49 protein-coding genes, 4 tRNA genes and 4 pseudogenes (1 of these 57 cut by a window edge) are annotated in these 54,744 nt (G+C 58.1%); 32 read left to right on the top strand and 25 right to left on the bottom strand.

All coding sequences use genetic code 11. From position 1 onward, the window contains the following. Nucleotides 1–162: 162 nt before the first annotated feature. On the top strand, nucleotides 163–987 hold the full coding sequence (gene ttcA, locus ACM6I0_RS26015) for a tRNA 2-thiocytidine(32) synthetase TtcA (RefSeq protein WP_414923613.1): 825 nt from the start codon (nucleotides 163–165) through the stop codon (nucleotides 985–987). Nucleotides 988–1,118: 131 nt separating this feature from the next. Next, on the top strand, nucleotides 1,119–1,793 hold the full coding sequence (locus ACM6I0_RS26010) for a DNA-3-methyladenine glycosylase I (RefSeq protein WP_222588044.1): 675 nt from the start codon (nucleotides 1,119–1,121) through the stop codon (nucleotides 1,791–1,793). A 99-nt stretch (nucleotides 1,794–1,892) separates the two neighbouring features. Here ACM6I0_RS26010 and ACM6I0_RS26005 read toward each other — a convergent pair whose 3' ends face one another. From ACM6I0_RS26005 to arsC, 3 genes are read right to left on the bottom strand one after another with little or no spacing between them, the layout of a single operon-like run. Further along, on the bottom strand, nucleotides 1,893–2,318 hold the full coding sequence (locus tag ACM6I0_RS26005) for a DUF2069 domain-containing protein (RefSeq protein ID WP_285433876.1): 426 nt from the start codon (nucleotides 2,316–2,318) through the stop codon (nucleotides 1,893–1,895). 1 nt (nucleotide 2,319) lies between these two features. Next, nucleotides 2,320–2,916 carry an NAD(P)H:quinone oxidoreductase gene (wrbA, locus tag ACM6I0_RS26000; protein WP_090186954.1) on the bottom strand — a complete coding sequence of 199 codons (597 nt, stop codon included), beginning with the start codon at nucleotides 2,914–2,916 and terminating at the stop codon, nucleotides 2,320–2,322. After that, nucleotides 2,913–3,266, bottom strand: coding sequence for an arsenate reductase (glutaredoxin) (gene arsC, locus ACM6I0_RS25995; RefSeq protein ID WP_414923612.1), 354 nt, complete (start codon nucleotides 3,264–3,266; stop codon nucleotides 2,913–2,915). Before arsC ends, wrbA begins: the two co-directional genes overlap by 4 nt. Nucleotides 3,267–3,380: 114 nt before the next feature. Between arsC and ACM6I0_RS25990 the strand changes: the two genes are divergently transcribed. Beyond that, on the top strand, nucleotides 3,381–3,848 hold the full coding sequence (locus tag ACM6I0_RS25990) for a TlpA disulfide reductase family protein (protein ID WP_414923611.1): 468 nt from the start codon (nucleotides 3,381–3,383) through the stop codon (nucleotides 3,846–3,848). A 168-nt stretch (nucleotides 3,849–4,016) separates the two neighbouring features. On the opposite strand, the gene ACM6I0_RS25985 is transcribed toward ACM6I0_RS25990, so the two are convergent. Both ACM6I0_RS25985 and ACM6I0_RS25980 read right to left on the bottom strand, forming a co-directional pair. Next, nucleotides 4,017–4,421, bottom strand: coding sequence for an META domain-containing protein (locus tag ACM6I0_RS25985; RefSeq protein WP_285433883.1), 405 nt, complete (start codon nucleotides 4,419–4,421; stop codon nucleotides 4,017–4,019). Further along, the gene (locus tag ACM6I0_RS25980) at nucleotides 4,421–4,855 is read right to left on the bottom strand and encodes a hypothetical protein (protein WP_008041640.1); all 435 of its coding nucleotides are present in this window, start codon (nucleotides 4,853–4,855) and stop codon (nucleotides 4,421–4,423) included. Before ACM6I0_RS25980 ends, ACM6I0_RS25985 begins: the two co-directional genes overlap by 1 nt. A gap of 134 nt (nucleotides 4,856–4,989) precedes the next feature. On the opposite strand from ACM6I0_RS25980, the gene ACM6I0_RS25975 reads away from it, so the two are divergent. After that, nucleotides 4,990–5,391, top strand: a complete 402-nt coding sequence (locus tag ACM6I0_RS25975; protein WP_285433884.1) for a hypothetical protein — start codon at nucleotides 4,990–4,992, stop codon at nucleotides 5,389–5,391. 6 nt (nucleotides 5,392–5,397) lie between these two features. Here ACM6I0_RS25975 and ACM6I0_RS25970 read toward each other — a convergent pair whose 3' ends face one another. Together ACM6I0_RS25970 and ACM6I0_RS25965 are read right to left on the bottom strand one after the other, a co-directional pair. Continuing rightward, complete coding sequence (locus ACM6I0_RS25970; RefSeq protein WP_414923610.1) at nucleotides 5,398–6,387, bottom strand: 2-hydroxyacid dehydrogenase; 990 nt, start codon at nucleotides 6,385–6,387, stop codon at nucleotides 5,398–5,400. Nucleotides 6,388–6,477: 90 nt separating this feature from the next. Then, nucleotides 6,478–9,231, bottom strand: a complete 2,754-nt coding sequence (locus tag ACM6I0_RS25965) for a response regulator (protein WP_285433888.1) — start codon at nucleotides 9,229–9,231, stop codon at nucleotides 6,478–6,480. Nucleotides 9,232–9,445: 214 nt separating this feature from the next. On the opposite strand from ACM6I0_RS25965, the gene ACM6I0_RS25960 reads away from it, so the two are divergent. The 4 genes and pseudogenes from ACM6I0_RS25960 to ACM6I0_RS25945 all read left to right on the top strand — a co-directional run. Beyond that, nucleotides 9,446–10,168, top strand: a complete 723-nt coding sequence (locus ACM6I0_RS25960) for a response regulator transcription factor (RefSeq protein ID WP_414923609.1) — start codon at nucleotides 9,446–9,448, stop codon at nucleotides 10,166–10,168. Next, nucleotides 10,155–11,585, top strand: coding sequence for a histidine kinase sensor domain-containing protein (locus tag ACM6I0_RS25955; RefSeq protein WP_414923608.1), 1,431 nt, complete (start codon nucleotides 10,155–10,157; stop codon nucleotides 11,583–11,585). Before ACM6I0_RS25960 ends, ACM6I0_RS25955 begins: the two co-directional genes overlap by 14 nt. A gap of 182 nt (nucleotides 11,586–11,767) precedes the next feature. Beyond that, nucleotides 11,768–12,187 (top strand): annotated as a pseudogene (locus ACM6I0_RS25950) (DUF1016 N-terminal domain-containing protein); the annotation flags it as partial. Nucleotides 12,188–12,226: 39 nt separating this feature from the next. Then, nucleotides 12,227–12,480 (top strand): annotated as a pseudogene (locus ACM6I0_RS25945) (DUF1016 N-terminal domain-containing protein); the annotation flags it as partial. A 66-nt stretch (nucleotides 12,481–12,546) separates the two neighbouring features. On the opposite strand, the gene ACM6I0_RS25940 reads toward ACM6I0_RS25945, so the two are convergent. From ACM6I0_RS25940 to ACM6I0_RS25915, 6 genes are all read right to left on the bottom strand, one after another. Continuing rightward, entirely contained in the window at nucleotides 12,547–13,839 is a 1,293-nt protein-coding gene (locus ACM6I0_RS25940) for a TolC family outer membrane protein (protein WP_414923607.1), read from the bottom strand. Between the two features lie 20 nt (nucleotides 13,840–13,859). Beyond that, complete coding sequence (locus ACM6I0_RS25935; protein ID WP_285433894.1) at nucleotides 13,860–15,947, bottom strand: peptidase domain-containing ABC transporter; 2,088 nt, start codon at nucleotides 15,945–15,947, stop codon at nucleotides 13,860–13,862. 35 nt (nucleotides 15,948–15,982) lie between these two features. Further along, complete coding sequence (locus ACM6I0_RS25930) at nucleotides 15,983–17,137, bottom strand: JmjC domain-containing protein (RefSeq protein ID WP_414923606.1); 1,155 nt, start codon at nucleotides 17,135–17,137, stop codon at nucleotides 15,983–15,985. A 61-nt stretch (nucleotides 17,138–17,198) separates the two neighbouring features. Further along, entirely contained in the window at nucleotides 17,199–17,528 is a 330-nt protein-coding gene (locus ACM6I0_RS25925; protein WP_285433896.1) for a hypothetical protein, read from the bottom strand. 481 nt (nucleotides 17,529–18,009) lie between these two features. After that, nucleotides 18,010–18,195, bottom strand: coding sequence for a LuxR C-terminal-related transcriptional regulator (locus ACM6I0_RS25920; protein WP_285433898.1), 186 nt, complete (start codon nucleotides 18,193–18,195; stop codon nucleotides 18,010–18,012). 38 nt (nucleotides 18,196–18,233) lie between these two features. Continuing rightward, nucleotides 18,234–19,514, bottom strand: a complete 1,281-nt coding sequence (locus ACM6I0_RS25915; RefSeq protein WP_414923605.1) for an HlyD family secretion protein — start codon at nucleotides 19,512–19,514, stop codon at nucleotides 18,234–18,236. 343 nt (nucleotides 19,515–19,857) lie between these two features. Between ACM6I0_RS25915 and cysM the strand changes: the two genes are divergently transcribed. The 5 genes from cysM to ACM6I0_RS25890 all read left to right on the top strand — a co-directional run bounded on the left by cysM (nucleotide 19,858) and on the right by ACM6I0_RS25890 (nucleotide 26,003). After that, the gene (gene cysM / locus ACM6I0_RS25910; protein ID WP_084321990.1) at nucleotides 19,858–20,760 is read left to right on the top strand and encodes a cysteine synthase CysM; all 903 of its coding nucleotides are present in this window, start codon (nucleotides 19,858–19,860) and stop codon (nucleotides 20,758–20,760) included. Beyond that, nucleotides 20,760–22,112 carry a 23S rRNA (uracil(1939)-C(5))-methyltransferase RlmD gene (rlmD, locus tag ACM6I0_RS25905; protein ID WP_414923604.1) on the top strand — a complete coding sequence of 451 codons (1,353 nt, stop codon included), beginning with the start codon at nucleotides 20,760–20,762 and terminating at the stop codon, nucleotides 22,110–22,112. The genes cysM and rlmD overlap by 1 nt, the downstream gene beginning before the upstream one ends. Before the next feature lie 123 nt (nucleotides 22,113–22,235). Continuing rightward, nucleotides 22,236–24,479, top strand: a complete 2,244-nt coding sequence (relA, locus tag ACM6I0_RS25900) for a GTP diphosphokinase (protein ID WP_259152896.1) — start codon at nucleotides 22,236–22,238, stop codon at nucleotides 24,477–24,479. Nucleotides 24,480–24,598: 119 nt separating this feature from the next. Then, the gene (gene mazG / locus ACM6I0_RS25895; RefSeq protein WP_414923603.1) at nucleotides 24,599–25,432 is read left to right on the top strand and encodes a nucleoside triphosphate pyrophosphohydrolase; all 834 of its coding nucleotides are present in this window, start codon (nucleotides 24,599–24,601) and stop codon (nucleotides 25,430–25,432) included. A gap of 28 nt (nucleotides 25,433–25,460) precedes the next feature. Continuing rightward, nucleotides 25,461–26,003 carry a DUF2058 domain-containing protein gene (locus tag ACM6I0_RS25890; protein WP_285433902.1) on the top strand — a complete coding sequence of 181 codons (543 nt, stop codon included), beginning with the start codon at nucleotides 25,461–25,463 and terminating at the stop codon, nucleotides 26,001–26,003. A 70-nt stretch (nucleotides 26,004–26,073) separates the two neighbouring features. Here the strand turns inward: ACM6I0_RS25890 and ACM6I0_RS25885 are convergent, their stop codons facing one another. The 6 genes and pseudogenes from ACM6I0_RS25885 to ACM6I0_RS25860 all read right to left on the bottom strand — a co-directional run. Further along, a complete protein-coding gene (locus ACM6I0_RS25885; RefSeq protein WP_090186910.1) occupies nucleotides 26,074–26,262 on the bottom strand; it encodes a hypothetical protein in 189 nt (62 codons plus the stop codon). Between the two features lie 404 nt (nucleotides 26,263–26,666). Continuing rightward, the gene (fabB, locus tag ACM6I0_RS25880) at nucleotides 26,667–27,887 is read right to left on the bottom strand and encodes a beta-ketoacyl-ACP synthase I (RefSeq protein ID WP_222588033.1); all 1,221 of its coding nucleotides are present in this window, start codon (nucleotides 27,885–27,887) and stop codon (nucleotides 26,667–26,669) included. 11 nt (nucleotides 27,888–27,898) lie between these two features. Continuing rightward, nucleotides 27,899–28,414 carry a 3-hydroxyacyl-[acyl-carrier-protein] dehydratase FabA gene (gene fabA, locus ACM6I0_RS25875; RefSeq protein ID WP_008148022.1) on the bottom strand — a complete coding sequence of 172 codons (516 nt, stop codon included), beginning with the start codon at nucleotides 28,412–28,414 and terminating at the stop codon, nucleotides 27,899–27,901. Between the two features lie 248 nt (nucleotides 28,415–28,662). Next, on the bottom strand, nucleotides 28,663–30,564 hold the full coding sequence (locus tag ACM6I0_RS25870; RefSeq protein ID WP_414923602.1) for an ATP-binding protein: 1,902 nt from the start codon (nucleotides 30,562–30,564) through the stop codon (nucleotides 28,663–28,665). Next, nucleotides 30,561–31,493: an ABC transporter substrate-binding protein gene (locus tag ACM6I0_RS25865; protein ID WP_414923601.1), complete on the bottom strand. Its 933-nt coding sequence runs from the start codon at nucleotides 31,491–31,493 to the stop codon at nucleotides 30,561–30,563. The genes ACM6I0_RS25870 and ACM6I0_RS25865 overlap by 4 nt, the downstream gene beginning before the upstream one ends. A gap of 48 nt (nucleotides 31,494–31,541) precedes the next feature. Then, nucleotides 31,542–31,928: pseudogene (locus ACM6I0_RS25860) on the bottom strand (TonB-dependent receptor domain-containing protein); the annotation flags it as partial. 249 nt (nucleotides 31,929–32,177) lie between these two features. Here ACM6I0_RS25860 and ACM6I0_RS25855 point away from each other — a divergent pair. The 10 genes from ACM6I0_RS25855 (at nucleotide 32,178) to ACM6I0_RS25810 (ending at nucleotide 40,858) form a co-directional block, all read left to right on the top strand. Beyond that, a complete protein-coding gene (locus ACM6I0_RS25855; protein ID WP_285433908.1) occupies nucleotides 32,178–33,203 on the top strand; it encodes an NAD(P)H-dependent glycerol-3-phosphate dehydrogenase in 1,026 nt (341 codons plus the stop codon). A gap of 32 nt (nucleotides 33,204–33,235) precedes the next feature. Further along, a complete protein-coding gene (locus ACM6I0_RS25850) occupies nucleotides 33,236–33,583 on the top strand; it encodes a DUF4389 domain-containing protein (RefSeq protein ID WP_285433910.1) in 348 nt (115 codons plus the stop codon). Next, nucleotides 33,580–34,035 (top strand): phosphohistidine phosphatase SixA, encoded by a 456-nt coding sequence (gene sixA, locus ACM6I0_RS25845; protein ID WP_285433912.1) that lies wholly within the window; start codon nucleotides 33,580–33,582, stop codon nucleotides 34,033–34,035. The genes ACM6I0_RS25850 and sixA overlap by 4 nt, the downstream gene beginning before the upstream one ends. 203 nt (nucleotides 34,036–34,238) lie before the next feature. Next, the gene (locus ACM6I0_RS25840; protein WP_414923600.1) at nucleotides 34,239–35,906 is read left to right on the top strand and encodes an AMP-binding protein; all 1,668 of its coding nucleotides are present in this window, start codon (nucleotides 34,239–34,241) and stop codon (nucleotides 35,904–35,906) included. A 33-nt stretch (nucleotides 35,907–35,939) separates the two neighbouring features. Then, nucleotides 35,940–36,383: a hotdog fold thioesterase gene (locus tag ACM6I0_RS25835; protein WP_090186884.1), complete on the top strand. Its 444-nt coding sequence runs from the start codon at nucleotides 35,940–35,942 to the stop codon at nucleotides 36,381–36,383. 168 nt (nucleotides 36,384–36,551) lie between these two features. After that, nucleotides 36,552–37,358, top strand: a complete 807-nt coding sequence (locus ACM6I0_RS25830; protein WP_090186881.1) for an alpha/beta fold hydrolase — start codon at nucleotides 36,552–36,554, stop codon at nucleotides 37,356–37,358. Next, on the top strand, nucleotides 37,355–38,209 hold the full coding sequence (locus tag ACM6I0_RS25825) for an alpha/beta hydrolase (RefSeq protein WP_414923599.1): 855 nt from the start codon (nucleotides 37,355–37,357) through the stop codon (nucleotides 38,207–38,209). The genes ACM6I0_RS25830 and ACM6I0_RS25825 overlap by 4 nt, the downstream gene beginning before the upstream one ends. A gap of 50 nt (nucleotides 38,210–38,259) precedes the next feature. Beyond that, on the top strand, nucleotides 38,260–38,919 hold the full coding sequence (locus ACM6I0_RS25820; RefSeq protein ID WP_414923598.1) for a glutathione S-transferase family protein: 660 nt from the start codon (nucleotides 38,260–38,262) through the stop codon (nucleotides 38,917–38,919). An 8-nt stretch (nucleotides 38,920–38,927) separates the two neighbouring features. After that, complete coding sequence (locus tag ACM6I0_RS25815) at nucleotides 38,928–39,734, top strand: DUF4892 domain-containing protein (RefSeq protein ID WP_090186872.1); 807 nt, start codon at nucleotides 38,928–38,930, stop codon at nucleotides 39,732–39,734. A 68-nt stretch (nucleotides 39,735–39,802) separates the two neighbouring features. After that, the gene (locus tag ACM6I0_RS25810; protein ID WP_222588023.1) at nucleotides 39,803–40,858 is read left to right on the top strand and encodes an AI-2E family transporter; all 1,056 of its coding nucleotides are present in this window, start codon (nucleotides 39,803–39,805) and stop codon (nucleotides 40,856–40,858) included. Nucleotides 40,859–40,967: 109 nt separating this feature from the next. Here ACM6I0_RS25810 and xopAW read toward each other — a convergent pair whose 3' ends face one another. The 3 genes from xopAW to ACM6I0_RS25795 form a co-directional block, all read right to left on the bottom strand. After that, nucleotides 40,968–41,816: a XopAW family type III secretion system calcium-binding effector gene (xopAW, locus tag ACM6I0_RS25805; protein WP_414923597.1), complete on the bottom strand. Its 849-nt coding sequence runs from the start codon at nucleotides 41,814–41,816 to the stop codon at nucleotides 40,968–40,970. A 149-nt stretch (nucleotides 41,817–41,965) separates the two neighbouring features. Further along, entirely contained in the window at nucleotides 41,966–43,015 is a 1,050-nt protein-coding gene (locus ACM6I0_RS25800; protein ID WP_285433922.1) for a sensor histidine kinase, read from the bottom strand. After that, nucleotides 43,015–43,773 carry a response regulator gene (locus ACM6I0_RS25795; protein WP_090186861.1) on the bottom strand — a complete coding sequence of 253 codons (759 nt, stop codon included), beginning with the start codon at nucleotides 43,771–43,773 and terminating at the stop codon, nucleotides 43,015–43,017. Before ACM6I0_RS25795 ends, ACM6I0_RS25800 begins: the two co-directional genes overlap by 1 nt. Before the next feature lie 293 nt (nucleotides 43,774–44,066). On the opposite strand from ACM6I0_RS25795, the gene pyrF reads away from it, so the two are divergent. After that, complete coding sequence (gene pyrF / locus ACM6I0_RS25790; RefSeq protein WP_285433923.1) at nucleotides 44,067–44,765, top strand: orotidine-5'-phosphate decarboxylase; 699 nt, start codon at nucleotides 44,067–44,069, stop codon at nucleotides 44,763–44,765. Between the two features lie 133 nt (nucleotides 44,766–44,898). Here the strand turns inward: pyrF and ACM6I0_RS25785 are convergent, their stop codons facing one another. Further along, the gene (locus tag ACM6I0_RS25785) at nucleotides 44,899–45,903 is read right to left on the bottom strand and encodes an NADP-dependent oxidoreductase (RefSeq protein ID WP_285433925.1); all 1,005 of its coding nucleotides are present in this window, start codon (nucleotides 45,901–45,903) and stop codon (nucleotides 44,899–44,901) included. Between the two features lie 235 nt (nucleotides 45,904–46,138). Between ACM6I0_RS25785 and ACM6I0_RS25780 the strand changes: the two genes are divergently transcribed. The 4 genes and pseudogenes from ACM6I0_RS25780 to ACM6I0_RS25765 all read left to right on the top strand — a co-directional run bounded on the left by ACM6I0_RS25780 (nucleotide 46,139) and on the right by ACM6I0_RS25765 (nucleotide 50,549). Further along, on the top strand, nucleotides 46,139–46,900 hold the full coding sequence (locus ACM6I0_RS25780) for an SDR family oxidoreductase (RefSeq protein WP_414923596.1): 762 nt from the start codon (nucleotides 46,139–46,141) through the stop codon (nucleotides 46,898–46,900). A 184-nt stretch (nucleotides 46,901–47,084) separates the two neighbouring features. After that, nucleotides 47,085–48,467, top strand: coding sequence for a PLP-dependent aminotransferase family protein (locus tag ACM6I0_RS25775; protein WP_414923595.1), 1,383 nt, complete (start codon nucleotides 47,085–47,087; stop codon nucleotides 48,465–48,467). Between the two features lie 117 nt (nucleotides 48,468–48,584). Beyond that, nucleotides 48,585–49,688: pseudogene (locus tag ACM6I0_RS25770) on the top strand (HAMP domain-containing protein); the annotation flags it as partial. Beyond that, entirely contained in the window at nucleotides 49,668–50,549 is an 882-nt protein-coding gene (locus ACM6I0_RS25765) for a methyl-accepting chemotaxis protein (protein ID WP_414923621.1), read from the top strand. The pseudogene ACM6I0_RS25770 and the gene ACM6I0_RS25765, both read left to right, overlap by 21 nt. Nucleotides 50,550–51,365: 816 nt before the next feature. Here ACM6I0_RS25765 and ACM6I0_RS25760 read toward each other — a convergent pair. Next, entirely contained in the window at nucleotides 51,366–52,136 is a 771-nt protein-coding gene (locus ACM6I0_RS25760) for a hypothetical protein (protein ID WP_285436750.1), read from the bottom strand. Between the two features lie 379 nt (nucleotides 52,137–52,515). Here ACM6I0_RS25760 and ACM6I0_RS25755 point away from each other — a divergent pair. The 4 genes from ACM6I0_RS25755 to ACM6I0_RS25740 all read left to right on the top strand — a co-directional run bounded on the left by ACM6I0_RS25755 (nucleotide 52,516) and on the right by ACM6I0_RS25740 (nucleotide 52,929). Next, nucleotides 52,516–52,591 (top strand) — tRNA-Glu (locus ACM6I0_RS25755). A 2-nt stretch (nucleotides 52,592–52,593) separates the two neighbouring features. Next, a tRNA-Gly gene (locus tag ACM6I0_RS25750) sits at nucleotides 52,594–52,669 on the top strand. 105 nt (nucleotides 52,670–52,774) lie between these two features. After that, a tRNA-Glu gene (locus ACM6I0_RS25745) sits at nucleotides 52,775–52,850 on the top strand. Nucleotides 52,851–52,853: 3 nt separating this feature from the next. After that, a tRNA-Gly gene (locus ACM6I0_RS25740) sits at nucleotides 52,854–52,929 on the top strand. Between the two features lie 136 nt (nucleotides 52,930–53,065). Here ACM6I0_RS25740 and ACM6I0_RS25735 read toward each other — a convergent pair. Next, nucleotides 53,066–54,744 carry the 3' portion of a dipeptidase gene (locus ACM6I0_RS25735; RefSeq protein ID WP_285430392.1) on the bottom strand. The gene runs 61 nt beyond the window's last position, so 1,679 of the gene's 1,740 nt are visible here — the last part of the coding sequence; the start codon falls outside the window, past its right edge; its stop codon occupies nucleotides 53,066–53,068.

The raw sequence follows: 54,744 nt of genomic DNA, 5'->3' as shown, positions 1-54,744 counted from the left end.
CTTACCCGCACAGGTGATAGGGGCTTAGAGCAAATCGCGCTGTAAACACTTGCGTTAATCGCCGCAGGGTCTGTCACCGCCCACCGGGGATCGGGGGCTCTTCGCCCGTGACCGGTTTTTGCGTAAAATGCCGGCCTTTCGTCACACTCACGGATTCGCGTCATGGGCACACTCACGGTCAACCAGAACAAACTGCAAAAGCGCCTGCGCCGTCAGGCCGGTGAAGCTGTTGCCGATTTCAACATGATTGAAGACGGCGACAAGGTCATGGTCTGCCTGTCCGGGGGCAAGGACAGCTACACCATGCTCGACGTGCTGCTGCACTTGCAGAAGGTCGCACCGATCAAGTTTGAAATCGTGGCCGTGAACATGGACCAGAAACAGCCTGGCTTCCCTGAGGAAGTGCTGCCGGCGTACTTGAAAACGCTGGGCATCGAGTACCACATCGTCGAGAAAGACACCTATTCGGTGGTCAAGGAGCTGATCCCGGAAGGCAAGACCACCTGCTCGTTGTGCTCACGCCTGCGTCGCGGCACGCTCTACACCTTTGCCGACGAAATCGGCGCGACCAAAATGGCCCTGGGGCACCATCGCGACGATATCGTCGAGACGTTCTTCCTCAATATGTTCTTCAACGGCTCGCTCAAGGCCATGCCGCCCAAGTTGCGCGCCGACGACGGCCGTAACGTGGTGATCCGTCCGCTGGCCTACTGCAACGAAAAAGACATCCAGGCCTACTCGGACTTGAAGCAATTTCCGATCATCCCGTGCAATCTCTGCGGTTCTCAGGAAAACCTGCAGCGCCAAGTGGTCAAGGAGATGTTGCTGGAGTGGGAACGCAAGACCCCGGGCCGCACCGAAAGCATCTTCCGCAGCTTGCAAAACGTCATCCCGTCGCAACTGGCGGACCGCAACCTGTTCGACTTCACCAACCTGCGTATCGACGAAACCGCCGCGTCGCGGTTCGTCAATGTCGTGAACCTCTAAACGCAATCACTGTGGGAGCCAGCCTGCTGGCGATGGCGGTGGGTCAGGCACATCATTGTTGACTGACCCACCACCATCGCCAGCAGGCGGCTCCCACAGGGGTCTATTTCACTTATTCATCAGGAGAGGGCATGCGCGATTACAAGTGGCTGCACGAATACTGTCTGAACCGCTTCGGTTCGGCGGCTGAACTGGAAGCCCATCTGCCCGTTCCCAAGACCCCGGCGCAATTGCGCAAGATCAGCGATGATCGCTACCTCTCGACCATGGCGTTGCGCGTGTTCCGCGCCGGTCTCAAGCACAGCCTGGTGGACGCCAAGTGGCCGGCCTTTGAAGAAGTGTTCTTCAAGTTCGATCCGGAAAAAGTCGTGCTGATGAGCGCCGAGCACCTGGAGCGCCTGATGCAGGATGCGCGGATCATCCGACACTTGGGCAAGCTCAAAAGCGTGCCGCGCAATGCGCAGTTCATTCTGGATGTGGCCCATGAAAAGGGCAGCTTTGGCGAATTGATCGCCGACTGGCCTGTGACCGACATCGTCGGCTTGTGGACCTTTCTGAAAAAACGCGGGCATCAATTGGGCGGGCTGTCGGCGCCGCGCTTCTTGCGCATGGTCGGCAAGGACACGTTTGTACCGAGCTACGACGTAGTCGCGGCGTTGAACGCGCAGAAGATCGTCGACAAGGTGCCGACCAGTCTGCGCGATCAGGCGTTGGTGCAGGATGTGTTCAACCAGTGGCATGAACAGAGTGGCGGGCGGGCGATGAGCCAGATTTCGATGATGCTCGCGTACACCGTCAATCATTAAGACCGAGTCGCGGCAATCGCCAGCAGGCTGGCTCCCACATTGGATCTGTGGCGTACACAAGTCCCCTGTGGGAGCTAGCCTGCTAGCGATTGCAATCTGTCAGGCAGCGGACGTCTCGCCTTCGCCCGCCAACTTGCGATTCAACTGAAACCGCCACCGCACATACAGCAACGCCGAGCAAAACACCGCCAGGCTTGCGCCCATCTCCAGCAAACCGAACAACTGCCGGTTCGGGTCATACGCGGCCAACGCGCCCTTGATGAAATACAGGTTCACCACAAAACACATCCACGAATGCCCGCGTGCGCTGCCGACTATCATTCCCGGCGCCAATAACAGCAGGGGCACCAGCTCGATCAGCAGAATCACCCAGGGCCGCGCGCCATGCAGGTCGGCGATCAGCAGGTAATAGACGCACAACAACCCCACCAGGCCGAAAAAGCACAACAGGCTGACAACCCGCATCGCCCGGACTCGCGGTTCGAGCCATTCAATCGCGGGCAGAATCTTTGGCTTCTTCGCCATGTCAGCCCTCCAGCTTCAGTGCAGTCTTCGCCAGCCGCAGGCCCAGCGCCCGGCACAGCGCGACTTCATGCTGATTCAATCCCTGTTTGCCATCGGCCCCGGCGTGATGGCTGGCGCCGTAAGGCGTGCCGCCGCCGCGGGTTTCCAGCAGGGCCGATTCGCTGTAGGGCAGGCCGGTGATCAGCATGCCGTGGTGCAGCAACGGCAGCATCATCGACAGCAGCGTGGTTTCCTGGCCGCCATGCAGGCTCGCGGTCGAGGTGAAGACGCCAGCCGGTTTGCCCACCAGAGCGCCGGTCAGCCACAGGTTGCTGGTGCCATCGAGAAAGTACTTGAGCGGCGCCGCCATGTTGCCGAAACGGGTCGGGCTGCCCAGGGCCAGGCCTGCGCAGTTTTTCAAATCGTCGAGGCTGGCGTACAGCGCGCCTTCGTCGGGAATGTCCGGCGACACGGCTTCGCATTCGGTGGAGATCGCCGGCACGGTGCGCAACCGCGCTTCCATTCCGGCCTGTTCGACACCACGGGCAATCTGCCGCGCCATTTCATTGGTCGAGCCGCTGCGGCTGTAATACAGAACCAGAATGTACGGTGCGCTCACGGCAGCAACTCCAGCACATTTTCCGGCGGACGGCCGATGATGGCTTTGTCGCCGACTTCCAGGATCGGTCGCTCCATGAGTTTCGGGTGAGCGGCGATGGCAGCGATCAATTGCGCCTCGCTCAGGCTGGCGTCGGCCAGGTTGAGGGTTTTGTACTCCTCCTCACCGGTGCGCAGCAGTTGCCGGGCACTGATGCCGAGCTTGGTCAGCAGACCCTGTATTTGCGCGGCGTCCAGCGGCGTTTCCAGGTAACGGACCACAGTCGGGGCCAGGCCACGGGCTTCGAGCAGTTCGAGCGCACCGCGGGATTTCGAGCAGCGCGGATTGTGATAAAGCGTCAGATCGGTCATGTGCGGGTCGCATCTTGCGTAAGGTGGCGGCTATTCTAACTGGGCAGCGCGTAATCCAGAACCTTGCGAGGCGATGGGTCGCAGGCGCATTCAATTTTGAACAAGGAACACGACATGACAAGGCGACTGGCAGCGGCATTGGCAATCATTGGCGGGTTGATGCTGGGGGGCTGTGGCAACGACTATGGGATCGACCAGAATGGCCACAAAGTCGCCGCCGAACGCTTGGACAAGCAATGGGTGGTGCTCAATTACTGGGCCGAGTGGTGTGGCCCATGCCGGACCGAGATCCCGGAGTTGAATGTGCTGGCCGAACAGCTCAAAGACAAAAAGATCGGCGTGTTCGGGGTCAATTTCGACAATGTGCAGGGTGAGGAGCTCAAAAGCGCCAGTGAAAAACTGGGGATCAAGTTCACGGTGCTGGCGTCGGACCCGGCCGATCTTTTTGAACTGCCACGCAGCGAGGCGCTGCCGGTGACGTACATCATCGATAACCGGGGCAAGGTGCGTGAACAACTGATGGGCGAGCAGACAGCGGCGGGGGTGATGGCCAAGCTCGAGGCGTTGCAGGCGGTCAAATGACCCGCCGATGATGATCGTTCCCACGCTCTGCGTGGGAATGCCGCCCGGGACGTTCCGCGTCCCTTCGCAAATCGTGACGCAGAGCGTCACAGGATGCATTCCCACGCAGAGCGTGGGAACGATCAGCACGCCTCGACGGGGGAACGATCACCAGGTTCAGTCAGAGGATCAACCCTCTTCCAGCCACCAGCGCAACGGCTTGCCCTCGGCCGGCCAGAAGCGCATCTGCTCGATTGGCGATACGTCCCAGCGCTGTACGCCTTCCAACGCCTGCAAGAAGCGCTGTTCCTGCTCCATGACTGCCGGCGCACACAGCTTGCGGGTGCTGCCGATCTTGCCGAAGCTCAGTTTCTCGCCGTCGAGCGTGTATGGCGCGAACCAATGGTTGCAGCCGCCGTTACCGTAGGCCCGACCGTCTTCACCCAGGGTGATGGTCAGGTGGCTGTAATCCATCAACGGACGTTCGCCGATCCATTCCAGAATGTAGCTGCGATTTTGTTCAAGTTGTACCGGCTCGGCAGCGCAGCCCATCAGGCTGGCACCAACGATTGCGGGTAGAGCGAGGCGTTTCATTACGCGGGCTCCTGGCATTTCGGGCACAGGTGCTTTTCGCCAACGGCGGTCCAGCCCAGCTCGGCAATCCGCGCGGTGGCCGCCGGTTTTTCAGCCTTGTTACCCAGCTTGGCGTCGACCGCGAACTCGAAACTCAGCTCTTTGGCGCAGCTGTCGCAATTGACTTTCCAGGTGTGGATCGCCAATTCGCCAAACACCGGACCACTGGCCACTGCGACCCATTGGCCTGGCGGATTGATCAAGTGGCGAACCGTTTCAACGGTCAGGCGCATGGACAAGTCCTTGGCACCTTTGAGGGTCACGACCAGCACGTCGTTATTACGAATCGAGCCGCCGTTGCCGGTGACTTGATAACGCCCCGGCACGAGAGCGCGGCATTCGGTGAGGGTGTGTTGCGGGTTCATCAGGCTGTAGCGGAAATCGTGTTCGACCATGGGTCCTCCAAATATGCGCGGTATGCTATCACGGGCCTGCACGCAGCATGGCGCGGGCAGATGACCTTCGATCAGGTTCAAATTACCCACCGACTCATGGCAAACTGCCGCTTTTGCATCTCTAGGGAACGGACATGGCGTTAATCGAATGTTATGAGTGCAAGCAGAGCATCAGCTCCGCGGTGTCTGCTTGCATTCATTGCGGTGCACCGGTGGCAAAGGTGCAAGCAACCACGTCGACGCCTGCAGCGGCACCGCTTTCTTTCGGGCGTTTGCCTGCGGATGAGAAAGTGGCGAGGGTGACCCCGGCTGCATTTGGACGCAAACGCAAAACCCAGGGCCCGGTCGAGGTTCAGGCCGCAACACCAACACCGGTTCTCAACGGGCCGCGTCCGGTGGAACTCTGGCTGAAACTGATGATTTTCTTCATGCCGCCGTTTTTTGTCTGGTTCCTGCTGCGTCGTGGGCATTCATTGGGGCAGCGTTTGCTGGGCTTCGGCTGGCTGGGGCTGATGATCCTGTTGTCCAAGGCCTGAGAACAGTCAGCCCTCGACCCGATTCTGCGGTGCCCCGGCGGCCCACGCTGCGATGTTCTGCAAGGTCGTCGCGGCAATTGCCGCCAAGGCTTCGCGGGTCAGAAAGGCCTGGTGCGCGGTGATGATCACGTTCGGAAAGGTCAGCAGCCGCGCCAGCACGTCGTCCTGCAACGGCAAGTCGGACCGGTCCTCAAAGAACAGCTGCGCCTCTTCTTCATACACATCCAGCCCCAGATAACCCAGTTGGCCGTCCTTCAGTGCGTCAATCAGCGCTGGCGTGTCTACCAGGCCGCCACGCCCGGTGTTGATCAACATGGCGCCGGGCTGCATGTGCGCCAGTGATTCGCTGTTGATCAAGTGTTTGCTCTGCTCATTCAGCGGGCAGTGCAGGCTGATGATCTGCGACTCGGCCAGCAGTTGCGGCAAACTGAGGTAGCGGGCGCCAAGGGCTTCGACCTGGGGATTCGGATAGGGATCGTAGGCCAGCAACTGGCAGCCGAAACCGTTCATGATTTTGGCGAATGTCGCGCCGATCTGCCCGGTGCCGACCACGCCGACGGTCTTGCCCACCAAATCGAATCCCGTCAGCCCATGCAAGCTGAAATCCCCTTCGCGAGTGCGGTTGTAGGCGCGGTGCAATCGGCGATTGAGCGCCAGGATCAGCGCCACCGCGTGCTCGGCCACGGCATGCGGCGAATAGGCCGGGACCCGCACAATCGAAAGTCCCAAGCGCTTTGCTGCTGCCAGATCAACGTGGTTATAGCCGGCAGAGCGCAGGGCGATCAGCCGTGTGCCACCCGCCGCCAAACGTTCGAGCACCGGGGCGCTGAGGTCATCATTGATAAAGGCGCAGACCACCTCGTGAACATCGGCCAGCGCCACCGTGTCGAGGCTCAGCCGTGCGGACTGAAACTGCAGTTCAATACCGGCGGGCAGATCGCAGCTCAGAAAGCTGTCGCGGTCATAGGTCTGGCTGCTGAATAGAATCGTGCGCATGGTGGCCTCCTGGATAACGGGTGCAGTCGCGCTTATGTAGCAGGACCCAGTGAGATTAGCGTTGATGGAGATCAGCGCCATTGCGCTGCATCAAGCGTTAATACGGGCGTGGGCGGCCAGGCGATTGATCGCGCGGTCGAGTTCTTCCAGCGCGCCGGTGGCTTTGGGGTCCTGTTGCTTGAGCAAGGTTTCGCTGCGCTGGCAGGCGGCACGCAGTTGCGGGACACCGCAATAACGCGTCGCGCCATGCAAGCGGTGAACGCGCTCGATCAGGGCGTTGTGGTCTTTGGTTTCACGAGCAACGCGAATCGCTTCGCGGTCCGCTTCCAGGGACGCCAGCAACATCGCCAGCATGTCCGCCGCCAGATCGGCTTTGCCGGCGGCCAGGCGCAAACCTTCGTCGTGGTCGAGCACCTGCAATTCATGAGCGCCGCCGAGGCTGTCGCTGGAACGCTCCGGACCGTGATTGCGCAACGCCAGGCCGGTCCACTTCAGCACCACCTGCGCCAGTTGCCGTTCGCTGATCGGTTTGGTCAGGTAGTCGTCCATGCCGCTTTGCAGCAGGGCGCGTTTTTCGTTGGCCATGGCGTGGGCGGTGAGGGCGACAATGGGTAGCGGCGTGCAGTGCCGTTCGGTTTCCCATTGGCGAATCGCTTCGGTGCTTTGGCGTCCATCCATGCCGGGCATTTGCACGTCCATCAGCACCAGATCGAAGGTTTCGGTTTGCACCGCCTTGACCGCCGCGTAACCGCTTTCCACCGCAAGAACCTTGGCGCCCATGTCTTCGAGCAGGGTTTGCACCAGCAACAGGTTGGCCGGGTTGTCGTCGACGCACAGCACTTTTGGCGCGCGGCTCGACACCGGCTCGCCAGGCTCGCTGCGCTGCTGGCGCGGGTTGACCAGGTCGGACAATGCCCGACGCAGCTTGCGGGTGCAGGCCGGTTTGGCCTGAAGCTGGCTGTGCGGATTGGGCACCGAAAGATGAAACAGCGTCTGTTCGGTGGTCGGGCACAGCACCAGCACTTTGCAGCCCAGGTGTTCGAGGTCCCAGATGTGCTGGTTGAGGCGCTCGGGCGGCATGTCGTTACTGGTGATCCCGAGCACCGCCAGGTCGATCGCCTGATCGGTCTGATGCGCGCCGGTTACACCATTGGCCAAGCTTTCCAGTGTGTTGAACGGTGTCACCGCGAGGCCGCAATCTTCCAATTGATGCTGCAACGCCTGACGCGCCAGTTCGTGGTTTTCCAGCACCGCCACGCGGCGCCCGAGCAGCGGCGGGCCGGGCAGGTCTTCGGCGTCATCGCGGGTTTTGGGCAAGCTGAGGCTGATCCAGAATTCAGAGCCTTCCCCCGGCGTGCTGTCGACACCGATCTCGCCCCCCATCTGTTCGATCAACCGCTTGGAAATCACCAGCCCGAGGCCGGTGCCCCCCGGCTGGCGCGATAGCGAATTGTCGGCCTGGCTGAACGCCTGGAACAGTGCACGCACATCCTGGTTCGACAGGCCGATGCCGGTGTCCTGAATGCTGATACGCAGTTGCACGCTGTCTTCATGCTCTTCTTCAAGCATGGCGCGGGCGACGATGGTGCCCTCGCGGGTGAACTTGATTGCGTTGCTCACCAGGTTGGTGAGGATCTGCTTGAGTCGCAGCGGATCGCCCACCAGCGACAACGGCGTGTCGCGGTACACCAGGCTCACCAGTTCAAGCTGTTTGGCGTGGGCGGCCGGGGCGAGGATGGTCAAGGTGTCTTGCAGCAGGTCGCGCAGGTTGAAGGGGATGTTGTCGAGCACCAGTTTGCCGGCCTCGATTTTCGAGAAGTCGAGGATCTCGTTGATGATCCCCAGCAGGCTGTCGGCGGATTTCTCTATGGTGCCCAGATAATCGAGCTGGCGCGGGGTCAATTCGCTTTTTTGCAGCAGGTGGGTGAAGCCGAGAATACCGTTGAGCGGCGTGCGGATTTCATGGCTCATGTTGGCCAGGAACTCGGATTTGATCCGGCTCGCTTCCAGCGCTTCCTTGCGCGCCAGGTCCAGTTCGATGTTCTGGATCTCGATGGTTTCCAGGTTCTGGCGCACGTCTTCGGTGGCCTGATCGACGCTGTGCTGCAATTCTTCCTGAGCGTTTTGCAGCGTGCCGGCCATGCGGTTGATGCCGGACGCCAGCTCATCCAGTTCCTGGCTGCCAAGCGGTGGCAGGCGGGTTTCCAGGTGGCCGTCCTTGAGTTGCGCCACCGCCAGTTTGATCTGGCTGATCGGTCGGTTGATCGTGCGGCCCATGCGCAGCGCCAACAGCGTCGCACCGGCGAGGCCCGTGCCGATCAACAGCAGGCTGGCGAACAGGCTGCGGTAGCCGCGCAGCAGCATGCCGTTGTGGGACAGTTCGAGTTCGACCCAGCCCAGCAGGCGATCGGCTTCTTCGGGAATCAAGTCACCGGCCAGGTTGCGGTGTTTACCGAACACCGGCAGCAGGTAACGCGTGGCATCGTTGCCGCTGCGGCGCAGCATCTGCGAGCCGTTGCCCATGGGCGCCTGATTGAGCATGGTCGGGCCGGCATGGGCCAGCGGCGTGCGGTCGGGGGCGAGGAAGGTCACGGCGCGAACGTCGGCGGTTTCCAGCGACTGGGTAGCGATGCGCTCCAGCAGCTCACTGTCTTTGTGGCTCATGGCCGGAGCGACCAGCGGCGCGAGCTGTTCGGCGATCATTTCACCGCGCTGCATCAGTTGGGCTTGCAGGTCCGATTGCTGCATCCAGGTGAAATAGCCGCCCAGGACCAATGCCATCAGGGTGGTCGGCAACAGGGTCAGCAACAGCACGCGGCCTTTAATTCCCAGTTTCGTGAGCACGCATCTCTCCTGCATCCAGCTATTGATTGACCTGCGCGTACATCCGGCACGCGCCACTTGGGCAGTGTAGCGATTTGCATGCGGGCAATCTTCGTAAAATTGATGTCGTCATTCGTCCAGCGCAACGGCGCTTTAGCGTCGGGGGCAAACCTTGGGTTGCCCATCGGCAGGCAATCTTGAATAATCTACAACTGAGAATTATTTGCAGATACTCATGACTCCCATGTCTGTTGGCCACCCCCGAATCCTGTCCATCGAAGACGACCTCGTACTCGGTGCCTACGTGCATGAGCATTTGGGGCGCTGCGGATTTCAGGTGACCTGGTGCCAGAACGGGCGAGAGGGCCTGGCCATCGCGCGTGCGCAAACCTTTGATGTGGTGTTGATGGATATTCTGCTGCCGGGGCTGAACGGTCTGAACGTGCTGACGCAATTGCGACAGAGTCATTCCACCCCGGTGGTGCTGATGTCGGCGCTGGGCGCCGAGGCGGACCGTATCAGCGGTTTTCGTCTGGGGGCCGACGATTACCTGCCCAAACCTTTCAGCATCGTCGAGTTGCGGGTGCGCATCGAGGCGATCCTGCGCCGGGTGGCGCTCGACCGTCGACCGCAGCCTTCACCGCTTGCACTTTCCCTGGATAGCCTGCGTTTTGACGATGAGCGGTGCGAGGTTTTCCATGGCGAGCATGCCGCGGGCCTGACCCGCAGCGAGTACCGTTTGCTGGAAACGCTCAACCGCAATGGCGATGAAGTGTTGAGCAAAGCCTTCCTTTATCAGCACGTGCTGCAACGCGGGTACGCGGCCCATGACCGCAGCCTCGATATGCATATCAGCCAGATCCGTCGCAAGCTAAACGCCATCGGTTACACCGAACGCAAAGTGCGCACGGTCTGGGGCAAGGGTTATGTATTGAGTGCCGGCGATGAAACGGTCTGACCTGCCGGGCCGGCATTCACTGTTCTGGAAACTGGCATGTCTGTTGGTGGCGTTCTGTCTGCTGATGATCTGGCTGAGCTGGTCCTGGGGTCGATACATGGAACAGAAGAACCTGTTCCTCTCCGACGAGGCCCGGGGCACGCTGACCCGCTACGCCGCCGAAGCCGAGCATGCCTGGAATCAACGCCAGAGCGCAGGCATCGATGTCTGGCTGCAGGAGCTGGGCACGCGTGAAACCACATGGGTCGGTGTCATCGGCGGCGATTTGCAGTCCTTGAGCAGCTACCCGCTGACCGACAAGGAAGTCCAGCGCCTGACCTTTTTGCGCGGGCTGGATTGGCCCACGAGTCTTCATACCAAGGGGCTTCCCTGGTTGAGAATCCCTTTTCCGAACGACCCGGCGGTCGGAAGCCTGGTGATCGAACTGCCCCAGCGCTTCATGCCCGGCCAATACCGGGTGTTCTGGCGCGTGATCACCAACGGCATCATTCCTGGGTTGTTCACGTTATTGCTGTGCGTCGGTCTTTATCGGCTGCTGGTCGTACCGTTGAACAGCTTGCGTGAACAAGCCAACGCCTGGCGCGCCGACCCGTTGAATGTGCGCCTATCAAGCAACACCACCAATCGCCCGGATGAACTGGGTGAACTGGGCCGGGCGTTCGATCACATGGCCGAACGACTGCAAAGCAGCGTGGCCCTGCAACAGCAATTACTGCGCGACCTGTCCCACGAGCTGCGTACGCCGCTGAGCCGCTTGCGGGTCGCCAGCGAAAGCGAGCAGGGGCTGCCGCAATTGCGTGAGCGTATTGGTCGGGAAGTCGATGGCATGCAGCGTCTGGTGGAGGACACGCTTCAACTGGCATGGCTCGACACCGAGCGCGCGCCGCTGCCCGACGAAGCGATCCAGCTTCAGGCACTGTGGGAAATGCTCACGGAAAACGCCTGCTATGAAAGTGGCTGGCCGGCCAGTCAGTTGCACTGTTCGGTGGATTCGTCTTGCTGGGTTCGCGGCCATCTCAACACCTTGGCGCAGGCGCTGGAAAACATCCTGCGCAATGCCATTCGTCATTCCCCGAGTGGTGGCATCGTCCGTCTTGGCGCAGAGCGCGATGGCGACTTCTGGCATGTGTGGCTGGAGGATGAAGGTGGCGGGGTGGCTGACGCGGATCTTGAGCGGATCTTCAGTCCGTTCATTCGCCTCGACGGCTCACGGCCGGGGAATGGCGGGTTTGGCTTGGGATTGAGCATCGCCAGAAATGCGGTAAAGCGCCAAGGCGGGAGCCTTTGGGCCGAAAATACCAGGACCGGGTTGCGGTTGAATATGCGGTTGGTAGCGGATGATGACGTTGCCAGTGATGACGCCATCGCGAGCAGGCTCACTCCCACATTAGATGTGTGTGGCCCACAAATGGTGTGATCACCCCAATCCCCCTGTAGGAGTGAGCCTGCTCGCGATGAGGCCCTCCCAGCCACCAAAAAGCCGGTTTCGCCGGAGCGTTCCCGTTTTTTTGTACGACGTTTCCTAAAGCGTATTACCGACACCTTCAGCCTGACTCGACTGAATAGACTCGCGTTTTTCCTCTTCCTCAGGAGTCCGGCATGAATGCATCCAGCGTCCCCGACAATGCAAACGACGACCGTTTCAATGAAGTGCTTGCGCTGATTCAAAGTGCCAAACAGCAGGCCATGCAGGCGGTGAATACCCAACTGATTGAGCTGTATTGGCAGGTGGGTGCTTACATCAGTCGCAAGCTGGAACGGGCCGAGTGGGGGGACTCGGTGGTCAGTCAATTGGCCGAGCATCTGGCCAAGACTCAACCGGGGTTGCGTGGTTTTACTCGGCGTAACCTGTTCCGAATGCGTCAATTCTACGATGCGTACCGCAGCAATGAAAAAGTGTCAGCACTGCTGACACAATTACCCTGGACCCATAATTTGCTCATCCTGACTCAGAGCAATATCCCGGAAGAACGCGAGTTTTACCTGCGTATGGCGATTCAGGAGAGGTGGTCGTCGCGCTGTTTTACCCGGTCGAACTTGTTTCGCATGCGCTACCTCTACGAGATTTATCACGCTGAAGAGAAAGTCGCACCACTGGTGCGACAATTATCCTGTTCGCACAACTTGATCATTTTCAGACAGAGTAAACGGCGAAGGAGCGGGAGTTTTACGTCCGTTTGGCAGTTCAGGGAAAATGGTCGAAGCCCGAACCGAGCGTCAATTCAAGAATGCGCTGTTCGAACGAAGCGTGACCCCAACCAGCAAAAAAATCTGCAGGGCTGACACAAGTGCACCCTTCAGCGCGAAGCATAATAAACTGACCATGCATGGCGCCAGAAATAGATATATTCTAAAAAATACTTCCAAACGTTTTTTAATCAACCGCTCAGTAACCCGTTAATTTCGGTGATATCGACTTCGCTTAATGTACCTGTCGCAGCCTTAAGCTTTAATTGGGCTAGCAAGATGTCATAACGTGCGCGTGACAGTTGCTGAACTATATCACTGTATTTTCTTTGGGCTTCTAGCACGTCTATTCCAACTCGCACTCCGATTTTGTATCCGATCTGATTGGAAGTCGCTGCCAAGCGTGCGGATGATTTTGCAGCCTCAAGCGCTTTTTCCTGCGCAATGCCGTCCATTACACCCGACCAGGCCTGTGCAGCTGTCAGCGCAGCCAAACGGCGTGCATCCTCTAATTCAAATTCTGTTTGCTCTTGCATCGCTACTGCTTGCCGAGTAGCAGAACTCAGTCTGCCTCCGCTATACAGCGGCATACTAAAACGCAGTCCAATACTAGTTGAATCAATACTATTTGTGCTGGCGTTAGGGTTCTGTTGCATACTTTGATTTAAAATCAAATCTACAGATGGCAGGTGTTCTGCTTTGCGTATACGTACTTCGTTGCTAGCGATGCCCAGAAGAAGTTCCTGTGCTTGTACGTCAAGGTTGAATCGCTCGGCCATCTTAATCCACATGGCCAGCTCTGATGGCTGCGGCGGTGAGAAAGTGGCATTGGCATGTAAGCCCTTCAATATGCCCGGCTGCTGCCCAATGATTCCGACTAAGGCGTATTGGGCCAGATGGAGATCGCTTTTAGCTTTTATAAACTGCGCCGTGCTTTGATCAAAACTGGCCTGAGCCTCATTGACGTCGATGATACTGATGTTGCCTAGCTCAAAGTTTTTTTTGGCAATTGCCAACTGCTCCCCATTAGCAGTTCGTAAATCTCGAACGGCTTGAAGCACATCGGTTGAATTCAGGACTTCAAAATAGGAGTGAGCAACACGCAACAACAAGCCCTGCGCAGCACTTTCGAGGTGAATTTGTGCCTGCGCACGCTGGAGTTCACCCTGCTGGAACTGAACCCAATTCTGCCAGCGAAAGATTGGTTGTATCAATTGGATGCTATAACTTTGATTCCGTCTTTTTTGCTCGGTATTAGCGCTAGGTGTATGGTGATTTGACTCAACCCAATGGCTTTGAGTGTCTAGAGATATTTGGGGAAGAAGCCCTGCTCTGCCTTGTAGCCAGTGTTCCTGACCTATACGTTGATGAGCTTTCGCCGCTGTGTACTGAGCATCATGTAATAATGCTAGTCGATATATCTGTAAAAGATCACTCTCTTGAGCCTGCGTTGCTGTAGCCTCCAACAAAAATATTGCACTCATGAAAAATTTTCTGATGCTCATTAGTTGTCTAGCCTCGTCTCATCGAGACGAACATCTTCCATGATGATCCCATTGTTCAAGCATATAAGACGCTTAGCAAAGGCGATTGTTTCACGGCGGTGAGCAATTATGATTCGGGTCATTGGCATCTCACACAATGTCCTTACTATATGCTGCTCGCTGTGTAGATCCAAGTGGCTGGTTGCCTCGTCAAGTACAAGTATTTTAGGGTTTCTATATAAAGCTCTCGCCAAAAAAATTCGCTGTTTCTGTCCGCCTGAAAGCCCTGAGCCCATCTCTGATACAAGTGTTTGATAGCCCATGGGCATATCGGAAATGGTCCTGTGGATGTCAGCAAGGCGAGCTACTTCAGTTACGCGATCCAGACAAAAGTCAGGGTCGAAACACGCAATATTTTCGGCCAGTGAACCAGCAAGTAACTGGTCCTCCTGCATTACAACACCTACTAAACTGCGACATGCCTGAGAGCCGAGATGACGCATAGGTATTCCGCCAATCAGAATTTCCCCTTCTGTCGGTGTGAGCAAACCAAGTATTAATTTAAGTAGTGTAGTTTTGCCGCAACCAGAACGTCCGACGATAGCCACAGAATCCCCGGCGTGGATCGTGAGTGATAAATTGTGTATGACCGAGGGCTCACCCAACGCGTATCGGTATGAAACGTGCTTAAGTTCGATGCTGGGCTCTATGCGAGCAATATCAGTTTCCATCTGTCCGTCAGACTCTGGCAATTCCAGAGCAATATCGGCCAATCTTTCAGCATGTAACGAAAGCATCCGGATTTCGATACCCAAGTCAATAAGCTTGCTTGCACGTCCAGAAAACTGAGTCTTGTAGGCGATGAATGCTAGCAACATACCCATTGATAGTGCGCCCTGCAGTACGGCGGAGCCTCCAAAATAGAGCAGAAGCATCCCTTCCAATCCAAAAATTAAGATGTTCAAGCATGAAAATACCAACAATATTTTTTGTGTTGTCACATCTCGGTTTTGGACATCCGCAATTAGATTTTGCCACGTTGCTAATCGCAACGTGGTGCCGTTAAAGAGTTTGATAGGCAAAACTGCTTTTATTGTTTCTAAGAAGTAAGTGTTTTCTCGGGCTCCTAGCACAATGCGCTCTTCAGAAGCGTTGCGGAGCGGGTGGTAAAAAATAAGTCTTAGGGCGCCGTACAATACCAATGCAATCAACACTATCGATGAAAGTGTGGAGCTATAGAAAAACATCATTGTCAGTGTTGCTATTGCGACTAATCCATCAAGTAATCCTGTGATGGCACCGTTTGTCATTATTTTGCGAATGACAGCTAATGATTGAAAACGGGCTGCAATATCTCCGAGTTGACGTTTTTCGAAAAACGACCAGGGTAGGCGTAGCATATGGCTGAACAAGTTTCCCGACCACTGAATTGCCACTTGCTGGCCTAAACGCAACGCCATCCAGCCTTGAGCCATTCGAAGGACAAAATCAATTACCATCAATAGACAGCCCCCAAGTACGGCAAGTAATAGTAAATCGTGATCGGACGACACCAGTGCCCCGTCAATTACCCATTGAGTTACTTGGGGGGAAAGAAGTGCTACCAATTCCAGCGCTAACGCGAGTGCAAAAATGTTGCCTAAAGCGCGCTTGAGTCCGGTGATACGACCAATCAAGTCACGCAGGCGGACTCGAACTTTCTGTGATTGGGGCTGAAATGTTGCGTTAGGTGTCAATTCCAGCGCAACACCTGTGAAATGCCTCGAGACTTCAGACAATGCCATCACTCTACGACCATATGCAGGGTCCAGCAGAGTCAGGCTGCTTCCTTTTACTCTCTCCAACACCACAAAATGGTCCATATTCCAGTGCAAAATGCAGGGTGTACGCAAAAGGTGTAATTCCTCCAACTCCAACCGCAGAGGCCTGCAGGAGAAATTTAGTGACTGAGCGTGACGCATTAACTGGGAGAGGGTAGTTCCCTTTAGAGAAATGGAGAATTGTCTTCGCATGGTCGTTAGATCCAGCTGCAATCCGTGAAATGCGGCAATCATGACTAGGCATGCAAGACCACACTCTTGGCTCTCTACTTGCAACGTAACTTTCATGAGTTAGAGTGTCCTTAGAAATGAGCCTAATTTAATCAGGTTCTGGAGAATTCCAGTATGTCTAAATGGCATAGTTGACTAATCAGTTTGCGTAACTTGTCGGCGGGTATTTCTGGGTGTCCTATGATGAGCGCCCCAATGCAGATGTTGGGGAGTTTTACTATGTGCTGAATTATTTTTTTACTTTGCTCGTCAAGATTTAATCGGGTGCCGTTCGCAATGATGTAATCATCAGTTATGCTGTAGCAACTACTTGTACACAGTCGAACGCCAAAATGTTCGGAAAGCGTGCCTGCGTTAGGGTCGCCGAAAATATCTAAAGCCAGCGCAGACTCAACCCGTATAGCACCATTAAATTCATCAAGAAAACATTGGTAATTATCGCGATTAGTGATCAACTCATTGAGTTGTCTGCCGGCCAATGAAAGATGTTCTTTGTCATGCTGCCAAATATGGAGCGAGCGGCGTAGGTCGGTGTGGGTTTCAATTCGTTTAAATAACCATGAAAGGTAGTCAACTGTATATGCCGGGAAAGTCCCTATCGCAAGATGGAATGTCGCCTCTCCAAGTGGCAAAGGGTTATGCCACCAGCCTCGGGGGAGATAAAAAACATCGCCTGGCTCTAGAACGATATCCATGAACGGACTGGTTGGGCATGGGTGTTCGTGTTCGTAGTCTTTACTTTGTTGGGTGTATAAAGGCGACTCCATCGATGGTTCGTAAACAATCCAGCGTTTACGGCCTATTAATTGGATCGCAAATACGTCTCGAGTATCCCAGTGGCATCGAAAGGAATCCTTGTTGCCAAAAGACAAATACGCACTACTTACGACCTGTCTGCCGGTGAATGTCGAAATCTGTTTTGAAATATGGCTGACTTTTTTTGAATTCTTGATCTTGTTGGTGATTAGCGTGGCTCCGTTTTTTAAGTGTTCATAAATTGCGGGTTTAATAAGTCGGTGACGTAAGATTCCGATGTCGTAATAGCTTTCTATGTATTCAGATTTGGGTCGTATGCCGTCCAGAGAGAGTTTGAAGTCGTTGGACGAGACGTCGCTATTATCAAAGATTTCATTCACGTCGCTCCAAGAGAACTCATTGTTGGCTAATGCCTTCTTGATGAGTAGAGGTTTTCTTTCTTGGTGACTTTCAAAGAAGTCATCAAAAGACATGTTGAATTTTATGCTCATAAAAATAGACCTGAAGGACCTAGCTGTAGGGGAGTAGCTAGGCCCTCTATTGGTTGATTATTTAGTTGTAGTTAGTGCCGCCGTAGTTAGTTCCTGCTGCATTAATCGCACTTTGAGCCTGTCCTCCCATCATGCCGGAATAAAAACCTACTTCAGCGCCAAGAATGGTTGCCGCAGTAGTTTGAGCAACACCCATGCCGGCAGGGCCTAGCAGAAAGCCAGCGGCACCTCCAGCCACAGCACTTGCAGTAAGGCCTGCCACGTCGCCCTGTCCGGTAGCCATTGCGCCTCCAATATAAGTTGCTGCCCCTGTAACCGCTCCAACAACAGCCCCTGGCGGGCCGACTGCTCCAGAAACTAACTCAAAGTCACATATCGTCAATTCACGCATGATTACTCCCTGTTTTATGTGGGGTGGGTTGTGGTGCTAAAGTTTGTTATTGGTGGAGAGTTTGTTTTATTATTAGTAGTATTATGATAGGAAGTATGTGAAGTAAGAGAAAGGTTGCGCATAAGCTTTGGTAAACTCCCCATCGTAAGCGCAGCAATCTGTAGATTAAGTAGCAAAAAATAAAAAAAATACCGATTTTAAAAGCAGACATTAGTGCGCTAGATACAGTGCCTTCTGCAAAGTGTATTCCCAATGCTTGCATGTTCCAGCCGTCACTAGGTTCTCTAAGTTTATGATCGGTCATGGGGTTTACCTGTGGCTGAAGATAAGATTGTATGGGTTGCGCACTAGCCGTTTGCCGGGGTAGGCGGGTGGCCGTTGGTTGATGATCGAATCGTAAGTTTGGAGCTGAGCGTGACATGGGGTGTGATGGAGAGTGTAATTTTCTTGGATGTTTTTTTAAATCCTATAAATGTAGGGGTTAGAGCGTCTTGTTTTTAATTTCAGCTGCCAACAATTCTGCCCTTGATCCAACTCCTTTCTTGCGAAGAATTGAGGAGACATGATCACGTACGGTGAAGTCGCTTATGCCAAGTGACGTAGCTATTTGTTTGTTGGTTAGTCCTTGGAAGAGTGAATTCAGGACTTCAGATTCCCTTTTTGTCATGCGGTTGTCGCCTCCTGCTGTTTTCGTTTAGATTCTGTTCAATGTATTTTTTTGCCAGTCACAGAGTAAATAGGTTCCAGAGCCCACTCATAAAGTCGACGTTCGTCCTGAACGATATCAGCTTCCAATAGCATTCCCGCCTGCAGCAGGTGCGGAATTCCGTATGCGGCAATCGTCTGTGAGTCCAGTGCAACAGTTACGCGATAAAAGAGCTCAGATGGTAGGGCTTTGCTATGAACAGCACTTGCGATGTGAGCAGGTAACTCCTGAACTGCGTAGGGGCTCTTCGCCAGCTCTACAATCTGTCCTCGGGCCATGCCGAATTTTTGATATGGATAGGCGGCGTATCGCATTAATACGGTCTGGCCCGTCTCTATAAACCCCGCCTGACGAGAAGCGACATATAAATGAGCAGTAAGACTTGCTCCTTGAGGGATCAGACTAGCCAGCAGTGAGCCGACCTCGACTTGTTGACCTTTTTGCACGTTCAAACCAGTTACGGTGCCAGCAAACGGTGCCACGCTTATCTGTTTGCGGCGAACATCATTTTCCGCCTGCTCCTGCCTGACTAAGGAGACGCTGTTATCTATCTCTGCAGTCTCGGCGCGATACCGCAACTCGATCTCTTGTCTTTGTGCCTGCAGTTCCATCCGTTCGCGGCTGAGACTCGCTCGGGCGCGTTGAATACTTTTTTGTTGCCCCCGCAATGCTAAAAGATCTCCCTCTCCTTTTTGAAGCTGTGCGAGGGAAATAAAATCAACTGCTGCCAATTCTTGCTGTCGCTGTTGTTGAGTTTCCGCCAATGCTACGCGCCGTTTAAGCATGCGTATTTCTTCTCGAAATTGAATTAATTCTTCGGTTATTGCAGCGAGGCGCCCATCAAGCATGAGTAGCTGTCCTTTACGGCGCTCGTTCGCCAAGTGAAGGTTGCGTTCAATTATCAGCATGCGCTGAGTGAGTTGTTCCGAAATGAGATTTTGTATACCGCCTGTTGAGCCAAAGCGTTCACCGGAAACTACGAATAACGCTTGACCGGTCCCAACGGTTTGCCCTTCCTTCGTAAGAACCTCTGTCAGTAATCCAGTGCCAACTGAAGTTAAGCGCAACATTCCCTGCTCTGGCATAAGCAAGCCATTAACAGTTGCTTTTCGGGTATAGGTCCCGAAGTAGGCGTAGCTCATCAATAGGAGTATTAATATGCTAGCTAGGATGGCAGCTACACCATACCCCCATGGTTGATGGATCAGAACGCTGCCAAAGCGGTTTTCGTTTTTCGCGTTAGTAACTTCGGAACGAAATAAAGCCGAGTTTTCGGACATTGATTTAGAGTCTTCAGGAAGTTTGGTGGTGCTTTACCTCGCCAAGTAGCGTGGAGTGCGACCAAAAGACTATCAATGAAACTTATTACTCACCAGTTCATCGATGCCACCAGAACCTGCGGGAAATATCCTAGGAGGATGTCCCGAAACATCGTCCTGTATTACAGAATCGTCGAGCGCAAGCCGTGTTCCTACAGGTCCATTACTCTTATGCGTAGGATTCTTCCTCGGCCCACTCGCCCGCTTATTCCCATAAGCCATAAGCACCACACTTTGCGTGATATGGCCTGCGCACGTTTGCCGGTATGATAGGCGCCCCCGCAGTCTGGATTGCGAATACGCCATGACCTTGCAGTACCCAACCATCGCCGATTGCGTCGGCAACACTCCGCTGGTCCGTTTGCAGCGCCTGCCTGGCGCCACCAGCAACACCCTTTTGCTCAAGCTCGAAGGGAATAACCCGGCGGGTTCGGTCAAGGACCGTCCGGCGCTGTCGATGATCACCCGCGCCGAACTGCGCGGGCAGATTCACGTCGGCGATACGCTGATCGAGGCGACCTCGGGTAACACCGGGATCGCCCTGGCGATGGCCGCGGCGATCAAGGGTTACAAGATGATCCTGATCATGCCGGACAACTCCAGCGCCGAGCGCAAGGCCGCGATGACGGCGTATGGCGCCGAGCTGATCCTGGTCACCCAGGAAGAAGGCATGGAAGGCGCTCGCGACCTCGCCCAGCGCATGGAAGCCGAAGGCCGGGGCAAGGTGCTGGACCAGTTCGCCAACGGCGATAATCCGGAGGCGCATTACACCACCACCGGCCCGGAAATCTGGCGTCAGACCGAGGGCACCATCACGCATTTCGTCAGCTCGATGGGCACCACTGGCACCATCATGGGCGTCTCGCGCTACTTGAAAGAGCAGAACGAGAACGTACAGATCATCGGCCTGCAACCGATGGAAGGCTCGGCAATTCCGGGCATCCGTCGCTGGCCGCAAGAATACCTGCCGAAGATTTACCAGGCGGATCGCGTGGACCGGATCGTCGACATGGCGCAAAGCGAGGCCGAAGACGTGACCCGTCGTCTGGCCCGCGAAGAAGGCATCTTCTGCGGCGTTTCTTCGGGCGGTGCGGTGGCAGCAATGCTGCGTCTTTCCAAAGAAGTTGAAAACGCGGTGATCGTCGCGATCATCTGCGACCGAGGCGACCGTTACTTGTCGACCGGCATTTTCGACGCGCCCAACTGATGGCCAAGCAAGAGAGAGGCCTGCGCTTCCAGCCCACCGGCGGTAGCAAGGCCCCGCAAATCCCGACCGGCAAAAAGCAGCGCTTGAGCATCGAGCGCCTCGCCAATGACGGTCGTGGTATCGCGTTTTTCGAAGGTCGTACCTGGTTCGTCATCGGCGCATTGGCGGGTGAAGAGGTTGAGGCGCGCGTGTTGGGTGCCCGCGGCAAAGTGGTCGAGGCACGCACCGAACGTGTGCTCCAGGCCAGCGAATTGCGTCGTCCGGCGCCGTGTCCGCATGCCGGTCGCTGTGGCGGTTGCAGCGTGCAACACCTGCCACACAACGAACAACTCGCCCTCAAGCAGAGCATGCTCGCCGAACAACTGTCGAAGGTCGCCGGTGTCGAACCCCAAGAGTGGGCGGCGCCGTTGAGCGGATCGGAATTCGGCTACCGCCGTCGCGCCCGCGTGGCAGTGCGCTGGGACATGAAAGCGAAAAAACTCGAAGTCGGTTTTCGTGCGGCGGGCAGTCAGGACATCGTTGCGATCAATGAATGTCCGGTGCTGGTTCAGCCCTTGCAGCCGATCATGACCGGCTTGCCGCAGATGTTGCGGCGCTTGAGCAAACCGCAAGCGCTGGGCCACGTGGAGTTGTTCAGCGGTTCGTCATTGGCGGTGTTGCTGCGGCACATGGCGCCGTTGTCCGATGCCGACCTGACCATTCTCAAGGAATTCTGCGCCGCCCATGAAGCCCAGTTGTGGCTGCACGGTGAAGGCGAACCGCAACCGGCCGAGGCAGGGCAGTCCCTAGGCTATCGCCTTGAACAATGGGACTTGAACCTGGCTTACCGGCCAGGGGATTTCATTCAGGTCAACGCCGGGGTCAACGAAGCGATGGTTGCCCAGGCACTGGACTGGTTGAAGCCGACAGCGCAGGAACGGGTTCTCGATCTATTCTGTGGGTTAGGCAACTTCGCCTTGCCGCTGGCCAAAGCCGTTCGCGAAGTGGTGGCGGTCGAAGGCGTGCAAGCGATGGTCGAGCGGGCGGCCGAAAATGCGGCTAGCAATAATCTTCATAATGCGCATTTTTTTCAGGCCGATTTATCCCAGCCTTTGACCGATGCCGAGTGGGCGCGCGAAGGCTTTTGTGCGGTACTCTTGGACCCACCGCGTGACGGTGCTTTCGAGGTCGTGCGCACGCTGGCATCGCTGGGTGCCAAACGGTTGGTGTACGTGTCGTGCAATCCGGCAACGCTGGCGCGCGACACGGTTGAATTGATCAAGCAGGGCTACCGGTTAAAACGTGCCGGGATTCTCGATATGTTTCCTCAGACGGCACATGTCGAGGCCATGGCGTTATTTGAAGCGAGCTAGGATGGCTCGTCTGGTCCGACTGGCCGCCCGTGCAGCTCTCGCATTAGCCCAGTGAGGGCAAATCGGGGAATGAAGGTCAGCGATTTGACGCATTGAATCTGCGTCGTAGGGAAGGTAAGCAAGATGGTACAGGTGAGAGCACACCAGCCGATCAACACCGACGGCAGTATCAATCTCGAGGCTTGGCTCGATCATGCGGTCAGTGTCGATCTGGCACTGGATCGCGAAGCCTTGAAGGAAGCGTGCGAGTTCGCTCGTACGTCTGAACAACAAGCCAATGCGGCGAAAAACCTGTGGTCCGAAGGGACCTCAAGTTTCCGCACGGGCCTTGAGATCGCCGAGATTCTCGCCGACCTCAAACTTGATCAGGATTCGTTGGTCGCGGCGGTCTTGTACCGCGGCGTGCGCGAAGGCCAGATCGAACTGCCGGCCGTGAGCCAGCGCTTCGGTCCGGTGGTCGCCAAACTCATCGACGGCGTGCTGCGCATGGCGGCGATCAGCGCCAGCCTGAGCCCCCGTCAATCGCTGGTGCTGGGCACTCAGGGTCAGGTCGAAAACCTGCGCAAGATGCTCGTGGCGATGGTCGACGACGTTCGCGTCGCGCTGATCAAACTGGCCGAACGCACCTGTGCGATCCGTGCGGTGAAAACCGCCGATGATGAAAAGCGCAATCGCGTGGCCCGTGAAGTCTTCGACATCTACGCGCCGCTGGCTCACCGTCTCGGTATCGGTCACATCAAGTGGGAGCTGGAGGACTTGTCCTTCCGTTACCTCGAGCCCGATCAGTACAAGCAGATTGCCAAGTTGCTCCACGAGCGGCGACTGGATCGCGAGCGCTTCATCGCCGATGTGATGAGTCAGCTGAAGAATGAGCTGACCGCTACCGGCGTCGACGCTGACATCAGTGGCCGGGCCAAACACATCTATTCGATCTGGCGCAAAATGCAGCGCAAGGGTCTGGAGTTCAGCCAGATCTACGACGTGCGTGCCGTGCGCGTGCTGGTGCCGGAAATGCGCGATTGCTACACCGCGCTCGGCATCGTCCACACCTTGTGGCGGCACATCCCGAAAGAATTCGACGACTACATTGCCAACCCGAAAGAGAACGGCTACCGCTCGCTGCACACCGCAGTGATCGGCCCTGAAGGCAAAGTGCTTGAGGTGCAGATCCGCACCCACGCCATGCACGAGGAAGCCGAGCTGGGCGTTTGCGCGCACTGGCGCTACAAGGGCACCGACGTCAAATCCGGCTCCAATCACTACGAAGAGAAAATCTCCTGGCTGCGTCAGGTGCTCGAGTGGCATGAAGAGCTGGGCGATATCGGTGGTCTGGCCGAGCAGCTACGCGTCGATATCGAACCGGACCGGGTCTACATCTTCACCCCGGACGGCCACGCCATCGACTTGCCCAAGGGCGCGACGCCGCTGGACTTCGCCTACCGCGTGCACACCGAAATCGGTCACAACTGCCGTGGCGCGAAGATCAACGGACGCATCGTACCGCTCAACTACAGCCTGCAAACCGGTGAACAGGTAGAGATCATCACCAGCAAGCACGGCACGCCGAGTCGCGACTGGCTGAACCCGAACCTGGGTTACATCACCACTTCGCGGGCGCGGGCGAAGATCGTTCACTGGTTCAAATTGCAGGCCCGCGACCAGAACGTCGCGGCCGGTAAAACCTTGCTCGAACGTGAGCTGAGTCGCCTCGGTCTACCGGCGGTGGACTTCGACAAGCTGGCCGACAAGGCCAACATGAAGACCGCCGAGGACATGTACGCGGCGTTGGGCGCCGGCGATTTGCGCCTGGCGCAACTGGTGAACCTGGCGCAGCAACTGGTCGAGCCGGAACGCGGCAACGAACAGCTGGAACTGATTCCGCGTAAAGCCACCGGCTACAAACCGGGCAAGCGTGGCGACATTCAGATCCAGGGCGTCGGCAACCTGATGACGCAAATGGCCGGCTGCTGCCAACCGTTGCCGGGCGATGCGATTGTCGGTTACATCACCCAGGGCCGTGGCGTGAGCATTCACCGTCAGGACTGCGCCTCGGTGTTGCAGCTGGGCGGGCGCGAGCCCGAGCGGATCATCCAGGTCAGCTGGGGCCCGGTGCCGGTGCTCACCTATCCGGTGGACATCATCATCCGCGCCTACGACCGCTCCGGTTTGCTGCGCGACGTGTCGCAAGTGCTGCTCAACGAGCGGATCAACGTGCTGGCGGTCAACACCCGCTCGAATAAAGAGGACAACACCGCGTTGATGTCCCTGACCATCGAGATTCCCGGGCTGGATGCACTGGGGCGGTTGCTGGGACGGATTTCCCAGTTGCCGAACATCATCGAAACCCGGCGTAACCGGACACCTTGAAGATGTCCCCGTGTGGGAGCTGGCCTGCCAGCGATGCAGGCACCTCGGTCTTTCAGTAGCATCGAGGTGATGCCATCGCTGGCAGGCCAGCTCCCACAGGTTCTTGTAGAGACTGATTGATGTATTCACTCGAAGACTTGCTGCACCTGATGAGCCGCTTGCGTGACCCGCAATTTGGTTGCCCGTGGGACATCAAACAAACCTACGCCACCATCGTCCCACACACCCTTGAGGAAGCCTACGAGGTCGCCGATGCCATTGAGCGCGGTGACTTCGATCACTTGCAGGGCGAGCTTGGCGATTTGCTGTTCCAGGTGGTTTATTACAGCCAGTTGGCCCGGGAAGAAGGGCGCTTCGAATTCGCCGGCGTGATCGACAGCATTACGCGCAAGCTGATCCGTCGTCATCCGCACGTGTTTCCGACAGGCGATCTGTACGCTCCACTGGATGTCCCGCGTCTGAGTGAAGAACAGGTCAAGCATCGCTGGGAAGAGATCAAGGCCGAAGAGCGTGCCGAGAAATCCATCGCGCCGCAGCAGCTGTCATTGCTCGACGACGTACCCGCCGCGTTGCCGGCGTTGTCTCGTTCGGCCAAATTGCAAAAACGCGCAGGGCAGGTCGGTTTCGACTGGCCGCACGCCTTGCCAGTGCTGGACAAGGTTCGCGAAGAGCTCGATGAAATACTCGAAGCCATGGCCGATAACGATCCGGTAGCGATAGCCGATGAAGTCGGCGACTTGCTGTTTTCCGTGGTCAATCTGGCGCGTCATTTGAAGGTCGATCCGGAAACTGCATTGCGTGGCGCCAACAGCAAGTTCGAAAGACGCTTCCGTTTTATCGAACAGGCATTGCGCGACACCCATCGTCCCATGGAAGATTGCACCCTCGAAGAGTTGGACGCCTTGTGGGGCGAAGCCAAACGACAGGAAAAGAATGTGTCCAGCTGCGGTTGAGCAGTGGCCTAAGTGAGAAATAAGCACCATGAGCATTTCCCTTCGCGACCAGTTGCTCAAAGCAGGGCTGGTCAACCAGAAGCAGGCCAAACAGGTCGGCAAAGAGAAGCAGAAGCAGCAGCGCCTGGCCCATAAAGGTCAGATCGAACTCGATGACTCGCAGCAGCGTGCGGCCCAGGAAGCGATGGCCGAGAAGGTCAAGCGTGACCAGGAGCTGAACCGTCAGCAACAGGAGAAAGCCGAGGCGAAGGCCCGTGCGGCCCAGGTCAAGCAATTGATCGAAGTCTCGCGCCTGCCAAAGCTGACCACCGAGGACTACTACAACTTCGTCGATGACAAGAAGGTCAAGCGCATCTGCGTCAACGCCCTGATGCGCAACAAGCTCAGCAACGGTTCGCTGGCGATCGTGCACCATGCCGGCGGCTATGAAGTGATCCCGCGTGAAGCCGCCCTGAAGATTCAGGAGCGCGATCCGCAGCGCATCGTGCAGATGAACGTGAAGACCGAAGACGTCATCGCCGAGGACGATCCGTATGCGGCCTATCAGATTCCTGATGATCTGATGTGGTAAGGCTGTAGAGCTCGCAATAACGACAAACCCCGCTCATGGCGGGGTTTGTCGTTTTCAATGCTGTCATTGCTTATGCGGATCGGAGCTCTCGTTGCTGCTCCAGTTTTTCCAGTTCGGCCTTGTAGCTGTGGGCGTCGGTCTCGGAGTGGAACATCCCCACCAGCATGTCTTGTTGATGCACGTCCCAGATGCGGATACCGGCGGCTACGCCTTCGTGGGACTTATGTGAATCGTCGCGTTCAGTTACTTTTACAGTCATCTGCTAGCTCCAATCTCTGTTATCTGCAGCAAGGCATGTGCAGGACTCCGTTATATGTTTTGTTAGCCTGCTAAGTAAATAACCGGGTTTTGTAATGGACAATTGCCAATTCTGCAAAAGTCCTGCAGCCCTTCAAGCCCGCGGCATTGGGTCGCAGGGTGCTGAGTTTCATGACAAAAGCTTCATGTTTGCGGTGAGCAAAATCGCAGGTTCAACACCGAAACTGTGGGAGTGAGCCTGCTCGCGATTGCGGTGTTTCAGTCGACAGATGTGTTGTCTGGTAATCCGCTATCGCGAGCAGGCTCACTCCCACACGGTTGGTGGTGTTCTCCATTACTCAGGCACAAAAAAAACGCCCCGAACCAGTCGGGGCGTTTTTTTGTGTTGCGAGACGGCGGAGTGTCTTACTTGCCGGTCCAGCGCTTCAGTACCAGCGTGGCATTGGTGCCACCGAAGCCGAAGCTGTTGCTCATCACGGTATTGATGGTGGCGTCTTCGCGCGTCTTGGTCAGGATCGGCATGTCTGCCACTTCCGGGTCCAGTTCGTCGATGTTGGCGGAACCCGCCATGAAGTTGCCTTCCATCATCAGCATGCAGTAGATCGCTTCGTGAACGCCGGCGGCGCCCAGGGAGTGACCCGACAGGCTCTTGGTGGAGCTGATGGCCGGTGCCTTGTCGCCGAACACTTCACGCACACCTTTCATTTCCATGACGTCGCCGACCGGAGTCGAGGTGCCGTGGGTGTTCAGGTAGTCGATCGGAGCATCGACGGTGGACATGGCCATCTGCATGCAGCGGATGGCGCCTTCGCCACTTGGAGCGACCATGTCATAGCCGTCGGAGGTCGCGCCATAGCCAACGATTTCCGCGTAGATCTTCGCGCCGCGAGCCAGAGCGTGTTCCAGCTCCTCGACCACGACCATGCCGCCACCGCCGGCGATGACGAAACCGTCACGCTTGGCGTCGTAGGCACGGGAAGCTTTTTCCGGGGTTTCGTTGTACTGGCTGGACAATGCGCCCATGGCGTCGAACAGGAACGACTGGCTCCAATGTTCTTCTTCACCGCCGCCAGCGAACACGATGTCCTGCTTGCCCATCTGGATCTGTTCCATGGCGGTACCGATGCAGTGAGCACTGGTCGCACAGGCAGAAGCGATGGAGTAGTTCAGGCCCTTGATCTTGAACGGGGTTGCCAGGCAAGCGGAAACGGTGCTGCTCATGGTCCGCGTGACGCGGTATGGGCCAACGCGCTTCACGCCTTTCTCGCGCAGGATGTCCAGCGCTTCCATCTGGTTCAGCGTGGAGGCACCACCGGAACCGGCGATCAGGCCGGTACGCGGGTTGGAAACCTGCTCTTCGGTCAGACCGGAGTCGGCGATGGCGTCTTTCATGGCCAGATAGGCGTAAGCCGCCGCGTGGCCGACGAAGCGATAAATCTTGCGATCGATCAGCTCTTCGAGTGGAAGGTCGATGGAGCCGGAAACCTGGCTACGCAGACCCATTTCAGCATATTCCGGGTTGAACCGGATGCCAGGGCGGCTTGCACGCAGGTTAGCGGAGACGGTCTCTTTGTCATTGCCCAGGCACGAAACGATGCCCAGACCAGTGATAACGACGCGGCGCATGCGGATAACCCTTAGAAGTTGTCAGTGGAGGTGAAAACGCCGACCCGAAGGCCTTCGGCGGTGTAGATCTCGCGGCCGTCGACACTGACCGAACCATCGGCGATGGCCAGGTTCAGCTTGCCCTTGAGCACGCGCTTGATCTGAATGTTATAGGTGACTTTCTTGGCGGTTGGCAGGACCTGGCCGAAGAATTTCACTTCGCCCGAACCCAGCGCACGACCACGGCCCGGCAGACCCTGCCAGCCGAGGAAGAAGCCGACCAGTTGCCACATGGCGTCGAGGCCCAGGCAGCCTGGCATCACCGGATCACCTTCGAAGTGGCAGGCGAAAAACCACAGGTCCGGAGTGATATCCAGCTCGGCGACCAATTCACCTTTGCCGTACTTGCCACCCTCGGCACTGATATGGGTGATGCGATCCACCATCAGCATGTTCGGGGCGGGCAGTTGTGCGTTACCTGGGCCGAACAGCTCACCGCGACTGCAGCGCAGCAGGTCTTCCCGAGTAAAGGCGTTTTGTTGGGTCATGCGAGCTCCTCAATAGTCCCATGCGGCAGGGTGGGGCAAATCTTCCCGGCCGATCGAGGCGTTCATGCCTCGAGTCAGCAGCCTACTCATAGACTATTGCGTTGTGGTGAAAGTCACAGCACCAAGGACATGAATGTACACTTGTGCACTGAAATTATTATTCAAGCCCCTTTTCGGGCTTGTTCGGGTGCCTAAGACTGCCGCACTTTCGCCTTTCACGCCAGTCGCAGATGGTCGAAAGGCCTGCACTACTGCACCCAGCGCTGCAGAATTTGCTGCAGATCCGTGCGTTTGAACGGCTTGGCCAGGTAATCGTTCATTCCTGCCGATAAACATGCTTCCCGGTCGCCCTGCAAGGCATTGGCGGTCAGGGCGATGATCGGCATGTCCGCGCAGCCCGGCAATTGGCGGATCTGGCGAGTGGCCTCATAGCCATCAATGATCGGCAGCCGGCAGTCCATCAGAATCGCTTCGAAAATCAGGCTTTCGGCACTGCGCACCGCTTGCGCGCCATCGGTGGCGACGCTGACAGTAAAGCCCAGGCTGCGCAACATTGCTTCAATGACGGTCTGGTTGACCGGGTTGTCTTCCACCAGCAGCACATTGCGCCCCTCGCCATGTCCGTCTCCGGTCAGGGGCCGCGGCAACCGTTCCGGCAACGACTGCTTATAAAGAGCCAGCGGAATTTCCAGGGTGAACACCGACCCTACGCTTTCTTCGCTCTGCGCACGCAAGGTGCCGCCCATGCGTTCGGCCAGGGTACGGGCAATCGGCAGTCCCAGCCCGGTGCCGCCGTAACGCCTTGAAATAGAACTGTCGGCTTGCTGGAACGCGTCGAACATCAATTCCAGTCTTTCGGACGAGATGCCAATCCCGCTGTCGCGCACGGTGCAGGTAAACCACAGCAATTCATGGTCCAGCGATTGCCACTGCGGCTCGATGCTGACGCGGCCGTGCTCGGTGAATTTCAGCGCATTGCCCATCAGGTTGACCAGAATCTGCCTGATTCGTGTGGGATCGCCCTGGACCTGCAACGCACGCATGTCCTCGGGGATCGTCAACGCCAGGTCGAGCCCGCGTTGCGCCGCGCTGTGCGAGAACGACTGGGCGCAGCTGGCGATCAGGTCCGCGAGGTTGAACGGAATGTGTTCAAGCTCAAGTTCCGAGCGCTCGATGCGCGAGAAGTCGAGAATGTCATTGATCACTTTGAGCAAGTGTTCGGTGGACTCCGAAGCCAGCGCCGCATATTCCACCTGCTCCTCGGTCATGTCGGTGGTTTCCAGCAGTTGCAGCATGCCAAGCACGCCGTTCATCGGGGTGCGCAGTTCGTGGCTCATCATCGCGAGGAAGTCGGACTTGGCGTTGTTGGCTTTTTCCGCTTCTTCACGCGTCTGGATCAGCTGTGCCATGGCCTGGTGCTGTTCGCGGCTGGCTTGTTCGAGGCCGTGGGCAAGGTTATTGATGTGTTGTGACAGCGCGCCCAGTTCGGTGTCGTCGACGATCGGGAGCGGCGTCTTGTAGTCGCCTTGCTGGATCGCTTTCACGGCGTGGCCGATGTCGCGAATCGGCTGTGACAAGCTGCCGGCCAGGCGTCGGGCTAACAGAAAGGTAAACAGCAGGGCGAACAAGGCAAGGATCCCGGCCTTGAACAGGATTTCCTGCTGGCGCTGGCTGAAGGCATCGTTGGACAAGCCGACAATCACCCGGCCCAGATAGTCCTCGGGCGATGCTGTGTTGGCCACTTTGCTGCCCTGGAAGAAATCATTGTTCAGGGCAATCCGTTGCAACCGTACCGGTGCCTGGAACACTTCGACCTGGTGCGAACGCGAGTGGGTTTCCGACGGTTGCTCGACATACACCAGAATCCGGTTGGCGCTGTCCTGAACCTCTAGAAAGCGCACGTTTGGCGTGGCCAGCGTCGCCTTGAGCAAGCTTTCGAGGACGTCGTTGTTGCCTGAAATCACCCCGTATTCCGTGGCCGGTGCCAGCTGATTGGCGATCAGTTGTCCGGTGTGATTGAGTTCCTGACGCAGGTCCTGAAGGCGCACGAAGGTGAAGAAGCTGATCAGCAGCAGCGTCAGCAACAGGGCAGGGCCGAGGCTGATCATCTGGGTGCGGGTGTTGATGTCCCAACGGCGACGGAAGGTCATGGACGGCTTTCTCCTTCAGCCAACAGGGTGGCGACAGACGCATCATTCATCGGCTCAATACCTAATGAACGAGCCACCTGCGGGTTGCTTAAGACTTTGAAGTGTTGCGGGTAGAGCACGCTTGGCCAACTGCGGGGTGGACGGTCGAGTAGTTCGTTAAGCACCGCCAGCCAGTCATTTTGATCGCTATAGGTGCTGGCCAGGCTGCCGGCCTTGACGAAGGCGGCGTTGGGTCCGATCAGCGCCAGTTGGCGCGTATAGCTGCTCAGCAGCAGGTTTTTTGCAGTTTTTGGGTTGTACACATCGGGGTCGTCGAGCCCCAGCAGCACGTCGCTGTTTTTCAGCAAGGTCTGCAAGGGGCGGCTGTCGCTGGTGTTATCCCAGCGCTCGCTGACCAGTTCAAGTCCCAAAGGCTGGGCGGCCTGATGCAGTTCTTGCAAAAGAAATTCACTGTGACTGTCGTACAGCACGCCGACCCGGTGGGCCTGAGGCAGGATGAGCTGGATCAGGCGCAATTGCCGATCCAGTGGCGGATCACTCCAGAGCAGGCTCAAGTGCGGCGGCAGGTGAGTGCCAAAGCGTTGGTGAGCCTGCAAGCGGCTGATGCGCAGGACCAGCGTCGCCGGGCCCAGTGCGTCTTGCAGGCGCCAGTCGAGACTCGGCAGATCGAGCAGGATCAGCCGGGTGCCAGCGGGCAGTTTGCCGGGGACCGGAAGACTCGCCAAGGTCTGGAAACGCACGGTGTCGGCGGGGCGAAGTTCGCTCAGTGCGTGGACGAAGGATTGCACGCCGGGGCTGTCTTCGGTGCCGGTCAGCAGAATGTCGGCAGCCTGGGTTGGCAGGCAGCCAAGCAGGCCGGCCAGAAGCAGGCACAACCCTGCCAGCAGACGGCCAAGGCCTGGCGACTTGCGTGGCAGGCGATGCGGCATTTAAAACGTCAGCTCCGCGCTGAAGTAAAGCACCCGGCGTTCGTCGTAGTTGTTCTCGAGCATGTCCGGCGAGCGGACGGCTTGCGAATACACGGCGCGCAAGCCGTGGCGCGGGTTGATCAGATAGTTGACGGCGACCCGTGGGGTCATCGAGCTGCCAGTCAATTGCGTGTCTTCGAACATTGCTCCGCCCTGCCGCAACCAGTGTTCGGTGGCACGGCACTCGAGTTGGCCGAATGTCCGCCAGGTGGTGTCGTCGAGCGTGCCGTTAAAGTAGGTCTCGGATTCTGCCCGGTCGTAACGATAGTTCATGCCGCTGACCCGTCGCAGGCTGTCGGACAGGCTGAGAGTGTCCTGCAATTCAAGGTCGTAGCGCGACTCCCGGGTGCTCTGGTCTTGTCGAGGAACAAGTCGTCGGGCAGCGCTGGCGAGCTGAAAATCAGTGCCAGGACCAGCGGCGAGCGAGGTGAAGGAGTGCCAAACGACACGAAACATCCCTGATAGCGATTAGTTGGCCCGCATGTTAACCGAGCTCTACTACTTTTCCAGTCACGATGAAGGCATTTTCCTCGTGTTTGTTGGTCTTCTTCCTACAAATACCGGTAATTGATGCGGGGACTGGCCGCCACTGGGCTGCTCCGTATAATGCCGACATTGCCACTGGTATGGATTAACGGATTACATATGACTGAACAGCGCCCAATTGCGGTCCTGGGAGGCGGAAGTTTTGGTACCGCCGTGGCCAATCTACTGGCCGAGAACGGGCATCAGGTCCGGCAGTGGATGCGTGACCCTGAACAGGCCGAGTCCATTCGGGTCAATCGCGAGAACCCGCGTTACCTCAAAGGCATCAAGATTCTGCCGGCCGTGGAGCCGGTAACCGACTTGCAGGCAACCCTGCAAGCCTGCGACCTGTGCTTTGTCGCGCTGCCGTCCAGCGCGCTGCGCTCGGTGCTGGCCCCGCATGCCGAGCTTTTGAGCGGCAAATTGCTGGTGAGCCTGACCAAAGGCATCGAAGCCCACACCTTCAAACTGATGAGCGAGATTCTCGAAGAGATCGCACCGCAAGCGCGCATCGGCGTGTTGTCCGGGCCGAACCTTGCCCGTGAAATCGCCGAGCACGCGCTGACCGCCACGGTGGTGGCCAGCGAAGACGAAGAACTGTGTCAGCGGGTCCAGGAAGCGCTGCACGGCCGCACCTTTCGTGTCTATGCCAGTGCGGACCGTTTTGGCGTGGAGTTGGGCGGGGCGTTGAAAAATGTCTACGCGATCATCGCCGGCATGGCGGTGGCGCTGGGCATGGGAGAGAACACCAAGAGCATGCTGATCACCCGCGCACTGGCGGAAATGACCCGTTTTGCGGTCAATCAGGGCGCCAACCCGATGACGTTCCTGGGGCTCGCCGGTGTCGGTGACTTGATCGTGACCTGCTCATCCCCCAAAAGCCGTAACTATCAGGTCGGATTTGCCCTCGGTCAGGGCTTGAGCCTTGAGGAGGCGGTGACTCGCCTTGGCGAAGTGGCTGAAGGGGTGAATACGCTGAAAGTGCTCAAGGCCAAGGCTCAGGAAGTCGGCGTCTACATGCCGCTGGTCGCCGGATTGCACGCGATCCTGTTCGAAGGGCGCACGCTTGATCAGGTGATTGGGCTATTGATGCGTGGCGAACCGAAAACTGATGTCGACTTCATTTCCACCAGCGGTTTCAACTGATTACGCTTTCCAGAAAAAGCAGGGAGTTGCACATGAACGATCCGAAAACAGAGGCCAAATACGAGTCCATTCTGCTGCGGGTTTTATGGATGATCGTCTTTGTGCTGGTCTGGCAAGTGGCCCAGTTCATCCTCGGGGCCGTGGTGCTGGTCCAATTGATCTATCGTTTGATTTATGGCGCCCCGAGCGCCAGCCTGATGAACTTCGGCGACAGCCTGAGCCAGTTCCTGGCGCAGATCGGTCGTTTCGGCAGCTTTCACAGCGACCAGAAACCCTGGCCGTTCGCCGACTGGCCGACGCCGCGTACCCCGGAAGGTGAAGCGCCGCACGTCGTGGCGCCTGCGCCACATCCGGCCCGAGATGAGGAGCCCAAGCTATGAAACTCTGGGTATTGCGTCATGGTGAAGCCGAGCCACACGGTTCCAAGAACCACGATTCGGAGCGGGCATTGACGGACAATGGTCGTCAAGAAGTGCTGCGCAGCGCTGCCGAGTTAATGGGCGAGCCGCTGACCGCGATCTATGCCAGCCCGTATCGCAGAGCGCAGGAAACCGCTCAACTGGTGCGAGAAGCGCTGGGTTTCGAGCCAGAGATCCGCACTGTCGAGTGGCTCACCCCGGAAATCGACCCGGACAAGGTGGCCGAGCAGTTGGTGTCAGTGAGTAACGTCCTGTTGGTCAGCCACAATCCGCTGGTGGGTAACTTGCTCAGCTATCTGCAACATGGCGCTGGATATCCGCCGGAAAAGGTCAGTACTGCCGGACTGGCCGAGCTTGAAAGCAATGAACTGGTGATTGGATCAATGAAGCTCAACGGCATCAAGCACCCCTAGTCACTTCAAAAGCCGTATCCCTGTGGGCGCGGGCTTGCTCGCGATGCAGGCACCACGGTCTTCTAGAAAGACCGGGTCGATGCCTTTGCGGGCAAGCACGCTCCCACAGGGTCGGCGATGTTGCTGAATTTCTAGTGAAATAGTTAACCAAGCACTTGCTTGGTTGACTACGCTTGCTCCAGAACAAAAAAGGAGCGAGTCGCATGCCTGCTGCTGTTCGTTTGCCGCTGGACGTCTTTTACGAGCGTGAAGCCCGTCATCCCCGCCAGCGTTTTCTGGTCCAACCCACGGGCGGCGGACACGTCGAGACCCTGACCTGGGCCGACGTCGGCCATCAGGCCCGCTGCGCTGCGCACTGGCTGCGAGCCCGCGAACTGCCCCAAGGCAGCCACATTGCCCTGATCTCGAAAAACTGCGCCCACTGGATCATCGCCGACCTGGCAATCTGGATGGCCGGCCACGTTTCGGTGCCGCTGTATCCGAACCTCACTGCCGAGTCCGTGGCGCAAGTGCTCGACCACTCCGAAGCGGCGCTGGCGTTCATCGGCAAGCTCGATGACTGGCCGAGTATGTCTCGCGGTGTCAGCCCTGATCTGCCGACGATCAGCCTGCCGTTGCACCCGCCCGGGCGCTTCGATTTCAGCTGGGACGATCTGCAAAAAAGCTCGCCGATCCAGGACGATCCCAAACCGGCGGCCGATCAGTTGGCAACCATCATCTACACCTCAGGCACCACCGGGTTGCCCAAGGGGGTGATGCACAGTTTCGGCAACCTGGGGTTCGCCACCACGCATGGCACCCAGTTGTTTGGCCTTAATGAATCAGACCGTTTGTTGTCCTACCTGCCGCTATGCCACGTCGCGGAGCGCATGTTCGTCGAACTGGCATCGATCTACACCGGCCAAACTGTTTTCTTTGCCGAGAGCCTCGACACCTTCCTCACTGATTTGCAGCGCGCGCGTCCGACCGCGTTGTTCGGTGTGCCGCGCATCTGGACCAAGTTCCAGATGGGCGTGTACAGCAAGATCCCGGCGAAACGCCTCGACTTTCTGCTCGGCCTGCCCTTCATCGGCAAGCGGGTAGGGCACAAAGTACTGGCCGGGTTGGGGCTGGATGAATTGCGCATCGCCCTGTCCGGTGCCGCGCCCGTGCCGCAGACCTTGTTGCTGTGGTACCGCAAACTGGGGCTGGATGTGCTGGAGGTCTACGGCATGACCGAGAGCTGCGGGTATTCCCATATCTGCCGCCCTGGCGAGAACAAACCCGGCTGGATCGGCAAACCCTGCCCGGAGGTCGAAGTGCGGATTGCCGAATCAGGCGAAGTCATGGTGCGCAGTGGCGCGACCATGCTTGGCTATTTCAAGGAACCTGAGAAAACCGCTGAAACCATCACCGAGGATGGCTTCCTGCGCACCGGCGACAAGGGCGAGCAAGACGCCGAGGGCAACCTGCGCCTGACCGGGCGGCTGAAGGAAATCTTCAAAACCAGCAAAGGCAAATACGTTGCTCCGGCGCCGATCGAAAACCGTCTGGCGGTGCATTCGCGGATTGAACAGGTGTGCGTGGTTGGCGATGGCTTGAGTGCGCCGCTGGGGTTGTGCGTGCTGTCGGCGGTCGGCCAGCAGGACGCCAATGGAACGGCGCGTGCGGGGCTGCATTCAAGCCTGGAAAAACTGCTGGAGGAGGTCAACGCTATGCTCGACAAGCACGAACGCCTGCGCCGGTTGGTGGTGGTCAAGGACAGTTGGGCGGTGGAAAACGGCTTTCTGACGCCGACGCTGAAGATCAAGCGCAACGTGATCGAGGCAGCTTACGGCGCGCGCTTCGAAGAATGGAGCGAGCGTAGCGAGGCGGTGCTGTGGCAGGATTGAGCCACGAACAAAATCCAATAAAGGAAAGCAACGATGAGTCTGTGGCGTACTACTCCCAACATCGAGCAGTTGAACGCAATCCAGAAAAACACCATCGGCGAAGTGCTGGATATTCGCTTCGAAGCCTTCGACGAAGAGTCCCTGACCGCCAGCATGGTCATCGACCATCGCACCCACCAGCCTTACGGGTTGCTGCACGGTGGGGCGTCGGTGGTGCTGGCCGAATCGGTGGGTTCTATGGCCAGCTACCTGTGCATCGATGCGAGCAAGTTTTATTGCGTGGGCCTGGAAATCAACGCCAACCATTTGCGCGGCCTGCGCAGTGGGCGGGTGACCGCGGTGGCCAAGGCGATTCACATTGGGCGCACGACGCATGTCTGGGATATTCGCCTGACCAGCGATGAAGGCAAGGCCAGTTGTGTGTCCCGGCTGACCATGGCGGTGGTGCCGTTGGGTGAGAATCCGCCCGCGCGTTGAACAATGATTCCCTGTAGCCGCCGTCGCAGGTTGCGTCCGACGGGGACCGGGAGCTGCATCGCCAATCCTGTTGACCGGACTGTCATCATTCATGTCACTTACAGTCATTGCCGCAGCTCTCCGTCTTACGGACAATCAGCCTTTGTTTTCGTTGATGGATCGACCGGTATGTCGCAACAGATCTTTTTCGCCCACGCCAATGGCTTTCCTTCGGGGACCTACGGCAAGTTGTTCGCGGCGCTGGCGCCCGAGTACCAGGTGACGCATCTGGAACAGCACGCCCACGACCCGCGTTTCCCGGCGGACGATAACTGGCACAACCTGGTGGACGAACTGATCCATCACCTCAAGCAACAACCGGAGCCGGTGTGGGGCGTCGGCCATTCCTTTGGTGGCGTGCTGCACCTGCACGCCGCGCTGCGTTGCCCAGAGTTGTACCGCGGTGTGGTGATGCTCGATTCGCCGGTGCTGACCCGCGCCGATCAATGGGTGATTCGCGCCGCCAAGCGCTTCGGTTTTATCGATCGCCTGACGCCCGCTGGCCGTACGCTGGGGCGGCGGGAAGAGTTCGCTGATCTGGAAGCGGCACGACTTTATTTCGCCGGCAAAACCCTGTTCCGCGGCTTTGATCCCGAGTGCTTCGACGCTTATCTGCAACACGGTTTGCAAAAGGTGGGCGACAAGTTGCGTCTGCGCTTCGATCCGGCCACCGAAATCAGCATCTACCGCGGCGTGCCGCACACCAGTCCCGGCCGGGCCCGGCAGTTGAAAGTGCCGCTGGCGGTGGTTCGCGGGCACAAGAGCCGCGTGGTGATGCGCCATCACGCAAGCTCTGTCGGCCGCATGCCGTTGGGTGAGTCCTTGACGATGCCCGGTGGCCACATGTTTCCCCTCGAACGTCCACAGGACACCGCCACGCTGCTGAAAAACCTGTTCAGCCGCTGGGAAGGTCGTCGTCAGCAGGATTGCGCATGAACCATGTCGTCGAAGAAGTTCGCCTGAGCCTGCCGCACATCGAACTGGCGGCGCACCTGTTCGGCCCCGAAGACGGTTTGCCGGTGATTGCCTTGCACGGCTGGCTGGACAACGCCAACAGCTTCGCCCGGTTGGCACCGAAGCTCAAAGGCCTGCGCATCATCGCGCTGGACATGGCCGGCCACGGTCATTCCGGGCATCGACCGCCCGGCGCCGGTTACGCGATGTGGGACTACGCCCATGACGTGCTGCAAGTCGCCGAACAGCTTGGACTGAAGCGATTTGCCCTGATGGGGCATTCCATGGGCGCGATCGCTTCGTTGATCATCGCCGGGTCAATGCCGGAGCGCGTTACGCACCTGGCGTTGATCGACGGAGTCATTCCTCCTACAGACAAAGCCGAAAATGCCGCCGAACGCATGGGCATGGCCCTGCAGGCGCAACTCGATCTCCAGGAGAAGCGCAAACCGGTCTACACCACGCTGGACCGTGCCATCGAGGCACGCATGAAAGGCCTGGTGGCGGTCAGTCGCGAAGCGGCCGAACTGTTGGCCCAGCGTGGACTGATGCCCGTGCCGGGCGGTTACACCTGGCGCACCGACAATCGCCTCACGCTGCCATCGCCGCTGCGTCTGACGACCGAACAAGCCATGGCCTTCGTCCAGCGGGTCAGTTGTCCTGCACTGTTGGTGGTTGCAGCCGATGGCATGCTCGCCAAACATCCCGAGTTGCTGGAGCGTCTACCCTTTAGCCGTGAACAGCTGCCTGGCGGCCATCATTTGCACCTCAATGATGAACCCGGCGCCGACCTTGTCGCAGACTGTTTCAATCGGTTCTTCGCCGTTCCTTGACTTGCGCCGGGCAACTGTCGAGGCTGGGCGGGTTGAAATGGGAGACAACCATGATAGATCTCTACACCGCTGCGACCCCGAATGGCCACAAGGTCTCTATCGTGCTCGAGGAACTCGGCCTGCCCTACACGGTGCATGCCTTGAGTTTCGACAAAAAGGAACAGAAGTCCGAGGACTTCCTCAAGATCAATCCCAATGGCCGGATTCCGGCGATTGTCGACCGCGCCAACGGCGATTTCGCCGTGTTCGAATCCGGCGCCATCCTGATTTACCTCGCAGAACTCAGCGGTAAGCTGATGCCCCAGGACCCAAAGGGGCGCTCGGTGGTGTTGCAGTGGCTGATGTTCCAGATGGGCGGAGTCGGTCCGATGCAGGGCCAGGCCAATGTGTTTTTCCGCTATTTTCCGGAAAAGCTCCAGGGCGCCATAGATCGTTATCAACATGAAACCCGTCGCCTCTATGAAGTGCTCGACACGCGTCTGCAAACCGTCGAGTTTCTGGCCGGCGAGTACAGCATTGCCGACATCGCAACCTTCCCGTGGGTCCGCGGCCATGAATGGTCCGGTGTCTCGGTGGACGGCCTGACGGCCTTGCAACGCTGGATGGCGACCCTGGAGGCGCGTCCGGCGGTGCAGCGTGGTTTGCTGGTGCCGGAGCGTACGGATGACGCCAGTATCATCAAGGGTGCCCAGGCCATGCTGATCCGATGAGTCTATTCATGCGTTCATTCAGTGTGCTGGCGCTGTGTTGTTTCAGTCCCTTGTTGTTTGCCGCCGATGTCCCGGGCAGTCAGGACTTGCCGATCGTGCCGCGTCTGGCCGATGCGCAGATCGTCGACTATCGCCCGGCGGTGGAACTCGAGCGGATCTATCCGCTGGGCTCGATCCGCAAGATCAGCGGTCAGTTGCGTTTCGACGGCCAGGTCAGCGCCCGGGGGCAAACCACGTCGGTGACCTACGAGCTGCCGGCGGAACACACCTCCACGGAAGCCTTTACTGCCGCCCGCGAAGCCTTGCAAAAACAGGGCGCCGAGCTGCTGTTCTGGTGCCAGGCGCGCGATTGCGGCGAAAGCAGCCTGTGGGCCAATGAAGTGTTCACCAACGCCAAACTCTATGGGGCCGACGACCAGCAGGCCTACTTGCTGCTGCGACTGGCCGCGCCAAAGGACAATACGCTCGTCGCGCTTTACGGCATCACGCGCGGCAATCGCAAAGCGTATCTGCATGTCGAACAATTCGACGCCGCAGCCCCGCTGGGTGATTTGCAGCCGACCTCGGCGACTTTGCTGCGACAGCTCAAAAGCACGGGTGAGCTCGATTTTCCCAAGCTGAGCGCCGATCCGGATGAGACCTGGTTGCGTTTGATTTCCCGTGGGTTAAATCTGGACACCACGTTGCGCATCAGTGTTTCAGGGGCCAAGGCCGAAGCCTGGCGCCAGGCGCTGATCGGGCAGGGCGTGCGTGCGGCACGGATGGAAACCGGTAGCGCCGAAGGCTCTGGCCTGCACATCGAACTGTTGCGATAAGCTTCACAGGCGAACGCGCACCTGGCGTTCGCCTACTTTTGTTTGACTGACTTTTCTCGAGACTCTACATGCCCAATAACGATCGGCTGTTGGTGCAGATTCTGCTCCTGGTGCTGTTTGGCGCGAGCTTCTGGGTGATGGCGCCGTTCTGGTCGGCGCTGTTCTGGGGCGCGGTGCTGGCGTTTGCCAGTTGGCCGTTGATGCGTTTGCTGACCCGCTGGCTCAACGGTCGCGAGTCCTTGGCGGCGGCGCTGCTGACCCTCGGCTGGATGTTGCTGGTGGCAGTGCCGCTGGTATGGCTGGGCTTCAACCTGGCAGACCATGTGCGCGATGCCACGGCATTCATCAAGGATGTACAGGTCGATGGTCTGCCTGAAGCCCCCGTGTGGCTGGGCAGCGTTCCCCTGGTTGGCGCACGGCTGGTGGTGATCTGGAACAGTATTGACCAGCAGGGCGCGGCGGCGATGGTGGCCGTTAAACCTTATCTGGGTCAGGTCGGCAACTGGTTGCTGGCGCGCAGTGCGCAGATAGGTGGCGGGATTCTCGAGCTGACGCTGAGCATTGTCTTCGTGTTCTTTTTCTACCGGGACGGGCCGAGGTTGGCGGTATTTGTTCATGGCTTGCTGGAACGGCTGATCGGAGATCGCGCCGGTTATTACATCGAGTTGGTGGCGGGGACGGTGCAGCGGGTGGTGAATGGGGTGATAGGGACAGCAGCGGCGCAGGCGGTGCTCGCGTTGATCGGGTTCCTGATTGCCGGTGTACCCGGTGCGCTGGTGCTAGGCATCGTGACGTTCTTGCTGAGCCTGATTCCGATGGGGCCACCTCTGGTCTGGATTCCGGCCACCGCGTGGCTGGCCTGGAAGGGCGAATACGGAATGGCGGTGTTCCTCGGGATTTGGGGGACATTCATCATCAGCGGCGTCGACAACGTGCTGAAGCCATACCTGATCAGCCGGGGCGGAAATTTGCCGCTGGTGATCGTGCTGTTGGGCGTGTTCGGCGGATTGATTGCGTTCGGGTTTATCGGGTTGTTCATCGGGCCGACGCTGCTGGCGGTGGCGTACAGCCTATTGACTGACTGGAGCAAGAGTCAGGCGCGGGTAGAAGATCGCCGGCCTTGAGGTTTTTTGTTGAGGCTTAGGGCTTCATCGCGGGCAAGCCAGCTCCCACAGTATTGCGCGGTTTCATCCGCAGACCTGTGGGAGCTGGCTTGCCCGCGATGCTTTTGGCTCAGGTCGACACGTTCAGGTACTTGCCCACACTCGCCACATTATCGAGCGAATACTGCTTGCTCAGGTTGGCGATCATCTTGTTCAGCGCTTCATTGACGTTGAACTGATCGGTGGAACTGTCGCTGGTTTTTTCGCGGCCTGCTTGCAGCGCCGCTTTGAGCTCATCGCTACTGACGCCACCGCTGCTGTCACTGTCCAGCGCTTTGAGTAATGCAGCGCTGGTGTCGGTGCTGGTCGATGACGTGCTGTTGCTCGCCTGCAACGCGCTGCTCAGTTCAGTGGCGGTCACGCTGCCATCGCTGTCGGCATCGAGCTGGCTGAACAGTGCGTCGCTGGACACCTGTTGGGCCGGTGGAGGCGGCGTCAGGCTGGCGGCCAGTTCATCCTTGCTGACGGTGCCATCTTTGTTCTTGTCCAGGGCCGAGAAGATCTCTTTGCTGTCGGCACTGCTACCGGCGTTGCTCAGGCCGTTGCTCAGTTCATCGCTGCTGAGGGTGCCGTCACCGTTGGCATCCAGGGCGCTGATCAATGCGTCGGCCAGTTCGGTGCTCGGTGGCTGGTCATGCTGCGGTGGCGGCGGCGGAGCCATTGCGGCCATTTCTTCGCTGCTCAGGTTGCCGCTGCTGTCACTGTCGAGGTCGGAAAAGTTTTTGCTCAGGCTGACCAACAGGCCATCATCGGCTTTTTGCGACAGGGCGCTTTTCAATTCGTCCTGATCCACCGCCCCGTCGCTGTTGCTGTCGAGCTTGGCAAACAGGTCTTTCTGGAATTGCTGGCTGCGGGCGCTATTGGTTGTGGTGCTGCTGGTGCTGGTATAGGCGGTGTAGTTGCTGACGCTACCGATCATTGGACTCACTCCCTGGAATGGAAAACCGGTGGGCACACCGGCTTATGCAGCCTCAAGGGGCAAGTTGTCGTGGGTATGTGGGATTTGTACCGTTCGCAACACGCAAATCTCAGGTTAAACCCCGCCCCCACAGGGGATGTATGTTTGGTTCAGGTGCGAGGCAGGTGGATGACGGCGGTCAGGCCACCGCCGGGGGTTTCTTCCAGGCTCAATTGCCCACTCAGCCGTTCCGCTGCTTCGCGTGCGATGGTCATGCCCAGGCCGACGCCACCAGAGTTGCGGTTACGCGATCCCTCAAGGCGAAAGAACGGTTCGAACACCGCTTCACGTTTATCCGCCGCAATTCCCGGGCCGTGATCGATGACCCGGATCACCAGAAGGTCGCGATTGTCTTCAAGTGTGATCAGCGCCTGCCCGGCATAGCGCAAGGCGTTGTCCAACAGATTATTGATGCACGAGCGCAAGGCCATTGGCTGCACTTGCAACGGTGCGCAGTGGCCGCTGGCCTGGACGTCGGCACCCTGGTCCTGGGCGTTCTCGCTCAAGGATTCCACCAGCGCTTGAACATCCATCCACTGCCGAGCCTCACTCGTGCGCTGCTCGTGCAGATAAGTGAGAGTGGCATCGAGCATGCCGATCATGTCATCGAGGTCCTGACGCATCTGGCCCTGCAACTTGTCGTCGTCGATTTGCTCCAGCCGCAGCTTGAGGCGAGACAGCGGCGTGCGCAGGTCATGGGACACCGCACCGAGCATCCGCGAGCGCTGCTGCACTTGTTCGATAATGCGTTTTTGCATCAAGTTGAAGGTGTAGGCCGCTTGCCGGGCTTCCCGTGGCCCGGACTCCTCCAGCGGTGTGCTGTCGAGGTTTTCACTCAGGCGTTCGGCGGCATCGCTTAAACGCTGGATAGGCCGGCTGAGCAACTTGGCGCCGTACCAAGCGGCAATGATCAACGAGACACACTGGAAGGTCAGCGGCACCAAGGGGCCGCCGAACCACGGTCGCGGTGGCCGGTTTTCGAAGCGCGGGGCCATCGGTGGACGCGGCCCCTCGACGCCTTCGGAAAACTCGGGCGGCGGTGGGGGGGGCGGCGGGCCGTAATGGTGAAACCAGGCAAACGCCAACAGGTGCGCCAGGATGATCGCCAGCAGCAGCACGCCAAACAGACGGCCGAACAGCGTATCGAAGCGCGCCCGCATCAGCCGATGTCTCTTGCATCGAACAGGTAACCTTCGCCGCGAACTGTTTTGATCAACTGTGGGGCTTTGGGGTCATCGCCCAGCTTCTGGCGCAAGCGCGAGACCAGCAAGTCGATGCTGCGATCAAAGGCTTCGATCGAGCGACCGCGTGCGGCATCGAGCAGTTGCTCGCGGCTGAGCACCCGGCGCGGGCGTTCGATGAACACCCATAGCAGGCGGAATTCGGCGTTGGACAGCGGCACGACAAGGCCATCGGCCGCGATCAGTTGGCGCAGCACGCTGTTCAGGCGCCAGTTGTCGAAGCGAATGTTCGCACGCTGTTCAGTGCGATCATCGCGCACCCGACGCAGAATGGTCTGAATCCGCGCGACCAGTTCGCGTGGTTCGAACGGCTTGGCCATGTAGTCGTCGGCACCCAGCTCCAGGCCGATGATCCGGTCGGTGGGTTCGCAGCGCGCGGTCAGCATCAGGATCGGAATGTCCGATTCGGCACGCAGCCAGCGGCACAACGATAATCCGTCTTCGCCAGGCAGCATCAGGTCGAGCACCACCACGTCGAAATGCTCGGCTTGCAGTGCCAGGCGCATCGCTGCCCCATCGGTGACGCCGCTGGCGTGAATGTTGAACCGTGCGAGATAGTCGATCATCAACTCGCGGATCGGGACGTCATCGTCGACGATCAGGGCGCGAATGCTCCAGCGCTTGTCGTCGCCGGGCGCTTTTTGATCGTCGTTCAAAGGTGCTGGGGTGCTGTGCATGCGTGCGTTCATCTGCCAGGTAGGCTGCCAACCACAAAGATAGGCTGCGAGGTTGTGGCTTCAGCATAGGCGTCCGGCCCGGAGGCGGGAAGTGCTGTAAGGACGTGTTGCGGCTGCCGAAGGTAATGATGAAGGGTATTGTGGGCGTGTCGGGTGTGTATCAGGCTCGACACAATCGGCGCAGCAGCTAGTCTTGCCTGAGTCTTCGGGACGATTTACCGATCATCGGGTCCCGCAGCGGCGCTGGTTCCGCTACAATGCGCGCCGATTTCGTCCTGCCTGAGAGCCCGCACATGTCCGCCTGCCAGACTCCTATCATCGTCGCCCTGGATTTCCCCACCCGTGACGCCGCACTGAAGCTGGCCGACCAGTTGGACCCGAAACTGTGCCGGGTAAAAGTCGGCAAGGAACTGTTCACCAGCTGCGCCTCGGAAATCGTCGGCACCTTGCGTGACAAGGGCTTCGAAGTGTTTCTGGACCTCAAGTTCCACGACATTCCGAACACCACCGCCATGGCCGTGAAGGCGGCTGCGGAAATGGGCGTGTGGATGGTCAATGTGCACTGCTCCGGCGGTCTGCGCATGATGGCGGCCTGCCGTGAAGTGCTCGACCAGCGCACCGGCCCCAAGCCGCTGTTGATCGGCGTGACCGTGCTGACCAGCATGGAGCGTGAGGACCTGGCGGGTATCGGTCTGGATATCGAACCGCAGGAGCAAGTGCTGCGCCTGGCGGCACTGGCAGAAAAAGCCGGAATGGACGGTCTGGTGTGCTCGGCCCTGGAAGCCCTGGCCTTGAAATCGGCTCACCCGTCGCTGCAACTGGTGACCCCGGGGATTCGCCCGGCGGGCAGTGCGCAGGACGATCAGCGCCGTATTCTGACGCCGCGTCAGGCGCTGGATGCCGGTTCCGATTATCTGGTTATCGGCCGTCCGATCAGCCAGGCGGCCGATCCGGCCAAGGCGTTGGCAGACGTTGTGGCTGAAATCGCCTAAACACCGCTAAAACCTGTGGGAGCGAGCTTGCTCGCGATGAGGGAATGTCAGCCGATATCAATATTGGCTGATACACCGCCATCGCGAGCAAGCTCGCTCCCACAGGGGATTGTTGCTGTTGGGAGATAGCGGGTTAAACCTTCAACACCAACTTCCCGAAATTCTCACCGCTGAACAATTTCATCAGCGTCTCCGGGAATGTCTCCAGGCCTTCAACGATATCTTCCTTGCTCTTGAGCTGCCCCTTGGCCATCCAGCCGGCCATTTCCTGTCCGGCGGCGGCAAACTGGGCGGCATAGTCCATCACCACAAAACCTTCCATCCGCGCGCGATTGACCAATAGCGCCAGGTAGTTGGCCGGGCCCTTGATCGCTTCCTTGTTGTTGTACTGGCTGATGGCACCGCAAATCACTACCCGTGCCTTCAAGTTGATGCGGCTCAGTACGGCGTCGAGAATATCGCCGCCAACGTTATCGAAGTACACGTCGACGCCTTTCGGGCATTCACGCTTGAGTCCGGCGTGGACGTCTTCGTTTTTGTAGTCGATGGCGCCGTCGAATCCCAGTTCGTCGATCAGGAACTTGCACTTGTCCGCGCCGCCCGCGATGCCGATTACGCGACAGCCTTTGATCTTGGCAATCTGCCCGGCAATGCTGCCCACTGCACCGGCCGCGCCGGACAGCACCACGGTGTCACCTTCTTTGGGGGCGCCGACATCGAGCAGGGCGAAATACGCGGTCATGCCGGTCATGCCCAGGGCGGACAGGTAACGCGGCAGTGGTGCCAGTTTAGGATCAACCTTGTAGAAGCCCCGTGGCTCGCCGAGGAAATAATCCTGCACACCCAAGGCGCCGTTGACGTAGTCCCCGACCGCAAAGCCGGGATTGTTCGAGGCAACGACTTTGCCTACGCCCAATGCGCGCATGACTTCACCGATACCGACCGGTGGAATGTAGGATTTGCCTTCGTTCATCCAGCCACGCATGGCCGGGTCCAGGGACAGGTATTCGTTTTTGACCAGGATCTGACCCGCGGCCGGTTCGCCGACCGGTACTTGCTGATAGGTAAAGGTCTCGCGGGTCGCCGCGCCCACCGGTCGTTTGGCGAGCAGGAATTGGCGATTGGTCTGGGTAGTCATGACAGGCACTCAAGATGAATGAAGCCTTGTTGATAGACCTTCATGATCGAAGCCGCAAGTTGGGCTGACGCGGCGAATGCACATCAATCCAGTGCAGTGATAGTTGTTGCGGCACTTCTATCACTGCAACTCATGGGCACCCAACCGGGCCTCTGATAGTGCTGCCGTGCCGAAAGCGCTGTGCCTAGACTGGGAACACGCGATGCCCCGCATTCTTCTTCCAGAGGACATAACAATGAGCATGACGTTTTCCGGCCAGGTCGCTGTAGTGACAGGCGCTGCCAATGGTATTGGCCGCGCGACCGCCCAGGCATTCGCCGCTGAAGGGTTGAAAGTGGTGGTGGCCGACCTCGACACGGCCGGAGGCGAAGGCACCGTAGCGTTGGTTCGTACGGCGGGCGGCGAAGCGACCTTCGTGCGCTGCAATGTCACGGTGGAAAGCGAAGTAAAACATCTGATGGACGAAGTGGTGAAGACTTACGGCCGCCTGGACTATGCCTTCAACAACGCGGGCATCGAGATCGAGAAAGGTAAATTGGCCGACGGCACCCTCGACGAGTTCGACGCGATCATGGGCGTCAACGTCAAAGGCGTCTGGTTGTGCATGAAGTACCAGTTGCCCTTGCTGCTGGCCCAAGGCGGCGGTGCGATCGTCAACACCGCTTCGGTAGCCGGTCTCGGGGCTGCGCCGAAGATGAGCATTTATGCGGCATCGAAACATGCGGTGATCGGCCTGACCAAGTCGGCGGCCATCGAATACGCCAAGAAAAAGATTCGCGTGAATGCGGTCTGCCCGGCGGTGATCGATACCGACATGTTCCGCCGAGCCTACGAAGCGGACCCGAAGAAGAGCGAGTTTGCCAATGCGATGCACCCGGTCGGGCGCATTGGCAAGGTTGAGGAAATCGCCAGCGCCGTGCTCTACCTGTGCAGCGACGGCGCGGCATTCACCACCGGTCACTCGCTGGCGGTGGATGGTGGCGTCACGGCGTTTTAAATACCTGGATTTGCCGAGTAGGAAAAAGCCCGCATCCGTGCGGGCTTTTTCATGGTCGCGGGAAAAGGCCTGGCAAAGTGTTTCAAATGGTTAGAACCGAGGGTTTTGGCGGCGTTGTCGCACTGCCGATCCGGCACACCTGTGATTAACTGTTTCCCGCAAATGGACAGGAGTTTGCTTGCTCATGGAATTGAGAATTGATCGACAGGCATTGGTGCCGGTCGTACAGCAAATCGTCGACGCGTTGGCCGGCTGGGTGCGTCATAACGAGCTGCTGCCCGGAGCGCGTCTGCCTTCGGCACGGCACATCGCGAGGGTCAATCTGCTCAGTCAGTCTTGCGTCGTCGAAGCTTGCGAGCGCCTGGTGGCTGAAGGGGTTCTGGCATCGCGTCATCGCGCCGGTTTCATTGTTGCCATTCCAGCGCCAGTCACTCAGGAACAACAGGATTGCCGGTGGTTCGAGGGCGCAGACTTTCAGCACGGCGGCGTTGCGGGCGAACTCAAACTGGGTTGCGGCGGGTTGCCCGAAAGCTGGCGGGAATCGGACGACCTTAGCTATGCGATTCGTCAGGTCAGCCGTACCGACATGGCCGGATTGTTCAGCTACAGCACCTCCCTGGGGTTGCCGGCCTTGCGCCAGCAGATTCGCAAACGCCTCGAACTGCTCAGCATTGAAGTCGACGAGAACCGCATCCTGACCACCGCAGGAGCCAGTCATGGCCTCGACCTGATCGTGCGGACCTTGCTCAATCCCGGCGATTGCGTGGTGGTGGAACGTCCGGGTTATTCGCTGTTGTTCGATCTGCTCAGGCTGCACGGTGTGCAGATGATCGAGGTGCCGCGAACCCCGTTCGGGCCAGATGTACAGGTGCTTCAAACGCTGTTGGCGACGTACAGGCCCCGTGCGCTGTTCATCAACAGCTTCTGCCAAAACCCTACGGCCAGCAGCCTGACACCCGTGGTGGCGCAGCAGATTGCGCAACTGACCAAAACCCATGGCGTGCTGGTGATCGAAGATGACGTCTACGCGGACTTGCACAGTGGCCCCGGCACTCGCCTCGCCGCGCTGGGTATCGATGACCACGTGATTTACGTCGGCAGCTATTCCAAAACCCTCAGCAGTTCATTGCGGCTCGGCTTTGTCGTAGCCGGTGCCGGAGTTATTTCGAAGCTGGCCGAGGTCAAGATGATCAGCAGCATGGGGGCCTCAAGGTTCGGCGAATCGGTGCTGGCCTGTCTATTGGCCAGCGGCGCCTATCGCAAACTGGTTCAACGCCAGCGCCTGCGTTTGACCACTGACAGGCAGGCCGCCCTGCAAGTGCTCGAGGACGCCGAATGGGAGGTCTTCGGCAAGCCCGACGCAGGCTTGTTCATCTGGGCGCGATCACGGATGTCCGACTATGCTCAGGTGCTTACGCTAGCCCGGCGTTTTGGTGTGTTGCTGTCTTCTCCCAGCGCATTCAACCCTGGCGGCGAAGCTGGCGACTGGCAACGTATCAACGTGGCGTATGCCTGTGATCCTCGTGCCCGGGCATTTTTTCAGGCCACAGCTCTTAATCGACCTTAAACGTTCTGAAAACGACGTGGGCGTAGCTTTTTGCCATTATTCCGACGCCAGAGACTTGTGTTGGCGTATGCCCATTGCGAATCTGCGACAACAGACTATGTCAGGGGACTAAGCGCAATGATTTCGGCCGTGCAAGGACGTTTTGCCAACCTCGGTATGGCGAAAAAAATGGGTGTCGGGTTTGTATTGGTGCTCTTGCTGACAGCACTGGTGGCAGCCATCGGCGTATGGTCCCTGCAAACCATCAGTCAACGTTTCGATGGGCTCAAGCAGATGTCGTCGCTCAACAGCGGCTTGCTCAAGGTGCGACTGCTGGAGCAGGAGTACGCCTTGCACGGCAACCCGAAAACTGCTGATGCGCTGCGCCAAGGCGTCGACGCCCTGATCGCCCTGGCGAATCAGCTCAAGGCTCAAACGGCCGCCAATGTGCCGGTGATGAACGACGTCGAGCAGTCTCTGGGTGCTTATCGCAAGGCGTTTGATGAGTTCGTCTCGCTGAGCCAGGCCAAGGACCTGGCGCTGGAAATGGCCAGTTGGTCGGTGTCCAGCGTGGCCAATAACCTAGATGTGCTGCAGTCCGGGCTGGCCGATGACGGTGCCTATACCTTGAAACAGTCCGAGGGCAAGGACGGCGGGCAGTTTATCGAGCAGGCCAGTCAGGTCAGCCAGGTGTCACGGTTGATGCTACAGGCCATGAATGAAGCGCGCGTGCGCCTGGACCAGAGCCGCAAGGGTGATGACAGCGCCGGCCAGGGCAAGATCGAGCAGGCCGATCAGGCGCTGGCTCAGGCCGAGCAGCTGAAAAGCACGGTCAAGGATGAGGGCTATCTGACAGTCCTCAATGAAGTGTCCGGCCATATCGGCGGTTTCACCGAAAAACTGGCTGAGTACACCGGTCTGTTGGCCCAGGAAAAAACTGTCTACGAACAGTTGCACCAGCGCGCCGCGCAGGTGATGGAGCGGGTGGATCAGGCCTATGTCGCTGAAGACCAGTCGATGCAGACCGAACTGAAAAAGAATTCAATGCTGATCATCGGGTCTTCGGCACTGGCGTTGCTGGTGGGGTTGATTGCGGCATGGGTAATTACCCGTTTGATCGTGGCGCCGCTGCGCAGTGTGATCCGCGTCGCTCAGCAGATCGCCGCCGGCGACTTGAGTGCAACGGTTGAAGTGACTCGTCGTGACGAGATCGGCCAGTTGATGCAGGCGATGCAACAGATGGGGGCGGGCCTGAGCACGATTGTCAGTGGCTTGCAGGCCGGCATCGAGCAGTTGGCGAGCTCGGCACAATCGCTGTCGGCGGTGACCGAGCAGACCAACCTTGAGGTCAGTAGCCAGAAGGAGGAAACCGAGCAGGTTGCCACGGCGATGAATCAGATGACGGCGACGGTTCACGACGTTGCGCGTAATGCCGAGGAAGCTGCGCAAGCGGCGCAGACGGCGGATGGCAAGGTTGAAAGCGGCCAGCAGGTGGTGCGTCAGAGCATGGCGCGGATCGAGCAGTTGGCGGATTCGGCGACGTCGGCCAGTTCAAGTATCGAAAGCTTGAGTGCGGAAATTCAGAACATCGGTACGGTGCTCAGTGTGATCAAAAGTGTTGCCGAGCAAACCAATCTGTTGGCGCTCAATGCGGCTATCGAGGCGGCACGGGCCGGTGAGCAGGGCAGGGGGTTTGCGGTGGTGGCTGATGAGGTTCGGGCACTGGCCAAGCGGACTCAGCAATCGACCGAGGAAATCGAGCGTCTGGTGAGTGCCTTGCGTTCGGCGGCGCAGTCGTCGGTGCAGCAGATTCAGAACAGTGGTGAGTTGGTGAAGCTGGCTGTGAGTGACGCGTTGCAGACTGAGAGTGCGTTGGGGAGTATTGCGGCGGCGGTGTCGTTGATTCAGCAGATGAACCAGCAGATTGCTGCGGCAGCCGAGGAGCAGAGTTCGGTGGCTGAGGAGATTAATCGCAGTGTGACGAGTATTCGGGCGAGTGCCGATCAGTCTTCGTTGGCGATGCAGGGGAATGCGGCGTCGAGTATTGAGCTGGCGCAGTTGGGGATTGAGTTGAAGGGGATGGTCGGGCACTTTCGGCTCTGACCGTTTGCGCGGTGTAGTGGCGGCCTTTGGGCCGACCATGTTTTGGGTTGACTGGGTACATATCCGTTGCTGCGGTAGCGGCGGCTTAGGGTTTCGCCCTGACGGCGAGTCCCTTTTGCAAACGCCCAAAAGGAACCAAAACGCTTTGCCCCGGCGTCCGGCCCCTCGCTGGGGCTCGGTGTTCCTTCGCTCCGGCATTCATCTGGGGGCATCGCCTCCGGTCTGCTTCGCGACGACCTCCTCTCGATGTGTGCGGCTTCGCCGCACGGCGCTACGCGCCTGCCCCCCAGATGAACGCCTCCACTCAGCCTTCCGAAGGGGCGGGTAGGTCAAAAGCCAGATCAAAAGCTGCAGGCGAGCTAACGCTCGGCCTGTTGAGTGGTGAGGAGCGGGCGGTACGCCTCGATTTACTGTGGGAGCTGGCCTTGCCGGCGATGGCGGCCTGACAGCCGACCAGTTTCTCTCAGATGCACCCCATTCCCCTGTGGGAGCTGGCCTGCCAGCGATGGCGGCCTGACAGCCGACCAGTCTCTCTTAGATGCACCCCATTCCCCTGTGGGAGCTGGCTTGCCAGCGAAGGCAGCTTGCCAGCCGACCAATCTCTTGCAGGTGTACACCGAACCCTGTGGGAGCTGGCCTGCCGGCGATGGCGGCCTGACAGTCGCCCAATCTCTTGCAGGTGTACCCGGTCCACAGTGGGAGCTGGCCTGCCGGCGATGGCGGCTTGCCAGCCGACCCTTTCTCTTCGGATGTATTTCCCATTCAAATCCAACCCCAAAAAAAGCCACCTTGCGGTGGCTTCTTTAATTCTTTTGATCAGTCGTAGATCACTTTCTTCTTCCAGTCTGCATCCGCCTCGACTTCTTTGAGGCCTTCGTTCAATTGGTTTGTTTCGCTTTCAACCGCTGCGATGTTGTCCATCACCATGGCGTTGGCGCGGGCCAGGAGTTTTTCCAGGTATTCGAGTTGTTCGGCGTAGGCCTGGGGTTCCTGTTGTTTGCGCAGGTATTGCACGCCGCGTTCGAAAGCAAGACGGGCCTGGCCTGGCTGGTTTTGTTGCAGGCATTGCTGGCCAAGGTTGTTGAAGAACTCGATGTGCAGCAGCACCAGAATGTGGCGCACTTCGCGGATCCAGCGCTTGGCTTCGTTGGTCGGCAGGAAGCCGTCCTGGGCGGCGCGGGTGATTTGGCCATGCAGGGCTTCGAGCAGGAAGCGCACGTCTTTGGCTTTGGCTTCGGTCTGGATGGGGGCCGGGGGGTTGTTGACCGGGATTGAGTCGCCTTGGGCGACAAGGGCTTGCAGTTCGCTGACGCGGGCTTTGAGGTTGCTACTGGTTTTTTCCAGGTTGAGCAGGCGCTGGCAGACGTTCAGTTCCAGGCGAGTCAGCAGCAGCTTGAGCGCCGGTGTCATCAGCTGGCCAGGGAAGGTTTCGGTAATTTCACCACAACGACGCAGGCGGTCGTTGAGTTCAACCTTGGTACGGGCCTTTTCCAGCTTGTTGTTTTCCACCACATGGTTCATGTAGCCAATGGCGATCAATAGTGCGATCCCGGCTACGACTAGCAGGGTGATCATGAGTGGTGTCACCGGTAAGACCTCTTTATAGGGTTCGCGATCGAGTGTAGTAGCTTGGCATTTGGACGCATAGGGCCGCTCGACGAGTTGAATCGGTTGTGGCTCTATCTGTATCGGCCGCGATTGCGCTTATATAAGTGGTGGCAAATATGAAGCACATTGCCATCACTTCGTTGCCGTCGACTATAACGTCTTGCCGGGTATCGGAATATAGCCACCCAAGGCCGTCAGACGGAAAAGCCCGAATCGCCTCGCAAAGCAGGGCGAAGTCATTGATTTAAATAAATTTATATCAGGGGGTTGACGACCCCTCAATCCATCCATAGAATGCGCGCCACTTACAGCGTAAAGCACACAGCGAAACGCGGTAGGGAGTGAATGTTGTACGTGTGTCCCCTTCGTCTAGTGGCCTAGGACACCGCCCTTTCACGGCGGTAACAGGGGTTCGAGTCCCCTAGGGGACGCCAATGCGGGAATAGCTCAGTTGGTAGAGCACGACCTTGCCAAGGTCGGGGTCGCGAGTTCGAGTCTCGTTTCCCGCTCCAATTTTAAGCAGCGTTGCTTTCGGGCAGGGCTGAGTGAAGCCAGAGCCGACATCTTCGGATGCGGATTTGGGCACTGAAATACACACCATGTGTTTCAGTTAGCGTGTCCCCTTCGTCTAGTGGCCTAGGACACCGCCCTTTCACGGCGGTAACAGGGGTTCGAGTCCCCTAGGGGACGCCATTTGCGGGAATAGCTCAGTTGGTAGAGCACGACCTTGCCAAGGTCGGGGTCGCGAGTTCGAGTCTCGTTTCCCGCTCCATATTTAACGAAAACGCCGCTCAGCAATGAGCGGCGTTTTTGTTTGTGCGTTTTTTGCCTTTTGCTGATCGACTGTCTGTCGCAATCAGGTCGATCAAATCATTGGGCCTGCCAGAGCGGCGGGCCCAACAAGGCCATCAGAGCGTCGGCAACTGCCCGATACGCCCCATCATTTCGGTCACGATCTGCAGGTCAAGCAGGAACTGGTCGACGGTCTTGAACTCATTGTCGGTGTGACCCGTGTATTTATTCTCGGGTCTGGCCAAACCAAATTGCACGCCATTGGGCAGCTCATGAACCGAAGTGGCGCCGGCGGAAGTACCGAACTTGTGTTCCATGCCCAGGTTTTCGCTGGACACGGCCAGCAAGGCCTTGACCCATTCGCCTTCAGGGTTGCGGTACATCGGCTCGGCAATCGAGTAGTCGATCGTCGGAGTAATGTGGGTCTTGTTGCTCCACGCACCCAGCTTGTCGGCGATTTCGGTCTTGAGCGTTTCCGGGGACTTACCCTTCGGCACCCGTAGATTGACCGCGAGCTTGAAGACTTTTTCATCCATGGCGACGTAGGTCAGGGAAGCGGTCAGAGGCCCCATGAACGCATCGGAGAAGCCGACGCCCAGATTTGCACCCAGGTAATCCAGTCCCCAGTTGTCGGCGGCATAGCGGGCAGCGTCGGTGATGTGGTTGTGCTTGAGCGCGACTTTGCCGTCAAGGCTGTTGATGAAGCCCAGCATCCTGGCCACCGGGTTAACGCCTGACTCGGGCTCGGAGGAGTGGGCTGAAACGCCGGTGACCGTCAGCTTGACGTCTTTGCCGACGACTTTTGCGCTGACCTCGAAGTTACCGCCATTGTGCTTGGCATACGCAGCGCCAGCCTTGTTCAAGCGGGCAGCCAGTTCGGCAGGCTTCTCGCTCAAAAGGGTGGCCACCGATGTCGATGGAATCTGGTTGGTGGCCATGCCGCCCGTCATCAATATGATTTCAGCTCCGTTGCCATCCGCCTTGCGTTTGGTGAAGTTCGCCATGACGGTGCCGTAGCCTTTCTCGGCAATTACCACCGGATAGCCGCCGTCCAGCGCCAGGTTGTAGTTGGGCGTTGGGTTATGTTCGAAGTAATAGGGAATGGCGTCGCCGGTGGTTTCTTCGGTGGTGTCGACCAGCAGCTTGAAATTCCTGGCCAGCGGCAGCTTCTCTTCCTTGATCACTTTCATGGCGTACAGCGCCACCACAATGCCGTTTTTGTCATCCTCGGTGCCGCGGCCGTACATGCGGTCGCCGATCAGCGTGACCTTGAATGGATCGAGTTTGGTGCCGTCTTTCAAGACCCAGTTCTCCGGCGTCACGGGTACTACGTCGGCATGGGCGTGAATGCCCACGACTTCGTCGCCACTGCCTTCGAGGGAAATTTCATAGACGCGGTTGTCGATGTTGCGAAAGTTCAGGTTGAACGCTTGGGCCAGGCCCTTGATCTTGTCGGCGATCTTGATGAATTGCGGATTGTCGTGCTGGGCAACGCCATTCACTTGGAAGGTCGGGATGGCCACCAATTCGCGCAGGGTCTCGGTGGCGGCTTTGCCATATTTCACCCGCGTATACAGGCCCAACAGGCGATGGATTTCGTTCTGCTGTTCAGCCGAAAGGGTCTTGTTGTCGAGGAACGCACTGATGGCAGGATTGAGGTCACTGGTGTTGGCCAGGTCGCTTTTGGCCAGCCCACCCAGGAACTGCCTGAAATCCGTGACTGATGCGTCACTGAATGTTTTGAGGATGGCCGCGCTCTGTTGCGGGGTGATGTTGGCGTGTGCGGTCAGTGTGA

Origin of the sequence: Pseudomonas sp. IT-P294 (assembly GCF_949767865.1) — a bacterium.
GTDB lineage: Bacteria > Pseudomonadota > Gammaproteobacteria > Pseudomonadales > Pseudomonadaceae > Aquipseudomonas.
Note: the sequence above shows the minus strand (reverse complement) of the source record. Positions and strands in the feature narration are given on the sequence as shown.

What these genes read in the sequence shown, in the direction of transcription:
- ttcA (WP_414923613.1), top strand. Translation starts at nt 163, where the DNA reads ATGGGCACACTCACGGTCAACCAGAACAAACTGCAAAAGCGCCTGCGC.
- ACM6I0_RS26010 (WP_222588044.1), top strand. Translation starts at nt 1,119, where the DNA reads ATGCGCGATTACAAGTGGCTGCACGAATACTGTCTGAACCGCTTCGGT.
- ACM6I0_RS26005 (WP_285433876.1), bottom strand. Translation starts at nt 2,318, where the DNA reads ATGGCGAAGAAGCCAAAGATTCTGCCCGCGATTGAATGGCTCGAACCG.
- arsC (WP_414923612.1), bottom strand. Translation starts at nt 3,266, where the DNA reads ATGACCGATCTGACGCTTTATCACAATCCGCGCTGCTCGAAATCCCGC.
- ACM6I0_RS25990 (WP_414923611.1), top strand. Translation starts at nt 3,381, where the DNA reads ATGACAAGGCGACTGGCAGCGGCATTGGCAATCATTGGCGGGTTGATG.
- ACM6I0_RS25985 (WP_285433883.1), bottom strand. Translation starts at nt 4,421, where the DNA reads ATGAAACGCCTCGCTCTACCCGCAATCGTTGGTGCCAGCCTGATGGGC.
- ACM6I0_RS25980 (WP_008041640.1), bottom strand. Translation starts at nt 4,855, where the DNA reads ATGGTCGAACACGATTTCCGCTACAGCCTGATGAACCCGCAACACACC.
- ACM6I0_RS25975 (WP_285433884.1), top strand. Translation starts at nt 4,990, where the DNA reads ATGGCGTTAATCGAATGTTATGAGTGCAAGCAGAGCATCAGCTCCGCG.
- ACM6I0_RS25970 (WP_414923610.1), bottom strand. Translation starts at nt 6,387, where the DNA reads ATGCGCACGATTCTATTCAGCAGCCAGACCTATGACCGCGACAGCTTT.
- ACM6I0_RS25960 (WP_414923609.1), top strand. Translation starts at nt 9,446, where the DNA reads ATGACTCCCATGTCTGTTGGCCACCCCCGAATCCTGTCCATCGAAGAC.
- ACM6I0_RS25955 (WP_414923608.1), top strand. Translation starts at nt 10,155, where the DNA reads ATGAAACGGTCTGACCTGCCGGGCCGGCATTCACTGTTCTGGAAACTG.
- ACM6I0_RS25940 (WP_414923607.1), bottom strand. Translation starts at nt 13,839, where the DNA reads ATGAGTGCAATATTTTTGTTGGAGGCTACAGCAACGCAGGCTCAAGAG.
- ACM6I0_RS25935 (WP_285433894.1), bottom strand. Translation starts at nt 15,947, where the DNA reads ATGAAAGTTACGTTGCAAGTAGAGAGCCAAGAGTGTGGTCTTGCATGC.
- ACM6I0_RS25930 (WP_414923606.1), bottom strand. Translation starts at nt 17,137, where the DNA reads ATGAGCATAAAATTCAACATGTCTTTTGATGACTTCTTTGAAAGTCAC.
- ACM6I0_RS25925 (WP_285433896.1), bottom strand. Translation starts at nt 17,528, where the DNA reads ATGCGTGAATTGACGATATGTGACTTTGAGTTAGTTTCTGGAGCAGTC.
- ACM6I0_RS25920 (WP_285433898.1), bottom strand. Translation starts at nt 18,195, where the DNA reads ATGACAAAAAGGGAATCTGAAGTCCTGAATTCACTCTTCCAAGGACTA.
- ACM6I0_RS25915 (WP_414923605.1), bottom strand. Translation starts at nt 19,514, where the DNA reads ATGTCCGAAAACTCGGCTTTATTTCGTTCCGAAGTTACTAACGCGAAA.
- cysM (WP_084321990.1), top strand. Translation starts at nt 19,858, where the DNA reads ATGACCTTGCAGTACCCAACCATCGCCGATTGCGTCGGCAACACTCCG.
- rlmD (WP_414923604.1), top strand. Translation starts at nt 20,760, where the DNA reads ATGGCCAAGCAAGAGAGAGGCCTGCGCTTCCAGCCCACCGGCGGTAGC.
- relA (WP_259152896.1), top strand. Translation starts at nt 22,236, where the DNA reads ATGGTACAGGTGAGAGCACACCAGCCGATCAACACCGACGGCAGTATC.
- mazG (WP_414923603.1), top strand. Translation starts at nt 24,599, where the DNA reads ATGTATTCACTCGAAGACTTGCTGCACCTGATGAGCCGCTTGCGTGAC.
- ACM6I0_RS25890 (WP_285433902.1), top strand. Translation starts at nt 25,461, where the DNA reads ATGAGCATTTCCCTTCGCGACCAGTTGCTCAAAGCAGGGCTGGTCAAC.
- ACM6I0_RS25885 (WP_090186910.1), bottom strand. Translation starts at nt 26,262, where the DNA reads ATGACTGTAAAAGTAACTGAACGCGACGATTCACATAAGTCCCACGAA.
- fabB (WP_222588033.1), bottom strand. Translation starts at nt 27,887, where the DNA reads ATGCGCCGCGTCGTTATCACTGGTCTGGGCATCGTTTCGTGCCTGGGC.
- fabA (WP_008148022.1), bottom strand. Translation starts at nt 28,414, where the DNA reads ATGACCCAACAAAACGCCTTTACTCGGGAAGACCTGCTGCGCTGCAGT.
- ACM6I0_RS25870 (WP_414923602.1), bottom strand. Translation starts at nt 30,564, where the DNA reads ATGACCTTCCGTCGCCGTTGGGACATCAACACCCGCACCCAGATGATC.
- ACM6I0_RS25865 (WP_414923601.1), bottom strand. Translation starts at nt 31,493, where the DNA reads ATGCCGCATCGCCTGCCACGCAAGTCGCCAGGCCTTGGCCGTCTGCTG.
- ACM6I0_RS25855 (WP_285433908.1), top strand. Translation starts at nt 32,178, where the DNA reads ATGACTGAACAGCGCCCAATTGCGGTCCTGGGAGGCGGAAGTTTTGGT.
- ACM6I0_RS25850 (WP_285433910.1), top strand. Translation starts at nt 33,236, where the DNA reads ATGAACGATCCGAAAACAGAGGCCAAATACGAGTCCATTCTGCTGCGG.
- sixA (WP_285433912.1), top strand. Translation starts at nt 33,580, where the DNA reads ATGAAACTCTGGGTATTGCGTCATGGTGAAGCCGAGCCACACGGTTCC.
- ACM6I0_RS25840 (WP_414923600.1), top strand. Translation starts at nt 34,239, where the DNA reads ATGCCTGCTGCTGTTCGTTTGCCGCTGGACGTCTTTTACGAGCGTGAA.
- ACM6I0_RS25835 (WP_090186884.1), top strand. Translation starts at nt 35,940, where the DNA reads ATGAGTCTGTGGCGTACTACTCCCAACATCGAGCAGTTGAACGCAATC.
- ACM6I0_RS25830 (WP_090186881.1), top strand. Translation starts at nt 36,552, where the DNA reads ATGTCGCAACAGATCTTTTTCGCCCACGCCAATGGCTTTCCTTCGGGG.
- ACM6I0_RS25825 (WP_414923599.1), top strand. Translation starts at nt 37,355, where the DNA reads ATGAACCATGTCGTCGAAGAAGTTCGCCTGAGCCTGCCGCACATCGAA.
- ACM6I0_RS25820 (WP_414923598.1), top strand. Translation starts at nt 38,260, where the DNA reads ATGATAGATCTCTACACCGCTGCGACCCCGAATGGCCACAAGGTCTCT.
- ACM6I0_RS25815 (WP_090186872.1), top strand. Translation starts at nt 38,928, where the DNA reads ATGCGTTCATTCAGTGTGCTGGCGCTGTGTTGTTTCAGTCCCTTGTTG.
- ACM6I0_RS25810 (WP_222588023.1), top strand. Translation starts at nt 39,803, where the DNA reads ATGCCCAATAACGATCGGCTGTTGGTGCAGATTCTGCTCCTGGTGCTG.
- xopAW (WP_414923597.1), bottom strand. Translation starts at nt 41,816, where the DNA reads ATGATCGGTAGCGTCAGCAACTACACCGCCTATACCAGCACCAGCAGC.
- ACM6I0_RS25800 (WP_285433922.1), bottom strand. Translation starts at nt 43,015, where the DNA reads ATGCGGGCGCGCTTCGATACGCTGTTCGGCCGTCTGTTTGGCGTGCTG.
- ACM6I0_RS25795 (WP_090186861.1), bottom strand. Translation starts at nt 43,773, where the DNA reads ATGCACAGCACCCCAGCACCTTTGAACGACGATCAAAAAGCGCCCGGC.
- pyrF (WP_285433923.1), top strand. Translation starts at nt 44,067, where the DNA reads ATGTCCGCCTGCCAGACTCCTATCATCGTCGCCCTGGATTTCCCCACC.
- ACM6I0_RS25785 (WP_285433925.1), bottom strand. Translation starts at nt 45,903, where the DNA reads ATGACTACCCAGACCAATCGCCAATTCCTGCTCGCCAAACGACCGGTG.
- ACM6I0_RS25780 (WP_414923596.1), top strand. Translation starts at nt 46,139, where the DNA reads ATGAGCATGACGTTTTCCGGCCAGGTCGCTGTAGTGACAGGCGCTGCC.
- ACM6I0_RS25775 (WP_414923595.1), top strand. Translation starts at nt 47,085, where the DNA reads ATGGAATTGAGAATTGATCGACAGGCATTGGTGCCGGTCGTACAGCAA.
- ACM6I0_RS25765 (WP_414923621.1), top strand. Translation starts at nt 49,668, where the DNA reads ATGCAGGCGATGCAACAGATGGGGGCGGGCCTGAGCACGATTGTCAGT.